The sequence below is a fragment of the Variovorax sp. S12S4 genome, assembly GCF_023195515.1.
GTDB lineage: Bacteria > Pseudomonadota > Gammaproteobacteria > Burkholderiales > Burkholderiaceae_C > Variovorax.
In genome coordinates, this window is sequence record NZ_JALPKR020000002.1 from 555700 (window position 1) to 611148 (window position 55449).

The window sequence follows — 55449 nt, forward strand, 5'->3', positions numbered from 1 at the left end:
TCGGCGTCGATAACGAATACAGGATCCGTCCGCGCGTGCTCAAACGCAGTGTTCCGAGCCTCCGCCAACCCTTGGTTACGCGTATGCCGAAGCAGCGAAATCCGGTCGAATCGGTGGCTGTTCTGCTCCATCCAGTGTCGAGCCACCGCGACTGAGTCGTCCTTCTTGGAGTGATCATCCACGACGATCAAATCGAGCGGCGAATGCGTTTGCCGGGCAATCGAATCCAGGCACTCAACTACAAATTGGGCGTAGTTGAACAGACTTACAGCAACTGTGATCCCGTCCTTGGCTGGCCACGTTCGATTGGTTTTTTCGAATATGACCTCAAAAGGCACAAGGCGCGGCGATGTTCGCGCACTCATGGCTCGGTTCCACCCAGTTGCTTGGAAAGAAACGAAAGGATGGCGTCGGTTCGAACGAAGTCCGCTTCATTGCTCGACAGAAGGTCGGCCGTGTTCTTCAATACCCTCTGTGCATCGCGCTGCCCATCGACATCGAAGATCAGCCATTCCAGCAGATTGGGAATGTGGCGAGCTTCTTCCTCAAAAAAATGCTCCCCAGGCCGAAGATGCGGATGAGGCAAACATGGATCGGTGACGACAAGCGCTCCAGATGCCATGCCTTGCCTCACCATTCGATGCCATTCGAAATAGGGAAATTCGTCACGATGAATGTTAAGACTGATTTTCGAATGGCCTGCGACATGACCGGCTAGACGGGTCAACGACCTGCCTTCTGTATAGTCAAGAATCGGCCCATGCCATTGTCGACGGTAGTAGATAAATGACGACAGCTTTGCAAAGGTAGCAGCATTACGGCCAAAAAAGACTCTCTCCGCGCGCTTTCGCTTCCAAAAAAGAAACATCGATTGGGCGCCCCACCCATGCACCCGGATCGAAAATTTGGCCCTTGGCATTCGTTGGGAGTGCGTCGAAGAGCGGATGATCCATATCCACATCCTCGAGCCAGCGAGTCTGTAGTGTCGCACCAGGTTCAAGGTGCATGGCAGGTATTCCCGCTTCCCCGAACAGATGGGCAGCCTGTGGTGAAATATCAAACACGCCCTGAGATGCCAAGATTGTGGGCATTGCCTTTGCAAACCAGGGGGTATGCAGCTGTTCGGTGTTGTAGATGAATGAGGCCGAGACCACGGCATCTCTCATCCACTCTTTCCCGGCACCCAGAGTAAAGAATTCGTGAGGAGCTACCACGATACTCAGGGGCGGCATGCTGGCTATATCCGAGTTCTCATCTCGTATGACAACATCCAGGCCGGCGCGCCGAAGATCAAGTGCGAGATCTCCGGCAATTTCCTTCATGAACGTATTGCCTAACGAACTTACGTAGATCGATGCGTGGGGATATTGCGCTCTGAATGTCCCGGCGCGATCTTCGAATGACGACAGAACCGAAGCGGCGGGTAACGGTTCATCGATTGACGAACCGGATGCACTTGCCAGCGAACGCGCGATCTGCTCGGATTTGAATAGAGGTCCTCCTTGCGGAGCACCATAGCAAAGCGCGTGGTAGAAGGTGTCGACGCCGAGGCCATCAGCTGCACCCGGATGCATTTCACGGTATTCCTTGTCAGAAAACAGCGGCATCGCTGCTAGCCTTCGAGAAGATTTTTCCGCCAGCGAACGTGAAAACTGAGGAAGGTGAGGACTTGCGCTCTCTTCCGATTTGGCGAGCCGAGAGAACTTAGTCATAGAACGAACAAAGGCTTATTTTCCAACTTCAAGTTCACTGCAACAGACTCAGGAGTGTGATCGAAAAATGTTGCCGATCTTCGAGCGCAATCCCACCGGAAAGATGCGAGCCAAGACACGAAGGGGAGCAGTGAGCCTCCAGCTTGTCGAACACAGTACGGCTGCCAATTGTTCATTACAGGCGCTCAATTGTTGATCCAACTCTCTTTCGCGCTCCCTTAACAGGTTCAAAGAGTTCGCCTGGGTGGCACTTGATCTTTCAAAATGAGTGCGAAGATCGTCAAGACTTTCTTCCCATTGCTGCTTTTTCAATTGCAGAGCCCGCTGAGCGCTCTCACGCATGCCAATTTCCCTCTCTAACGCAGTTTGCAATTCAATGACATACTGTTGCGTTTGTAGAGTGCGCGACAATTCATCAGCGGCGTTAATATTGCCGCTCGACACATGTTGCGCATCTTGAGAGTGCGAATTATTAGACTCGGCCATCTTGAAAGAATTTTAAAACTAGTTTTACGAAAAACCAGGTTCTAACTAACGCTGGCCTCGGATACATTTTTAGTTAACGCCGATGCTCAGATAGAATCTTTTACGGCGGCATCAACAAGTCACGAATCATTTTGCGCTTCGCCACTACTATTTACAGAACGCGAGACACCGACTGCCTATTAACTATTTTATTCAAGATAGATACATTGCAGACCCACTCGAAAATGCGAACTCGATAACTGAATGGCCGATCATTATGACTGCCCGAAGAAGCGAGATTCCGGGTGTATCGAGCAGCTTGGCGAAAGCTAAGGATGTTGTGCAAAACTTCCTGTAAGCCGAAAGGATGGCAGAAATAAAAAAGCGCCTCAAAAGGCGCTCTTTTACTGGAGGAGAGGGAGGGATTCGAACCCTCGGTACTATCGCTAGTACGCCTGATTTCGAGTCAGGTACATTCGACCACTCTGCCACCTCTCCGGTGCTGTCGAGCCTGCGATTCTAGCAGACAAAAACGGGGGTTTAAAGCCCCGGGCGCGTCAGGCGCGCAACACTTCCAGCCCGCCCAGGTAGGGCCGCAGCGCGGCAGGCACGTTGATCGAGCCGTCTTCGTTCTGGTGGTTTTCCAGCACCGCGACCAGCGTGCGGCCCACGGCCAAGCCGGAGCCGTTGAGCGTGTGGACGAGTTCGTTCTTGCCCTGCGCGTTCTTGAAACGGGCTTGCAGGCGGCGGGCCTGGAAGGCTTCGCAGTTCGAAACCGAGCTGATCTCGCGATAAGTGTTCTGCGCCGGCAGCCACACCTCGAGGTCATAGGTCTTGGCGGCGGTGAAGCCCATGTCGCCGGTGCACAGCAGCACCACGCGGTACGGCAGTTCCAGCGCCTGAAGCACGGTTTCGGCGTGGCCGGTCATCTGCTCGAGCGCGTCGTAGCTCTTTTCGGGGTGGACGATCTGCACCATTTCGACCTTGTCGAACTGGTGCTGGCGGATCATGCCGCGCGTGTCGCGGCCGGCGCTGCCGGCTTCGGAGCGGAAGCACGGCGTGTGGGCGGTGAGCTTGATTGGCAGCTGCGCCTCGGGCACGACTTCTTCTCGTACGAAGTTGGTCAGCGGCACTTCGCTGGTGGGAATGAGATAGAGCGCCGAATGGTCGGGCGCGGGCTCGCCGTCCTGCCCGCCCTTCTTGGCCGCGAACAGGTCGCCTTCGAACTTGGGCAGCTGGCCGGTGCCGCTGAGCGTGGCCGCGTTGACGATGTAGGGCACGTAGCACTCGGTGTAGCCGTGCTTCTCGGTCTGGGTATCGAGCATGAACTGCGCGAGCGCGCGGTGCAGCCGGGCAATCGGCCCCTTCATTACGGAGAAGCGCGAGCCCGAGAGCTTGGCGCCCATTTCAAAGTCGAGCCCCAGCGGCGCGCCCAGGTCCACATGGTCTTTTGGCGTGAAGGCCAGCGGCGTGGCATTGGCACCGGCTCCGCCGTGGGGGCTCCAGCGGCGCATTTCGACATTGCCGGTTTCGTCTTCGCCGACCGGCACGCTGGCGTGCGGCAGGTTGGGCACGGCCAGCAGCAAGGCGTGCAGTTCGGGCTGGATTTCTTCCAGGCGGCTGGACTGCGATTCCTGCTCGGCCTTGAGCGCGTTGACCTCGGCCATCAGCGCATCGACCGATTCGCCCTTGGCCTTGAGCGGGCCGATCTGCTTGTTCAACGTGTTGCGGCGGGCCTGGATTTCCTCGGTGCGGGTTTGCAGCGTCTTGCGCTCGGCCTCGAGCGCGGTGAACGCCGACACGTCGAGGTAGGGCTGGTTCTTCTTGCGTTTTTCGAGGCCGGCCACAGCGGAGGCCAAATCTTTGCGGAGCAGGGTGATGTCGAGCATGCAACGATTTTAGGCGGGCGTAGTATCTCGGCCTCAACAACCAAAGGGGAAACAACAATGCAAGCCTATCTGACATTCAACGGCAACGCCGCCGAAGCACTGGCCTTCTACGCGAAGGCGCTGGGCGGCAAGGTCATCTTCAGCATGACCTTCGGCGAAAGCCCCATGGGCGCTGAAACGCCCGGTGCCTACAAGGGCAAGATCATGCACGCCACGCTGGAAGCCCGCGGCCACCAGCTGATGGCTTCCGACATGCCGCCGGGCATGGCGTTCGAAGGCTACAAGGGGTTTTCGCTCTCGGTGCAGGGCGACAACGTGGACGAAGGAAAGAAGCTCTTCGAAGCGCTGGCCGAGGGCGGCGAGGTCACGATGCCCTACGGCCCGCAGTTCTGGGCCGTCGGCTTCGGCATGCTCACCGACAAGTTCGGGGTGTCGTGGATGGTGAACTGCGAGAAGTAAGCCGGAGCTGCGCCGTCAGCCGACCGTAGCCGCATCGACATTGGCGCCGCAGACGATCAGGCACACCTTCTCGCCCTCGCGCGGTACGTAGGCGCCGGTTTGCAGCGCCGCCAACGGCAGCGCGGCGGCGGGTTCCACGGCCAGCTTCAGCTCCTTCCACAGCCACTGCTGGGCGGCGCGGATGGACTCGTCGGACAGCAGCAGCGCGTCCTGCACGTATTTCTGGGTAATTTCCCAGGAAATGGCGCCAATGCGCCGCGCGCCGAGCGAATCGGCGGCAATGCCACCCACATCGACGTCGACTGGCTCGCCGGCCTGGCGGGCGCGGAACAGCGTCGGCGCTTTTTCGGGCTCCAACGCCACCACGCGGGCGCGCTGTTCGAACCAGCCGGCCAGGCCGCCGATCAGGCCGCCGCCGCCCACGCTCACCAACACTGAATCTGGCAGGCCGCCCTGCGCTTCGATTTCGACGCCCAGCGTGCCTGCGCCGGCCACGACTTCGGGCTGGTCGTAGGCATGGGTGAGCAAGGCGCCGCTTTCCTTCTGGCGCACGAGGCAGGCGGCCAGCGCGTCTGGGTACAGCTCGCCGACGACGACCACCTCGGCACCCAGCGCACGCAGCCGGGCGCGCTTGGCTTCGGGCGAGACGCCGGGCAGGAACACCTGGCAGCGCACGCCCAGCGCCTTGGCCGCCGCCGCGGTCGCGATGCCGGCATTGCCGCCGGACGCTACGACCACGCCGCTTTCGGGAATGCCGTTGGCCAGCAGGCGGTTCATCATGCCGCGCGCCTTGAAGCTGCCGCTCACCTGCATGTGCTCGAGCTTGAGCCACACCTCCACACCCGGCACCTCGATGCCGAAAGTGGAGGCCGGCAGCTTCCAGAGCGGGGTTTCGCGCAGAAAGTGGGCGGCACCCTCGCGCAGCCTGCGGGAGGCGCTCTCGGTTTCAAGGCGCCAGTTGGTCGTTTGATTGTTCAAGAGATGTGTCCCGGGGAGGAATGTCGTCGAGCTTGAGGCCCTTGGGGAGCGGAAACTTGATGGTTTCCTCGATGCCGTCCATCTTGCGGACCGACACCGCGCCGAGCGCCCTCACGCGTTCGATCACCTCGCGCACCAGCACTTCGGGGGCCGAGGCGCCGGCCGTGAGGCCTACCCGGGTCTTGCCCTCGAACCATTCCGGCTTGAGCTCTTCGGCCGAATCGACCATGTAGCTTTCGGTGCCGAGGCGCTGTGCCAGTTCGCGCAGCCGGTTGCTGTTGGAGCTGGTGGGGCTGCCGACCACGATCACCAAGTCGACCTGGGGGCTCAGTATCTTCACCGCGTCTTGCCGATTTTGCGTGGCGTAGCAGATGTCTTGCTGCTTGGGCTCGCGCACCATCGGAAAGCGCGCGCACACGGCAGCCGCGATTTCGGCGGCGTCGTCCACGCTGAGCGTGGTCTGCGTCACGACGGCAAGTTTTTCGGTCTGCGCGGGCGACACCGTTGCCACGTCTTCCACGTCTTCGACCAGGTGAATGCCGCTCGAGAGCTGGCCCATGGTGCCTTCGACCTCGGGGTGCCCCTTGTGGCCGATCATGATGAACTCGTAGCCTTCCTTGGCGAGCTTGGCCACCTCGACGTGCACCTTGGTCACCAGCGGGCAGGTGGCGTCGAAAACGTCGAAGCCGCGGTCGCGCGCCTCTTGCTGCACCGCCTTGCTCACGCCATGGGCGCTGAACACCAGCGTCGCGCCGGGCGGCACGTCGGCCAAGTCTTCGATGAAGATGGCACCCTTGGCCTTGAGCTCGTTCACCACATAGGTGTTGTGCACGATCTCGTGGCGCACGTAGATGGGCGCGCCAAACTTGGCCAGAGCGCGCTCGACGATTTCAATGGCGCGGTCCACGCCGGCGCAAAAGCCGCGCGGCTCGGCAAGAACGACTTCTTCGAGGCCCTTGTTCATAGAACTCCGATCAGCCGCACCTCGAAGGTCACGGGCTGCCCGGCCAGCGGGTGATTGAAGTCGAAGCGCACCGCGGTTTCGTTCGATTCGACCACCGCGCCGGCGTAGCTGCCCGAGCCGTCGGGCGTGGGGAACTGCACCACGTCGCCGACCGCATATTGCTCGTCGGGGTCGCCCATCTGGGCCAGCAGCTTCCTGGCCACCCATTGCTGCATTTCGGGGTTGCGCTCGCCAAAAGCCTCGCCGGCGGGCAGCTCGAAGGTGGCGTGCGTGCCCTCTTCCAGGCCCATGAGCCGCTGCTCCATGGCGGGCGAAAGCTCGCCGGTGCCCAGCGACAGGGTGGCGGGCTTGTCGGCGAAAGTGTTGATGATGTCGCCCGCCGGACCGGCCAGCCGGTAATGCAGGGTAAGGAACGAGCCGGAAGTCACGACGTGGGACATGGGTGCAGCGGAGATAGGCAAAGACAAGGTGGGTGTCCCGATAAACTGGACTGCATTTTAAGGAGCCGGGGCTTCCGCCTGCTCTTTCAAGGTTTCACCCAGGTTTTCAATGGCATTCAAGGATCTCCCCGTCCACGCCCGCCCGCGCGAAAAGCTCATCGCGCGAGGTGCCGCCGCGCTGGCCGACGCCGAACTGCTGGCGTTGCTGCTGCGCACGGGCGTTGCCGGAAAAAACGTGCTCCAGCTGGCCCAGGAACTGCTCGACCACTTCGGCGGCCTTTCGGGGCTGTTGCAGGCGGGCGCCGACGACCTGAAGGTGATCAAGGGCATGGGCGGCGATGCCAAGCGCGCCGAGCTCATTGCGGTGCTCGAACTGGCACGCCGCGCCATGGCTGAGCGGCTGAAGGAGCGTGCGGTTTTCGATTCGCCCGGGGCCGTGAAGGAATACCTGCAGATGCACATCGGCTCGCGCCCGTACGAGGTATTTGCGGTGCTGTTTCTCGATGCGCAGCACCGGCTGATCGTGCTCGAAGAACTGTTTCGCGGAACGCTCGCGCAAACGAGCGTCTACCCACGCGAGGTGGTCATGCGCGCGCTGCACCACAACGCCGCGGCCGTGGTGCTTTCGCACAACCACCCGAGCGGCAGCATCGAGCCCTCGCGCGCCGACGAATCCCTGACGCAAACGCTCAGGGCGGCGCTTTCATTGATCGACGTGCGCGTGCTCGACCACGTGATCGTCAGCGCCGGCCAGAGCTTTTCAATGGCCGAGAAAGGGCTGCTCTGATGGCTTCGCGCACACCGCCCATCAAGAACTTGGCCGACCTGAAGCAGGTGCAGCGCGCGCTGGCCGAAACCCGCGAGCGCGAAGCGGCTGCGGCAGCCGCCAAGGCCGCGGCCGAGCGCAAGCGCGCGGCCGAAAAAGACCTGTTCACGCGCGCCATCGGCGCTACGGAGCCGCTTCGCCGCAAGGCGGCCGTGGTGCCGCTCGCGCCGGAGCCGCCCGCGCCCATCCCCGTGCAGCACCAGCTCGACGAACAGCGCGTGCTGCGCGAATCGCTTTCCGACGAGTTCGACGTAACCACCCTGCTCGACGTCGACGACGCCATGAGCTTTCGCCGGCCGGGCATCGGCACCGACGTGACCGCGCGGCTGCGCAAGGGCGACTGGAGCATTCAGGCGCAAATCGACCTGCACGGGCTGCGCAGCGATGAAGCGCGCGAGGCGCTCGGCGGGTTCATTCGCAACGCCTACAAGCAGGGCCTGCGCTGCGTGCGCGTGGTGCACGGCAAGGGGCTGGGATCGCCCGGCAAGCAGCCGGTGCTCAAGACCAAGGCGCAGCGCTGGCTCATCCAGAAGAACGAGGTGCTGGCCTTCGTGCAGGCCAAGCCCGCGGAGGGCGGCGCAGGCGCGCTGGTGGTGCTTTTAGCGCCAGCGCGGCGCTGAGGCTGAATTGCCCGGCGGCTTACGCCAAGTGATTCTTCAGCGGAACAGACGCATCCGCCACCGCCGCTGCATCCGGATTGCGCCCTGCTTCGAGCAGCTTGCGGCACATCATGTGATCGACCGGCGCATTGACTGATTCGACGCACACCAGCTGTCCATCCACATAGTGGAACAGCGAGAACGCATCGGGCTTGGGCCCGGCGCGCCGCACGCTTGCCAGCCCCGGCGTGCCTTCGGCCGGCATCAGGCCGACCATCTGCAGCCGCAAGCCGCCCTGGTCAGACCAGAACCACGGCACCACGTCATGCGGCCGAGCGGCGCCGGTCAACGTGGCCACGGCCGTGCGTGCCTGGTCGTTCGCGTTCTGCACCGACTCGAGCCGCAGCGCGCGGCCTGCGCGCCGATCAGGGAAGCGCGTGCAATCGCCCACTGCGAGCACGTCGGCCGCGCTGGTCTGCATGTGGCTGTCGACCACAATGCCGTCCGCGCACTCGATGCCCGCGGCCTGCGCCAATGCGGTCTCGGGCACAGCCCCGATGCCGAGCAGCAGCAGGTCCACCGGCTGCTTCGCGCCGTTGACCTGAATGGACAGCAGCCGATCGCCTTCGACCTCGAACGCACCGGTACGCGCACCAAGCACGATGTCGATGCCCGCCGTGCGATGCGTCGCGAGCACATGCGCCGACAGCTCGGGCGACACGGCGCGGCCCAGGAGGCGCGGCGCGCTTTCGATCACCTGCACACGCTTGCCGAGCGCATTGGCGGTGGCCGCCACTTCGAGCCCGATGAAGCCGCCGCCCAGCACCGTGACCTGCTGGGCTTCAGTCAGCCGCTCGCGCAGGCGATGCGCCTCGTCGGCGGCGCGCAGGGTTGCGACGTTTTCAAGGCCCGGTTTCAGGTCGGGCATCTGGCGTGCACGGGTGCCGGTGGCCAGCACCAGCCGCTCCCATGGCAGGACAGCGCCCGAACGCAGCGTGACCGTGTGCGCCTCGCGGTCGATGGCAACGGCCGCATCGCCCAAGTGCAGCGTGATGCCGGCTTCGCGGTACCAGTCGGCGGCCTTGTGCGGCTGCCTGGTCTCCTCGGCGCTCTTGAGAAAAGCCTTGGAAAGCGGCGGCCGGTGGTACGGCTCGCAGGCTTCCTCGCAAACCAGGTGCACGCGCGCGCCCTGCCCGGCTTCAGCCAGGCCCGCGCAAAGCTGGGCCGCGGCATGGCCGCCGCCGATGATGACGATTGAATTCATTGAAGAGAGTCTCTTTCGGAGTCGTTGTCTGTCTTATTGCTCGCCGCGGTTTCGCATCCAGTCCGCTGTCTGGAAGAACGAATCGCGCAGCCTGGCGCGCAACCCCTCGGGCACGCCGGTTTCACCCATCGCCTGGTCCATGCAGGCCAGCCACTGGTCGCGCTCCTTGATGCCGATGCTGTGCCCGCCAATGCTCTGCGGCAAATGGCGCGCACGCAGCATCGGATGGCCGAAGCGGTCGGTGTAGTGCTGCGGGCCGCCGAGCCAGCCGCACAGGAACCAGAAGAGGCGCTGTCGCGCGTTGTCCAGGCTGATGCCGTGCACCGCGCGCAGCTGTGCATAGGCCGGTTCGAGCTCCATCAGGTCGTAGAAGCGGTCGACCAGCGCCTGCACCTTGGGTTCGCCGCCGATCCATTCGAACGGGGTGTCGACGGGGGGCTTTTCGTGAATCTGCATGGCGGGAGTATCCCTCCAGCAGCCTCCCAGGCCCGCACGCCGGCTGAATTCTCGCGATTCCAGTACCGGCATCAGGACCATTCGGGCACCCATATGTATATGTCGATTGAGGATTTAATAATCCACGGTTTTATTGATATGGTCCCGTCCTGTTTTCCAAGGAGAAGAACATGCGCTTGAACCTCATTGCCGCGGCCCTCGCCGCCTCCGCCCTGCTGACGGGCGTTACCGCCCATGCGGACCAGCTTGCCGACATCAAGAAAAAAGGCGAACTCGTGGTCGGCGTGCTCGGCACCGACGAACCCGCCACCTTCATCGACCCCAAGACGCGCCAGATCGTCGGCTACGAAGTCGACCTGGTGAACGCCATCGCCAAGAAGATCGGCGTCAAGCCGGTGCTCAAGCAGATCGCCGTGGCCGCGCGCATCCCTGAGCTGCAGCAGGGCCACGTCGACCTGGTGGCTGCGGGCCTCACGCACAACAAGGAGCGCGAGGCGCAGATCGACTTTTCTCTCACCACCTTCGTCACCGGCCAGAAGGCCATCGTGAAGAAGGACAGCGGCATTACCGACGTGCCGCAGCTCGCCGGCAAGAAGGTGCTGACGATTCGCGGCGGCACGCAGGAGCCGAACATCCGCAAGGCCGTGCCCACGGCCGAAGTGGTGACCTTCGACACCAGCCAGCAGGCCTTCCAGGCGCTGCAGCAGGGCAAGGGCGTGGGCTATGTGGACGACGAGGCCGCGCTGCTGCGCAGCTACGCCAAGCTCGGCCCGCAGAAGGCCAAGTACGTGGTGCTCAAGCAGAACCTGAGCACCGAGGCGCTGGCCATCGGCATCAAGAAGGGCGAGAGCGGCCTGAAGGCGGTGGTGGACGACACGCTGCGCGAACTGGAGAAGTCGGGCGAAGCGCAGAAGATCTTCGTCAAGTGGTATGGGCCGAACACGGCGTCGGGCTTCCAGACGCGGGACTTCAAGTTCGAGAGCGACAAGATCGACTGACTTCGGGTCTTTCTCCTTCCCCCTTTGGGGGAAGGCAGGGATGGGGGCTGACAGCTTTCGCACAGGCGCGACGCATTCAGCGCCGTCGTGCCCCCACCCCGACCCTCCCCAGCGGGGAGGGAGCAAATCCCATTGCGGCGGTGATACTGTCGCCCCTCATGCCCCTGTTCGACTATTCGCTGCTGCTCACCGGCCAGTACCACGACATGCTGGTCGCGGGCTTGCTGCTCTCGCTGCAGTTGCTGGCGGCCTCTTTGCTGCTCGCCCTGCCCATCGCATTGGTGGTGGCGCTGCTCCGCCTCTCGCCCGTCGCGCCCCTGCGCTGGCTCGGCTTTGCGTATGTAGAGTCGATCCGCAACATTCCGCTGCTCGCGCACATGCTGTTCTGGTACTTCGGCGCGCCCGAGCTGCTGCCCGAAGGCATCAAGCAGTGGCTGTACGCGGGCCATATCGAGGCCTACAGCGCGATCATCGCGCTGGCGCTCTACACCGCCGCCTTCATGGCGGAAGACATCCGCAGCGGCATCCGCGCGATTCCCGCGGTGCAGTTCGAGGCCGGCCGCGCGCTGGGCTTCGGCTTCATGGACACCATGCGCCGGGTGGTGCTGCCGCAAGCGCTTCGGGTGACGGTGCCGCCGCTCATCTCGCAAACGCTGAGCCTCTGGAAGAACACATCGATTGCCACGGTGATCGGCGTGGCCGAGCTGATGTACCAGGCCGGGCAGGTCGAGAGCGCAACCTTCCGCAGCTTCGAGTCGTTCGCGTTCGCGAGCGCGGCGTACCTGACGGTGTCGCTCGCCATCACCGGGCTGGCCACCTGGTACCACCACCGCTTTCCGGTAAGAACCATCTAGAGCGGCCGACCAGATGCTCGAGATCATCAACGACTACTGGGTGTACTTCCTCATCGGGCAGTACCCGAACGGGCCGCTCGGCGGGCTGGTGCTCACGCTGCTGCTCGCGTCGTGCGGCCTGGTGCTCGCGCTGCCGCTGGGCATTGTGCTTGGCCTGGCACGCGTGAGCCCTTGGCGCTGGCTGCGCTGGCCGGTGACGGGCTTCGTCTTCGTCGTGCGCGGGCTGCCATTGCTGATGGTGATCTTCTGGGCCTACTTCTTCCTGCCCAGCGTGACGGGCGTGAAGACCGACCAGTTCACCACCATGCTGATCGCACTCGTGATCTTCGATGCGGCCTACCTGGCCGAGATCGTGCGCGCCGGCATCCAGGGCCTGCCGCGCGGGCAGATGGAAACCGCGCGTGCGCTGGGCTTGGGCTACGGCCGCGCGATGCGGCTGGTGGTGCTGCCGCAGGCCCTGCGCAGCATGCTGCCCTCGCTGGTGAACCAGTTCGTCTCCACCATCAAGGAAACGTCGCTCGGCTACATCATCGGCCTTGCCGAGGTGTCGTTCATCGCCACGCAGATCAACACGCAGGTGTTCACCAAGCCGGCCCAGATCTACCTGATCCTGGGCGGGACCTATTTCATTCTCTGCTTCGGGCTGTCGCGCTTCGCCTACTGGCTGGAGCGTCGCCTCGCGCGTCGCGGCATGTCCGTGGCCGACCCCGCCACGGCTCCCAAGGTGTCCGCATGATCGAACTTCAGAACGTCAACAAGTGGTATGGCAGCTATCACGCCCTGGTCGACATCAGCGAGACCATCCACAAGGGCGAAGTGGTGGTGGTGTGCGGGCCCTCGGGTTCGGGCAAGTCGACGCTGATCCGCACCTTCAACCGGCTGGAGCCGATCCAGTCGGGCCGCATCTTCATCGAAGGCAAGGACATCCATGCGCCGGGCACCGACGTGAATGCGTTCCGCTCGCGCATCGGCTTCGTGTTCCAACAGTTCAACCTGTTTCCGCATCTCACGGTGCTGCAGAACTGCACGATGGCGCCGATGCAACTGCGCGGCCTTACGCGCAAGGAGGCCGACGAGCGCGCGATGGCACTGCTGCAGCGCGTGGGCCTGGCGCACAAGGCGAATGCGTGGCCCAGCGAACTTTCGGGCGGCCAGCAGCAGCGCGTGGCCATTGCGCGCGCGCTCGCGATGCAGCCGCCGCTGATGCTGTTCGACGAGCCCACCAGTGCGCTCGATCCCGAGATGGTGGGCGAGGTGCTGCTGGTGATGCGCGATCTCACGCGCGACGGCATGACCATGGTCTGCGTCACGCATGAGATGGGCTTTGCGCGCGAGGTGGCCGACCGCGTACTGTTCATGGACGAAGGCAAGGTGCTCGAGCGCGCCACGCCCGACGACTTTTTCAACCGGCCGCAGCACCCCCGCGCCCAGCAGTTTCTTTCGGACATCCGCTCGCCGTTCTCGCGCGGCGCATGACATGCTCTCCACGCCCATGACAGACATTCAGACTCTTCCGCTGATCGATGTCGCGCCGCTCGTGGCCGGCGCGCCTGAACGCGACCGTGTGGCCGCGCAGATCGGCGCCGCGTGCCGCGCGCACGGCTTCTTCTACGCCACGGGCCACGGCGTCGATGCGGCGCTGGTGCAGCGGCTCGAAGTGCTGAGCCACCGCTTCTTCGAGTTGCCCGAGGAAACCAAGATGCAATGGCGCATGGCCCTCGGCGGGCGCGCGTGGCGCGGCTACTTTCCCCTCGGCGGCGAGCTGACCTCGGGCCGGCCCGATTGGAAGGAAGGCCTGTACCTGGGCACCGAACTGCCTGCCACGCACCCGCTGGTGCAGGCAAGAACGCCGGTGCACGGCCCCAACCTTTTTCCCGACGTACCGGAATTTCGCGAGACCATCCTCGACTACATGGCGGCCGTGACGCGGCTGGGCCATCGGTTGATGGAGGGCATCGCGCTGAGCCTGGGCCTGCCCGCCACGTATTTCGCCGAGCGCTACACCGCCGATCCCTTGGTCTTGTTCCGCCTCTTCAACTACCCCTCGCAGCCCGTGCCCAAAGGCCTGGACGTGCAATGGGGCGTGGGCGAGCACACCGACTACGGCCTGCTCACCATCCTGCACCAGGACGAGGTCGGCGGCCTCGCCGTGCACACGCCAGGCGGCTGGATCGATGCGCCGCCAATCGCCGGATCGTTCGTCTGCAACATCGGCGACATGCTCGACCGCATGACGGGCGGGCTCTACAAATCGACCCCGCACCGGGTAAAGCGCAACACCTCGGGGCGCGACCGGCTTTCGTTTCCGCTGTTCTTCGATCCGAACTTCGACGCCCGCGTGCAGCGCATCGAAGGGCTGCAGGGTGCAGAGGCGCGCGACGACAGCGCCGAGCGCTGGGACCGCGCCAATGTGCACGCCTTCAGCGGCCGCTACGGCGACTACCTGCTCGCCAAGGTGTCGAAGGTGTTCCCGCAGCTGCGCGACGAAGTGCTCTGAGCCGGCAGGTCAAGCGCGCTCCGGCGCCCGCGTGGGAAACCACAGCGGCACATGCGCCATGGCGTCGTGCAGCGAATCGAGCACATGAAACGCCTGCCCGATGATCGACTCCGGCGGGTGCTTGAGGTCCGGCACGATGACGACCCTGAGGCCCGCCGCCAGCGCCGCCTTCGCGCCGTTCTCGCTGTCTTCGAAGGCCACGCACTCCGCCGGGTCCACACCCAGGCGCTCCGCCGCAAGCAGGTACAGCGCCGGATCGGGCTTGGCGCGTGCCACCTCGTCGCCGCCCGCGAAGGCCTCGAAATGATGGAGCACGTCGAGGCTGCCCAGGCAGGCCGCGATCTGGCCGCGCGTGGACGACGATGCAACCGCACAGCGTGTGCCGAGTCCGCGCAAGGCAGTGAGCAACTCGGCCGCGCCGGGCTTGATGGGGAAGAGCGGCCGAAGGTCGCCATCGGCGCGCTGCAGCCGCAGCGCGGCGGTCACTTGCGATGCCGCGTGCTGGTAGGCAGCCGCGCCGCCGAGCAGCGCCGCAAGGATCTGCTTCGACTCGCCCATGGCCAGCCCCACGCATTGCAGGTACTGCGCGTGCGAAAGCTCGATGTCGAGCGTGCGGGCAGCTTCGATCCAGGCGGCCATGATGGGCCGCTCCGAATCGATGAGCAGCCCGTCCATGTCGAAAATTGCGGCGGTGAACATGAGGCGAATCCTAAGCCAGCACGCGCTGCGGCGCCTGAAACAGAAAAGGGGCCGACCGGCCCCTTTTTCGAACACCGGCGTCTGATGGAGATCAGTCCCGCACCAGCGCCCGGTTCAAGCCCAGGGCCGCCAGCGTGCCGACCGCACCGGACAGCAGGTAGACGCTGACATAAGCCAGCCCGAAATTCGCCGACAGCCCCAGCGCCACCAGCGGCGCAAAAGCCGCGCCGATGAGCCAGGCCAGGTCGGCCGTGAGGGCCGCGCCGGTGTAGCGGTACTTGGGCTCGAAGTTCGAGGTCACCGCACCAGCCGCCTGGCCATACGAGAGCCCCAGCAGCACGAAGCCCAGCAGGATGAAGATGTCCTGCCCGATGCGGCCGCCGTCGAGGAGCGTGGGCGCAAAGCCGCTGAACACCGCGATCATCGCGGCCAGCCCGCCCAGCGTGAAACGCCGTCCCACACGGTCGGCAATCAGGCCCGAAGCCACGATGCCGCCGGCGCAGAACACCGCACCAATCATCTGCACCACCAGGAATTCGGTGATCGACTGGTCGGAGTACAGCGTGATCCACGACAGCGGGAACACGGTGATCAGGTGGAACAGCGCGTAGCTAGCCAGCGCGGCAAACGCGCCGATCAGCAGGTTGGCGCCCTGCGAGCGGGTCAGCTCGACCACGCTGGTGGGCTGCAGCTCGCGCTCTTCGAGCAGCCGCGAATACTCTTCGGTGGCCACCAGCCGCAGGCGCGCGAAGAGCGCCACCACGTTGATCGCGAACGCAACATAGAAGGTGTAGCGCCAGCCCCAATCGAGAAAATCCTTGAGCGCCAGGCTGCCGTAGAGATAGGCAAAAAGTGCGCTGGCCACAAAGAAGCCGAGCGGTGCGCCCAGCTGGCCGAGCATGGCGTACCAGCCGCGACGGTTCTGCGGCGCGTTGAGCGCCAGCAGCGAAGGCAGCCCGTCCCACGAGCCGCCGAGCGCCAGGCCCTGTGCGAAGCGGAACACCGACAGCAGCACGATGGACGTGAATCCGATGCTGGCGTATCCCGGCAAGAAGGCGATGCCCGCGGTGGAGGTGCCCAGCAGGAACAGCGCAATGGTCAGCTTGGCCTCTCGCCCGAACCGCCTCTGGATGGCCATTGAAATGACGGTACCGAACGGCCGCGCAATGAAGGCGAACGAAAAAACCACGAAGGCGTAGAGGGTTCCCTCGAGGCGCGCTTCGAACGGAAAGAAAACCGCCGGAAATACCAGCACCGAGGCGATGCCGTAGACGAAGAAATCGAAGTACTCCGATGCCCGCCCGATGATCACGCCGACGGCGATCTCGCCCGGCGCGATGTGGGAATGCCCGTCGCCCTGCCGGGCGTCGTTTTCGGACGTGTTCGGCACCGGCGGTGCGCCTTGCGGAAGGATGCTGGACGTCGTCGTCATTGCGTTTTGTAATTCGGGTGTCACGTGCAGTGACAAAGGTAGACCATGAACAGGGAGGCTCCAAGCGTCTCACCGAACGGGGATTCCCGCCATAGGACAAAACGTCCAATAGCGGGGCGCAACCTTTGATCGTAGATTGTGGGGTCTTTGCGCAGCCCCTGCACTTCTTTCTTTCGGCATGCCCACCCTCAAAACTCTTCGGCGATGGTCCCTGTTGCTTCCCCTTGCCTTCCTGGCAGGCTGCAACACGGTGCTCATGAATCCTTCCGGCGACATCGCCAATCAGCAGGGACGCCTCATCGTTGTCTCGACCGTGCTGATGCTGATCATCATCGTTCCGGTGATCGCGCTGACGCTCTTCTTTGCCTGGCGCTATCGCCAGTCGAACAAGGAGGCCGACTACAGCCCCGACTGGGACCACTCCACCCAGCTCGAACTGGCCATCTGGGGCGCGCCGCTCCTGATCATCATCGCGCTGGGCGCCATCACCTGGATCAGCACGCACACGCTCGACCCGTACCGGCCGCTCAGCCGGCTCGACGCCGAGCGCCCGATTCCCGCCGAAGCCAAGCCGCTGGTGGTCGAAGTGGTGGCGCTCGACTGGAAGTGGCTCTTCATCTACCCCGAGCAGGGTTTTGCCACGGTGAACGAAATGGCCGCGCCGGTCGACCGGCCGATCACTTTCAAGATCACGGCCTCTTCGGTGATGAACTCCTTCTTCATTCCCGCGCTGGCCGGGCAGATCTACGCCATGCCGGGCATGGAAACCAAGCTGCACGCGGTCATCAACAAGCCCGGCGAGTTCGAGGGCTTCTCGGCCAACTACAGCGGCGCCGGCTTCTCGGGCATGCGCTTCAAGTTCCACGGCCTGAGCAACACCGACTTCGACCAGTGGGTGCAGAAGGTCAAGGCGGGCAAGGACGGCGAACTCACGCGCGAGCAGTACAAGAAGCTCGAAGTGCCGAGCGAGCGCGAGCCGGTGCGGCACTACGCCACGGTGGCCCCCGACCTGTACGACGCCATCCTCAACCTGTGCGTGGACCGCAACAAGATGTGCATGAAGGAAATGATGGCCATCGACGCGAGTGGCGGGCTGGGCAAGCCCGGCGCGTTCAACATTGCCACCATGCAGGCCTGGCAGGCTGACACCCTCATCAATTCGCCAACGCGCAAGTACGTCACGGCGATGTGCACCACCGAAGAATGACGATGCTCGAAAACCTTGACCTGACGAAGCTTGTCTTCGGCCGCCTCACGTGGGAGGCGATTCCCTACCACGAGCCCATTCTGCTGGCGACCTTTGCGGCCGTGGTGCTGGGCGGCTTGGCCATCCTGGGCGCCATTACGTATTTCAAGCTCTGGGGCACCCTGTGGCGCGACTGGATCACCAGCATCGACCACAAGAAGATCGGCATCATGTACATCGTGCTCGGCCTTGTCATGCTGCTGCGCGGCTTTGCCGACGCGCTCATGATGCGGGCCCAGCAGGCCGTTGCCTTCGGCGACAACGCCGGCTTTTTGCCGCCGCACCACTACGACCAGATCTTCACCGCGCACGGCGTGATCATGATCTTCTTCGTGGCCATGCCGCTGGTCACGGGTCTCATGAACTTCGTGGTGCCGCTGCAGATCGGCGCGCGCGACGTGGCCTTTCCGTTCCTGAACAACTTCAGCTTCTGGATGACCACCTTCGGCGCCGGCCTCGTGATGGCGTCGCTGTTCGTGGGCGAATTCGCCAAGACCGGCTGGCTGGCCTACCCGCCGCTGTCGGGCATTCTCTTCAGCCCCGACGTGGGGGTCGACTACTACATATGGTCGTTGCAGATAGCGGGGGTAGGTACCCTGCTCTCGGGCGTCAATCTGCTGGCCACCATCGTGAAGATGCGCGCGCCGGGCATGACCATGATGAAGATGCCTGTGTTCACCTGGACCGCGCTTTGCACCAACGTGCTCATCGTGGCCGCCTTCCCGGTGCTCACCGCCGTGCTCGCGCTGCTGTCGCTCGACCGCTATGCCGGCACCAATTTCTTCACGAACGATCTCGGCGGCAACGCCATGATGTACGTGAACCTGATCTGGATCTGGGGCCACCCCGAGGTGTACATCCTCATCCTGCCGGCCTTCGGCATCTTCTCCGAAGTGGTGTCCACCTTCAGCGGCAAGCGCCTCTTCGGCTACGCCTCGATGGTGTATGCCACCATCGTGATCACCATCCTGTCGTACCTCGTCTGGCTGCACCACTTCTTCACCATGGGCTCCGGCGCCAGCGTGAACTCGTTCTTCGGCATCACGACGATGATCATCTCGATACCGACGGGCGCGAAGATCTTCAACTGGCTCTTCACCATGTACCGCGGCCGCATCCGCTTCGAGCTGCCCATGATGTGGACCGTCGGCTTCATGGTCACCTTCGTGATCGGCGGCATGACGGGCGTTCTGCTCGCAGTGCCCCCGGCCGACTTCGTGCTGCACAACAGCCTGTTCCTCATTGCGCACTTCCACAACGTGATCATCGGCGGCGTGCTGTTCGGCATGCTGGCGGGTATTACCTACTGGTTCCCCAAGGCCTTCGGCTACAAGCTCGATCCGTTCTGGGGCAAGTGCTCGTTCTGGTTCTGGCTCGTGGGCTTCTGGGTCGCGTTCATGCCGCTGTATGTGCTGGGCCTGATGGGCGTCACGCGCCGCATGAGCCACTTCCAGGACATGTCGCTGCAGTTCTGGTTCCAGGTGGCGGCCTTCGGCGCGGTGCTGATCGCGCTGGGCATTGCGTCCTTCCTCATCCAGCTGGTGGTGAGCTTCGTGCGCCGCGATTCGCTGCGCGACACCACGGGCGACCCGTGGAACGGCCGCACGCTCGAATGGTCGACCTCATCGCCGCCGCCGGCCTACAACTTTGCGTTCACGCCGCGCATCCATGACAACGACGCCTGGACCGACATGAAGCGCCGCGGCTACGCCCGCCCGCTCGAAGGCTTCACGCCCATCCACATGCCCAAGAACACCAGCGCCGGCTTCATCATCGCGGCCCTGGCGGCGGTCTGCGGCTTTGCGCTGATCTGGCAGATGTGGCTCGTGGCGGGCATCGGCTTTGTCGCCATGCTGGCCGCCGTGATCATCCACACCTTCAACTACAAGCGCGACTACTACATTCCCGCGGAAGACGTCGTCCGTACCGAAGCCGATCGCACGCGCCTCCTGGCAGCAGCCCATGTCTGATACCACCGCCCTCCACTCCCCCGCGGCCGGCCACGCCCACAGCGACCAGACGGGCAAGCCGCCCGTGTTCGAGCTGTTCCACGTCGGCAACGACCACCACCCAGAGAACGGCACGCTGCTCGGGTTCTGGCTCTACCTGATGAGCGACTGCCTCATCTTCGCCTGCCTGTTCGCGGTGTACGGCGTGCTGGGCCGCAGCTACGCAGCCGGCCCCTCGGGCGCCGACCTGTTCGACCTGCCGCTGGTGGCCGTCAACACCTCGCTGCTGCTGCTCTCTTCCATTACCTACGGCTTCTCAATGCTCGAGATGCAGAAGAAGCGCATGGGCGGCACGCTGGTGTGGCTGGCCATTACGGGCCTGCTGGGCGCGGGCTTCATCGGCCTGGAGATCTACGAGTTCGCGCACCTCATCCATGAAGGCGCGGGCCCGCAGCGCAGCGCGTTCCTGTCGTCGTTCTTCGCACTGGTCGGCACCCACGGCCTGCACGTGACCTTCGGCATCATCTGGCTCGTCGTGCTGATGTTCCAGCTGCCCAAGCACGGCTTCACCGCCGCCAACCGCCGCCGCCTGATGTGCCTTTCGATGTTCTGGCACTTCCTGGACGTGGTGTGGATCGGCGTCTTCACCTTCGTCTATCTGATGGGATCGATGGCATGAGCACCGCCCACACCAACACCGCCGCCGCGCACGGCCACGACGCGCACCACGAGCACCACGAGCACCACGCACACGACGACCATCACGACGATGGCCCCGTGAGCCACAGCACCTTCAAGGGCTACATGACCGGCTTCGTGCTGGCTGTGATCCTGACCGCGATTCCGTTCTGGCTCGTGATGGGCAAGGTGCTGGTCAACACGCACACCACCTCGCTCATCATCCTCGGCTTTGCCGCAGTGCAGATCGTGGTCCACATGATCTACTTCCTGCACATGGACGCCAAGTCCGAAAGCGGATGGAACATGCTGGCGCTGATCTTCACCATCGTGCTCGTCGTCATCACGCTGGCCGGCTCGCTCTGGGTCATGTACCACATGAACGCCAACATGATGCCGATGTCGGTGCACGACATGAAGAACATGCCTTGACGACGACCCTGCCGCCAGACCACAGCACCCGCAACACAATGACCGGACGGCAGCGCTCCACGGCCGCGCGGGTGATCTTCATGGTCTGCGCGGCGCTTGCCTTTGCCGGTTTTGTCGCACTCGGCAACTGGCAGGTCGAGCGCAGGGCCTGGAAGCTCGATCTCATCGCCCGTGTCGAACAACGCGTGCACGCCCCGGCCTCTGAAGCCCCAGCACGAGACCGTTGGCCGCAGATCAACGCGGCCGCCGACGAATACCGTCATCTGCGCATCAGCGGCACTTTTCTGCACGACAAGGAAACCCTGGTGCAGGCCAGCACCCGGCTCGGCGCCGGCTTCTGGGTGCTGACGCCGCTGCAGGCCGCCGATGGCACCACGGTGCTGGTCAACCGCGGCTTCGTGCCGCCCGAGGCACGCGAGCGCTCGTCGCGCACGGCCACCGAGCCCAAGGGCGAGACCGCCGTGACCGGCCTGCTGCGCATCACCGAGCCCAAGGGCGGGTTCCTGCGCAAGAACGACCCGGCCGCCGATCGCTGGTTCTCGCGCGACGTGCAGGCCATTGCCGCCGCGCGCGGCCTGGGCAATGCGGCGCCCTACTTCATCGATGCCGAGGCCATGCCCTCCGCCCCGGGTGCAGCACCGGCATGGCCCGCTGGGGGCTCACGGTCATCGCCTTTCCCAACAGCCATCTTGTCTACGCCATCACCTGGTACGGCCTGACGCTGATGGTCGCGGGCGCGGCCTGGTTCGTGTGGCGCGACGATCGCCGCCGCCGCAAGCTCGCCAACCCAGCCGACAGCAGCGGCGACAATGCCTCTCATGCCGACGGAAGACAGCGCCAAGACGACCGCCGCCCCGACTGAGGTCTCCGCCGTGGCGGGGAACTGCACGCGCCCCGCGCGGGCGTGGCAAGCCTGGACAACGCCACCGGCCACAAGAACATGCAGCAGCTGATCCAGCTGCGTTGGTTTGCGGTGATCGGGCAGGTGATCACCATCCTGTTCGTGCACTACGGCTTCGGCATCCGGCTGCCGCTCGACCAGATGCTGCTGGTGCTGGCGTGCCTGGCTCTCTTCAACGTGGTGAGCCTGCTGCGCTCGCGCACGCTTCGCAAGGTGACGAACGGCGAATTGTTTCTGGCGCTGCTGGTCGATGTGGCCACGCTCACTGCCCAGCTTTACCTCAGCGGCGGTGCGACCAATCCGTTCGTTTTTCTGTATTTGTTGCAGGTCATTCTGGGTGCGGTGCTGCTCAAGGCATGGTCGACATGGACCATCGTGGTTGTCACCGGCCTGTGCTTCGCGGGGCTGGCGCTTTTCTCGCGCCCCCTCGCACTGCCGCTCGACCACGACCGGGGGCTCTGGAGCCCTTATGTGCAGGGCATGCTGATCTGCTTTGCGCTCAATGCGGCGCTGCTGGTGGTGTTCATCACGCGCATCAGCCGCAACTTGCGCGCGCGCGATGCGCGGCTGGCCGACCTGCGGCAGCGCGCATCCGAAGAAGAGCACATCGTGCGCATGGGCCTGCTCGCATCGGGCGCCGCACACGAGCTGGGCACGCCGCTTGCCACGCTGGCGGTGATCCTCGGCGACTGGCGCCGGCTGCCGCATTTCAGTTCCGACCCCGAGCTGCTGACCGAAGTGGCCGAGATGGAACTGCAGATCCAGCGCTGCAAGAGCATCGTGAGCGGCATCCTGCTGTCCGCCGGCGAGGCGCGCGGCGAGTCGTCCGAAGAAACGACGGTGAGCACCTTCCTCGACGAACTGGTTGAAGAATGGCGCACCACGCGCCCCGTGGAAGAATTCGACTACGACAACCGTTTTGGCCGCGACCTGCCCATGGTTTCCGACTCGGCCGTGAAGCAGATGATCTGCAACGTGCTCGACAATGCACTGGAGGCCTCGCCGCACTGGTTGCGCCTGGAAGTGGCGCAGGACGCCGATGCGTTGACGCTCACGGTCACCGACGCGGGGCCGGGCTTTCCGCCCGCAATGCTGAAGCAGTTCGGCAAGCCCTATCAGTCAAGCAAAGGCCGGCCGGGCGGCGGGCTCGGGCTGTTCCTGGTGGTGAACGTGGCCCGCACGCTCGGAGGCCGGGTGGCGGTGCGCAACCGGCCCGAAGGCGGCGCCATCGTGTCCATTGCGCTTCCGCTCGCGGCCGTGGTGCTGGAGGAAGAGGACGACGACGAGGCCATCGACGACACCATTGCCATGACTGGAACCAAAAGCCCATGACCGAAGAACCCGCCGAAGCCGAGCGCCAGTTGCTGATCGTCGAGGACGACGCAGCTTTTGCGCGCACGCTCGGCCGCTCGTTCGAGCGCCGTGGTTATGCGGTTACGCATGCAAGCAATGCCGACGAGGTCGAAGCGCTGCTGCAAGACCATTCGCCCGGCTACGCGGTGGTCGACCTGAAGCTCAACGGCGAAGCCTCCGGCCTGGCGTGCGTGCAGATGCTGCACCGGCACAACCCCGAGATGCTGATCGTGGTGCTCACGGGTTTTGCGAGCATTGCCACCGCAGTCGAGGCCATCAAGCTGGGCGCCTGCCACTATCTGGCAAAGCCTTCCAACACCGACGACATCGAAGCCGCGTTCGGCCGCGCGACGGGCACCACCGAGGTAGAGTTGACCAACCGATCGACGTCGATCAAGACGCTGGAGTGGGAGCGCATTCACGAGACGCTCGCCGAAACCGGCTTCAATATTTCAGAGACTGCGCGGCGGCTTGGCATGCATCGGCGCACGCTGGCGCGCAAGCTCGGCAAGCAGCAGGTCAAATAGCAAGGCGAAATCGACATGAACTCCGGCAAGCCGACATCCGCAGTGCGTAGCCAGACCACGTTGGAAGAGATCTTCAACGCACTGAGCCACGGCCTCGGCCTGCTGCTGGCCATTGCGTCGCTGCCTGTCCTGGTCTACAGCGCCGCGCAAAGGGGGCAGGCCGCCAGCATCGTCGGTGCCTCGCTCTTCGCGGGAACAGCCATCGTGCTGTATCTCATTTCGACGCTGTACCACGCGTTGCCTACCGGCAAGGCCAAGGCCTGGTTCAACCGACTCGACCATGCGGCGATCTACTTGTTCATTGCGGGCAGCTACATGCCGTTTCTGTTCGGCGTGCTGCGCGGGCCCTGGGGCTGGACGCTGTTCGGAGCCATCTGCGCGGCGGCAGCGCTGGGCGTGGGTGCCAAGCTGTTCAACCGGCTGCAGCATCCGCTGTGGTCGACCGGGCTCTATGTGGCAATGGGCTGGATGGCGCTGATGGCGGCGGTGCCGCTGTACGAACGCATGTCGCCGGCAGGCCTGGGTTGGCTCGTGGCCGGTGGGCTTTTCTATACGGCGGGTGCGGTGGTCTTTTTGTTCGACAACAAGGTGCGGTTTGCGCACTTTGTATGGCACCTGTTCGTGCTGGCCGGAAGTTCTTGCCACTTCTTTGCTGTGCTCTGGCATTCGCACGGCTGATCTTGTCTTGGCGCTGTTGTTCAGGGCGCTGTTGTTCAGGGCGTGTGCAAAGGCCACCGGGTACTCCCCCTCCGCGAATGTCCCCGGGGCTGCGCCCCTCCTCCTTTATTTCGCTGCGCGGAGCACCCGATGCCCTGTGCACTGGGGCACGTCGCTGGTGTACGGCTGATCAACCAGCGCTCTGAACTCGCACCCGCTGGCGGGGTGCCTTGCGCAGCGAAATAAAGGAGGAGCCGAAGGCGGGGGACATTCGCGGAGAAAGGTACCCCGTCGGCGGGTGCGCCGCCCTGAACAACAGGCTCTCAGTAATGCGGCGGCAACTCGTCCCGCAAGCTGCGCGCTGCTCCCTCTTGTCCCGCGTTCTGGCTCTGCTGTTTCAACTGGGTCACCTGAAGAATCAGGCTGTCGATCTGCTGCTGTTGGCGGTAGATCATCATGTTGAGTTGCTCCAGCAGATCGTCCGCGTAACTCGACTTGATCTCGAGTTCGGTCAGCCGCTCTGCAATGTCGTCCGGTAGGTGTTCCATGGCTCTATTGGACAGGAACCGCCGCCAGAGCGCTTTCGTCGACTGGTGCAGCGGCCTCGTTCACCATGCGGCTCAGCATGAGCGCGGCCCGCAATGGATACAGCGTGCGCTCATCTCCCTCTGCCTTGTTGCTCACGATGGTGCCGGTCGAGGGCGCCATGCTGGCCGTGCGCACCGCATCGGGCCGATGAACCGGCACCATGAACGGCGAGTGCGTGGTGTAGATGATCTGGTTGCCGAAGTCCCGCTCGAAGTGCTCGAGTAAGTCGGCCTGCGAGCGCGCATGCAGGTGCAGGCCGGGCTCGTCCAGCAGCAGGATGGCATCGCCTGCACGGCCACCCTTGGTGTCCGCGAAGAAGGTGATGTAGAACGAGAAGAACCATTGAAAGCCGCGGCTGCGCTCGTCGAGGTTCACTTCTACCTCGTAGGCGTCGTCGGGGTCGGACACCAGCGTGTCCATGTACGGTCCGTCGAGGTTGAAGCGCACCTTGAGCTCGCGGTCCTTCCAGAGCCGGCGAATCTCGGAAGTGACGACGGCGCCCGCGCGATTGACGAGCTGGTTGCGCGTGGCCAGGTCGTTCTTGTCCAGCAGGTCTTGCAGTTGCTGCGGGTCGAGCCCGGCCGCCTTGCAGAGTTTTTTGAAGCCCTGCTGCTCGGGCGCCGCCTGGCCCCAGCCCTTGCGCACCAGGTAGTCGGCAATGTTCTGGCGGCCGGGCAGCGCCGGATACTCATCCACGTAGATGAAGCGGGGCAGCTTCTCGAGCACCCACTGCTTTGCCTTCGCGAGCGCCGGCGTGTCGTTGGCAATCGCGCGGGCCATGTCCTCGAGCTCGACCAGCATCTGCTCCTGCTTGTCGCTGAGCTCGGCATCCGCAGCGGCCAGCGCCTTGCGCAAGGTTTGCAGCGCCTTCACTGCGCCTTCCGACCACCGGATGTAGTCGGGGCTCAGGATCATTGCGGCGTCGAAGGCGTCGGCCTCCTGCTCCAGCGTCGCCCTTGCTTCCTCGGCGACTTTCTCGGCCGCGGCCTTTACAGCCGGCACGATCTTGCGGACCTTGCCCTTGATGTCCGACACGTCGAGCGACAGCTCAGCCAAGCCTTCGAGTCCCGTCCAGCGCGCCGTGCCGTAGCCGCGGCCCGCGGTGACGTGCCGCACGTTGGCCGCGCGCGGAAGCATCTCCGCCAGTTCGGCCCACTCGCCCTCGTCGAGGGCCCAGCGTGTAGCGATGACCGGTGTATCGGCCTGGCACTCTTCAAGGCGGCGGTGCCGCGGAAAGTCCTTGATCGGGCTGAGCTCGGTTATGCCTTCAGCGGGGTTCAGGCTGTGCAGCGCACGCAGCAGGTTCGACTTGCCGCTGTCGTTGCGGCCGAGAATTGCCGTGAGCTGTGTGGAATCGATGGAGCCGCTGTCGTTGATCGAGCGAAAGTTGGTGATCTGGAATGACGCCAAGCGCATGTAAGGGGGTTCTCATCGAATGAATGCAGGGCCGGGGAATGTATTGCATTCCCAGGCCCTTCCCGCCCGCGGCTAAAGAAAAAAATCTATCTCTATCAATTACTCACTCGGCCGCGCGCCGCAGCGTATCCACCACCGGCCTGCGCAGCACGTCGCGCAAGCCCCACCATCCCGCGGCCAGCGCCAGCACGGCACCCGCGAGCGCCCCGGCCACCGGAACCACGGGCGATGCGGTCCAGGTGAAGTCGAACACGTAGCGCGCAAGCCCCCAACCGATGACCGAGGCCACGATGCTCGCCAGGAAGCCGGCGAGCAGGCCGACACCGGCCAGCTCGGCGCGCTGCACCTGGCGCAGCAGGCTGGCGCGGGCGCCGACCGCGCGCATCACCGCGAACTCGCGCGCGCGCTCTTCGCGCGTGGCGGTGACCGCGGCAAACAGCACCACAAGGCCCGCCGCAAGCGTGAAGCCGAACAGGAACTCGACCGCGCGAATCACCTGGTCGAGCACGCGCTGCACCTGGTTGATGGTGGCGCTCATGTCCACGTTGGTCACGTTGGGGTAGCTGCGCACCAGCGCGTTGTCGAAGCCACGGGTTTCGGGTGCGCGGAAGGCGCCCATGTAGGTCACGGGCACATCGGGCAATGCGGCCACGGTGTACATCACGAAGAAGTTCGCATGCATCGAACCCCAGTCGACCTTGCGCAGCGAGGTGATGCGTGCGTCGTTCTGCATGCCGCCGATGTCGAAGCGCAGCACGTCGCCCAGCTTGAGGCCGAGCGTTTCGGCCAGGCCTTCTTCCACGCTCACTTCGCCGGGCGCGTCGGGCTTCCACGCACCCGCGACGATGCTGTTGTGCGACGGCGCCTCCACGCTGTTGCTGAGGTTGAACTCGCGGTCCACCAGGCGCTTGGCGCGGTCTTCCACATAGTCGTCAGGCGACACCGGCTTGTCGTTGATGGCCACCAGCCGGCCGCGGATCATCGGGTACCAGTCGAACTTTTTCACGCCCGCATCGCGCAGCGATTTCTGGAACGCCGTGCTCTGGTCGGGCATGACGTTGATGACGAAGCGGTTCGGTGCATCGGGCGGCGTGGCCTTGCGCCAGCTCGCAACCAAATCGGTGCGCAGCAGCACCAGCAGCACCAGCGCAAGCAGGCCGACTGCCAGCGCGCTCACTTGGACCACGGCGTACGCCGGCCGCGCCGAGATCTGGCGCGTGGCCAGCACCAGCCAGCGCGGCGCGGTGGTTTCGTTGACGCTGCGGCGCAGCACCTTCACAGCGAGCCAACTCAGCAGTGCGAACACGGCCACGGCGCCCGCAAAGCCGCCGACGGCGATCAGGCCCAGCTTCAGGTCGCTGCTGGCCGCGATCAGCAAGGCCGCAAAGCCGGCCACGCCGATGCCCAGCACCGCGAGCGACGCGGGCTTGAGCCCGCCGACATCGCGCCGGATCACCCGCAGCGGAGGCACCTTGGCCAATTGAAGCACCGGCGGCAGGCCGAAGGCGAACAGCAGCGTGAGCCCCATGCCCAGGCCGAACGCCACGGGCCACAAGGTGGCCGCCGGCAGCGCCGTTTCCACGAGCCCCGCAAGCAGCACGACGAACACGTAGTGCACGGCAAAGCCGATGGCCACGCCGAGGCCGCTGGCGACGATGCCGACGACCGCGAATTCGAACGAATACGCCATGGCGATGGTGCGCTGGCTCTGGCCGAGCACGCGCAGCATGGCGCAGTCATCGAGATGATTGGCCGCAAAGCCGCGCGCGGCCAGCGCCACGGCCACGGCCGAGAGCAGCGCCGCTAGCAGCGCGACCAGGCTCAGGAATTTCTCGGCCCGGTCCAGCGTCTGGCGCATTTCGGGGCGCCCGCCTTCGAAGGAGTCGAGCCGCACGCCGCGCATTTCGCCCTTCTTGATGGTGGCCTCGGCCCAGTCGGAAAAGCGCTTGACGTCTGCATCGTCTCCGGCCACGGCATAGCGGTAGCCCACCCGGCTGGCGGGCTGCACGAGGCCGGTGCGCGGCACGTCGGCCTGGTTGAGCATGACGCGCGGCGAAAAGCTCATGAAGCCAGCGCCCCGGTCGGGTTCGAGCGTGATGACGCGTCCGATGCGCAGGCTGCTGTCGCCAAGAAGAAGCATGTCTCCCACCTTGAGCGCGAGCGAATCGAGCAGCGAGGCATCGACCCAGACCTCGCCCGCCGGGGGAATGTCGCGCGTGATGCTGCCGGGTGCATCGGCGGCATTCGCGGTTTGCAGGTTGCCGCGCAATGGGTAGCCCGCGGTCACGGCTTTCAGCGCCACCAGCTTGCTGGCACCGCCCTGGGCGTCGTCGGCCCGCGCCATGGTGGGAAAGCCGTAGGTGCTGGTGCCCTGGAGCCCGTACGTGCGTGCCTGCGCGATGAAGGCCTCGGGCGTGGGGTTGTCGCTCACTATCACCGCGTCGCCGCCGAGCAGCTGCCGCGCATCGCGCTGCAAGCCTCCCTGCAATCGGTCGGCAAAGAAGCCGACGGCCGTGAGTGCGGCCACGGCCAGCAGCACGGCAACGATCAAGAGGCGCAGTTCGCCGGCGCGCAAATCGCGCCAGAGGGTGCGCCAGCCAAGGCGGAGGGAGGCATTCATGGGCGAGACGATAGCCGACGCGGGCGCGCCGGCGCCTTTCAGGGACTTACCGCGAATAGGGAGAACAGCCCTTAGGCCGGATTGCGGCGCGCGAGTTCCGGCTGCAGCACGAGCCGGTCGACACCCGCATAGCAGACGAAGTGCCGGTTGGTGGCACGGCCAATGGCGCACAGGCCGACGCGCGTGGCCACCTCGTGGCCCATTTGCGTGATGCCGCTGCGCGAAACCACGATGGGCACGCCCATCTGTGCCGACTTGATCACCATTTCGCTGGTGAGCCGGCCTGTCGTGTAGAAAACGCGGTCGCCCGCCAGAGCGCCCGCCGGCTGCATGGCGCACCAGCCCGCAATGGTGTCGATGGCGTTGTGCCGGCCCACGTCTTCGACGAAGCAGTGCATCGTCGCCTCGGTACCGCCGGGCTCCAGCGTGAACAGCGCACACCCGTGCACCGAACCGGCCGACTTGTAGGTGCTCTCCTGGAGCCGGATGGCGTTGACCAGCGCATAGAGCTGCGCCTGCGTCATGCGGGTGGGCGGCAGCCGGAGCTTGTCGATGTCGGCCATCAAATCGCCGAACACGCTGCCCTGGCCGCAGCCGGTGGTCACCACCTTTTTCGCGGTGCGCTCTTCGATGCGGTCGATGCCGGCGTGCGTCTTGACCGCCGCGGCGCCCACTTCCCAGTCGACCGTGACCGACTCGACGTCAGCGGCCGATTCGATCAGGCGCTGGTTCAGCAGGTAGCCCAACACCAGCAGTTCGGGCTGGGCGCCGAGCGTCATCAGCGTGACCAGCTCGCGCCGGTCCACATACACCGTGAGATCGCGCTCGGCCGGAATGGACACGGTGCCATGGGCGCCATGCTCATCGACGACCGCGACCTCGCGCGTGAGCGCGGCGCGGGCCTGGGTAAGACGGGGAAGCTGCAACGGCAAACGCGTCGTCACTGCGCCTTGGGCGTGGGATTGACGGTGGCGGCCGGCTGGTTGGTGCTGGGTGGCGATGCGGCCGTGGGGGCCGGCGAATGCGCGCCCGAAACCTCGAGCGGCTTGGCCTGTTCCACCGGCGGCGCAAAGGCGAAAGGCCCGGGGTCGGCACAAGGCGGCGTTGCGGCGGCCGTGGGCACCGGCTTGCCGGCCGCTGCCGCACTGGCGCGGTACTTCGCGGCCACGCGGTCCTGCGCCAGGCAAAGCTTGTACGAATCGACCTTGCCGCTCCAGGCCGTCCTGGCGGCGGTTTCAGCGGCCTTGGCCTTGGCCTCGGGCGTGGCGGGCGGCGGCGGCAGCTTGGCCCATGCCACGGGCGCGGCCAGCGCGAATACCAGCGCGGAAAGTTTCAGCGACACAGACAGCTTCTTCATGAGGACGTTCCTTCGGCGGGCCGCGGTGCCCGCACTGCGACGGGTGCCGACGCATCGGCCGGAACCGTGCGCTGCGCGGGGATCTTGCCCGCGGCAATGTCGTCGTACCAGAGTTCGTGGTGTTCCTTGGCCCAGGTCTCGTCGACGTAGCCGGTGCGCATGGCCTTGTAGGCGCCCGTCATGCCCAGCGTGCCGATGTAGATGTGGCCCATGATCATCGCCATCATCAGCAGCGTTGCAACGCCGTGGATCATGTGCGCCACCTGCATCTCGCCGCGGGTGTAGACGAAGCCGGGCAGCAGCTTGTCGAGGAAGAGCCCCGAGCCGATGACGAAGAGACCGAGGAACAGCACGCCGCCCCAGAAGACCAGCTTCTCGCCCGCGTTGAAGCGGTGCGAAGGCACTTCCTTGCCGCCGAAGAGGCCGCCGAAACGCGCAAGCCATTTCAGGTCCATCGCGCGCGGAATGTTGTCGCGGATGAAGGTGAACACCATGAACACCGTCGTCACCACGAACAGCGGGCCGACGAAGTTATGGACGTTCTTGAGCGCGTAGGTGATCCAGCCGAACAGCGTCAAGCCCATCCACGGCAAGAGGAAGAACTTGCCGAACGCCATCACGATGCCGGAGATGGCGAGCGTGACGAACGCGATGGCGTTCGACCAATGCGTGGCCCGTTCGAACGGTGTGAAGCGCTCGATCTTGCGGCCGGTTTCCTGGCCGTGCAGGCGAATGGGCCCGCGCGTGAAATAGAAGATGGCAAGCGCCAGCAGCGTGACGAACAACAGCGCCGCGCCGTAGGGAATGAGCCAGTCGTTGCGCACCTGGCGCCAGGCTTCGCCGGCATTGGTGAAGCGCGAGCCGGGGTACTGCACGAACGGCTGGATCAGGTTGCCGGCTTCAGGCGCCTCGCTTTTCGGCAGGCTGCTGTAGCCGGTGACGCCCTGCCCCACCTGCCGCCACATGGGCGCGTTGTTGCCGGGCTGCACCTTCATGCGCTCGCCGTTGGTCTGGTTCGCGTAGTTGGGGTCGGCACTCGCTTCGGGCTTGACCTCGAAGATGTTCTGGCTGCGAACGCCGCCGGCGGGCGCCGGCGCGGCGGCTGCAGCAGGAGCAGCGGGTGCGGACGTCGTTCCAGGGGCGGCCGGCGGCTGCGCCTGCGCGAAGGCCGTACCCAGCGCGGCAAGAAGAACGAGAGCGGTCAGCGCTTGCTTCATGGGCTCTCCGTTCAGTTCTCTTTGTTGTATTCGTTCTGCCCGTTTTGCGTGCGGGTCTTGAGCTGCTGCTGCCAGGCGGTCTTGTCGCCGACCTTCCAGTCGGGCGCGGTGAACACCGTGCCGGCGTTCTCCTTGGTGCCGGTGCCGGTCCAGGGAGCAGCGTCGTGCTTCACGCCCTGCGCATTGGTCTGCGGCTTCTCGCCGCAGGCCGCAAGACACGTTGCGACCAGCGCAGCGCCCACGACGATGAGGCCCTGCCGCTTCACTTCTGCACCCCGTTCACCGGCGGCTTGCCGGCCTGCTGCGAACCGTAGGCGGTGCCCCAGCCCCAGACTTCGGCGCCCTTGCCGCGCTGGACCACGCGGGTGCGGAAGATGTCGGCCACCACGTCGCCATCACCGGCCAACAATGCTTTGGTCGAGCACATTTCGGCACAGGCCGGAAGCTTGCCCTCAGCCAGCCGGTTGCGGCCGTACTTTTCGAACTCGGCTTCCGAGCCGTTGGCCTCGGGGCCGCCGGCGCAGAAGGTGCACTTGTCCATCTTGCCGCGCACGCCGAAGGTGCCTTGCGACGGGAACTGCGGCGCGCCGAACGGGCAGGCGTACGAGCAGTAGCCGCAGCCGATGCACACGTCCTTGTCGTGCAGCACCACGCCTTCGTCGGTGCGGTAGAAGCATTGCACCGGGCACACGGCCATGCAGGGCGCGTCGGAGCAGTGCATGCAGGCCACCGAGATCGATTTCTCGCCCGGCACCCCGTCGTTCAGCGTGACCACGCGGCGGCGGTTCACGCCCCAGGGCACTTCGTTCTCGTTCTTGCAGGCAGTGACGCAGCCGTTGCATTCGATGCAGCGTTCCGAGTCGCAGACAAATTTCATTCGTGCCATGGTGCTTCCTTATGCCTTTTCCACATTGCAGACCGTGGTCTTGGTCTCTTGCATCATGGTCACGCTGTCGTAACCGTAAGTCGTGCCGGTGTTGATGGCCTCGCCGCGTACCACCGGGGCGGCGCCCGCCGGGTAATAGCCCAGCATGTCGGCGCCCTGCCAATGGCCCGAGAAGTGGAACGGCATGAAGACCGTGTCGGGCCCCACGCGCTCGGTGACCAGGGCCTGCACGTTGAGCTTTGCGCCGGTGGGCGTGTGCACCCAGGCGCGCTCGCCGTTGCGAATGCCCTTCTCGGCCGCGACCTTCGGGTTGATCTCGATGAACATCTCCTGCTGCAGTTCCGCCAGCCAGGGGTTCGAACGGGTTTCCTCACCGCCGCCTTCGTACTCGACGAGCCGGCCCGAGGTCATCACGTACGGGAATTTCTCGTGCACCTTGTCGGCGATGTTCTTCTGCTGCACGGTCTTGTAGAGCGTGGGCAGGCGCCAGAACGCCATCTTGTCGTCGTGCGTCGGGTACTTGGCCATCAGGTCGGGCCGGTTGCCGTACAGCGGCTCGCGGTGCTGCGGAATGGCGTCCGGGAAGTTCCAGACCACTGCGCGCGCCTTGGCGTTGCCGAACGGATGGCAGCCGTGGTTCTTCATGAACACGCGGATCATGCCGCCCGAGCTGTCGGTCTTCCAGTTCTTGCCCTCGGCCTTCGGCTTCTCGGCCTCGGTGAGCTCGTCCCACCAGCCCAGCTTCTTGAGCAGCATGTGATCCAGCTCAGGGTAGCCGGTGGTGATGTCGGCGCCCACCGAATGCGAGCCGTCTTCGGCCAGCAGGTTCTTGCCGTCGCGCTCCACGCCGAAGTTCGCGCGGAAGTTGCCGCCGCCTTCCATCACGTGCTTGGACGTGTCGTACAGGTTGGGCGAACCCGGGTGCTTGAGCTCGGGCGTGCCGTAGCAGGGCCACGGCAGGCCGAAGTAGTCACCGGTGAGGTCGTAGCCGTTGACCTTGTCCTTCACGCCGGCCTTCACCTTGAGCGTGCGCACGTCGAAGGCGCCCATGTTGCGCATGTGCGCCTGCAGGCGCTCGGGGCTCTGGCCGGTGTAGCCGACGGCCCAGCAGGTCTTGTTGATTTCGCGCAGGATGTCGTCGGGCAAGGGCTCGTCCATGCCCTTGACCTTCTGCATCTTGTAGTTCTTGCTCAGTTCCTTGCCAAAGCCCAGGCGGTCGGCGAACTGCTGCATGATCATGTGGTCGCTGCGGCTCTCCCAAAGCGGCTCGATCACCTTCTCGCGCCACTGGATCGAGCGGTTCGAGGCCGTGACGGAACCGCTGGTCTCGAACTGCGTGCAAGCGGGCAGCAGGTAGACGGCGCGGTTGGGATTCTGGTCTTCCGGCCGGCCGGGCATGGCGGCCATGGCGGCCGTGGCCGACGGATACGGGTCGACCACCACGAGCAGGTCGAGCTTGTCCATGGCGCGCTTCATCTCGAGACCGCGGGTCTGCGAGTTGGGCGCATGGCCCCAATAGAACACGCCGCGAAGGTTCGAGTCCTGGTCGATCAGCTCGTTCTTCTCGAGCACGCCGTCGATCCAGCGCGACACGGTGATGCCGGGCTTGGTCATCATCGCGGGCGATGCGAAGCGGCCCTTGATCCATTCGTAGTCGACGCCCCAGGTGGCGGCAAAGTGCCTCCACGAGCCTTCGACGATGCCGTAGTAGCCGGGCAGCGAGTCGGGGTTGGGGCCCACGTCGGTCGCGCCCTGCACGTTGTCGTGGCCGCGGAAGATGTTGGTGCCGCCGCCCGACTTGCCCACGTTGCCGAGCGCCAGCTGCAGGATGCACGATGCGCGCACGATCGCGTTGCCGATGGTGTGCTGCGTCTGGCCCATGCACCAGACCACGGTGCCCGGGCGGTTTTCGTTGAGCCAGGTGGCAACCTTGAGCACCTGCGCCTCTTTCACGCCGCAGGCCTCCTCGACCTTGTCCGGCGTCCACTTGGCCAGGACCTCTTCGCGCACTTTTTCCATGCCGAAGACGCGGTCGTTGATGTACTGCTTGTCTTCCCAGCCGTTCTTGAAGATGTGGTGCAGGATGCCGAACAGGAAGGCGATGTCGGAGCCCGAGCGGATGCGCACGTACTCGTCGGCCTTGGCCGCCGTGCGCGTGAAGCGCGGGTCGACCACGATCATCTTGCAGCCGTGCTCCTTGGCATGGAGCATGTGCAGCATGCTGACGGGGTGGGCCTCGGCCGCGTTGGAGCCGATGTACATGGCCACCTTGGCGCCGCGCATGTCGTTGTACGAATTGGTCATGGCGCCGTAGCCCCATGTATTCGCCACGCCCGCAACGGTGGTCGAGTGGCAGATGCGCGCCTGGTGGTCGCAGTTGTTGCTGCCCCAGAAGCTCACGAACTTGCGCAGCAGGTACGACTGCTCGTTGCTGTGCTTGGACGAGCCGATCCAGTAGACCGAGTCGGGGCCGCTAGCCTGCCGCAGGTCTTTCAGCCTGGCCGTGATCTCGGTGAGCGCGGTGTCCCAGCTGATGCGCTCGTACTTGCCGTTGACCAGCTTCATCGGGTAGCGCAGCCGGTACTCGCCATGGCCGTGCTCGCGCAGCGCGGCGCCCTTGGCGCAGTGCGCGCCCAGGTTGATGGGCGAGTCGAACACCGGCTCCTGCCGCACCCACACGCCGTTCTCGACCACGGCGTCGGAGGCGCAGCCTACCGAGCAGTGCGAGCACACCGTGCGCTTGATTTCAACCTTGCCGGCGCCCACCGCGGTGGGACGGGCATCGCCTGCCGCCTCGGCCTTGCGCATCAGCGTGAGCTGGCCGGCAGCCAGCCCCACGCCCACGCCGAGCCCGGAGCGGCGCAAAAAGGCACGCCGGTCCATGGTGGGCAGCGCGCCCGAAAGGCCGCGCCGCAGGCTGTGAATGAACGGAGAAGACTCGCGTTCCCCTTGCCGCGACACGCTGTTCGCGGGGGTCGTTTTCTTGGTCAGCAACATCGTGGGTGTCCGCTTCAGGCCGAAGCGGTCTTGTAGTAGTGCTTGACGTGTTCGCTGAGCGAATAGCCGCCGCCTTTTTCAGGCGCGGGCTTCAGCTCGGGAGCGGCAGCCTCGACGGCTGCGGGGGCCTCGGCCACCTTGGGAAGCACCGAAACCGCGGCGACCGCGGCACCTGCGGTGGCGGCGCCAAAAAAGAAACCTCGACGCGAGGCCGGCTTGATACCGGCCGCTTGGCTGTCCTGCATGTGATCTCCAGGAGTGGCTGGGGGCAAATCAGATGTGAACTGATCTTCGTACATCTGGATACTAGTCTAGACCCTAATTTCTAACAATCGTATTTCTACGGAGCAAAAAGCTCAGTCGAGCATGTCGAAGCCCTGGACTTCGACCTCGGCAAAAGCGCGGGTGAAACCCGCCAGGGACGCATAGAAATGCGCCTTCGGATGTTGCGCGACCGCGTCGCACAAGGTCGGCAGCCAGGACTGCAGGTGCGCCGCAAAAAACGCCTGCTGCTGCGCGAGGTTGGACACCGCCGCGTCGTCACCGGCAATAAGGTAGCGCATCACCTCGAACAGGCAGGCGACGTGGTCTTCGCTTTCGGACACAGCCTCGTCCCGCGCGAGGCCCAGCCGTGCCAAGTCGGTGCGCAGCTGCGCCAACGGCTTGTCGTTGAGAAAGCCGCTCAGGTAGTGCGAGCCGAACAGGTAGACCTCGGGCTTGCCCATGCCGCCGAAGAGCACGTCGTATTCGGCATGCACCGCGGTGGCATCGGTGCCGCGCGCCGTGCCGACCAGCTGGCGCCAGGGCTCCTCGAGGAAGGCACCGGCTGCCGGCGCCTCGGTGGGCGCCACGCTGAAGGCGCCGAGCAGCTCGGCGTCGGGCGCGGCGTACCAGAGGCGCGCGAGCAGGCCGTAGACCTCGGCACGCGCAATCTCCTCGTCGAGCGCGGAGGTCATCGGAGGAAACTGGCTCATAGCTGCGTGATCTTCATTTCGTTTTGCGCGCTGTACAGGTCGATGACCCGGCAGTCGCTGCACATCTTGAGCCGCTCGAGCGCCTCGCCCTGGAACATGGCGTGGCCCGCCAGCTTGCCGAGCATCGCTTCGATGGCCTTCTGCGTGCCGAAAGGCTTGCTGCAGCGGATGCAGGCCCAGGGCTTGGCCTCATTGAGCACCACGGGCTGCTTGCGCTCGGGGGCGGCCAGGAGGCGCGGCACGAGCGCAATCGCGTTTTCGGGGCAGGTGGTTTCGCACAGGCCGCACTGCACGCAGTTCTTTTCGATGAACCGAAGCTGCGGCGCGTTCTGGTTGTCTTGCAGCGCGCTGGCGGGGCAGGCGCTCACGCAGGCCAGGCACAGCGTGCAGGTGTCCTTGTTGACTGTGATCGCGCCGAAGGGAGAACCGGCGGGCAGGGGGATTGAGAGGGGTGCGGCGGCATCGTTCGATGGCGCCGCGAGCACGGGCGCTTGCGCCATCAGGTGGTCGAGCGTCATCTCCAGAGTGCCGCGCTTTTCCCCGCCGACGGCAAAGCGTGCCGCGGTGACCGGCACGCGCTGCCGCGTGGCGCGCAGGCCAGCCAGGGCCGCATCGAGCGCGGCCGGTGTGGCGGCGTCGATCAGGTGGAAATGCGTTCCGGTGTAGCCCAGGCCCGTGAGCAGCGCCTGTGCAACGGCCATCTGCTTCTTCAGCGCATCGAGGTATTGCGGCGCTTCCTCCCCGGTGGAGAGCACCGCCACTTGCGAGGCCCCGAAGGCGATGGCGCTGAGCCAAAGGTCGATGCCGGTGCTGGCAACATGCATCAGCGCCACCGGCAGCACATGCGCGGGCACGCCGGCCAGGCCGTCGCGCTTGCCGCGCCCGAGCTGCGCCGCGCGGCCGAGTTGTTCGACGAGCGCCTGCCCGCCCTCTTCGTTGTGCAGCAGCACCGCGGCATCGCGGCCGCCGGCTCCCGTGTAGGTAGACAGCAGCGTGCGCAGCTTGCGGCCCTGGTCGGGCGTGCGCGGGTAGGTGTAGCCCAGCGCGCCGGTCGGGCACACGGTGGTGCAGGCGCCGCACCCCACGCACAGCTGCGGATTGACGACGATGCGCTGGCGCTCCTTGTCGCTGGAGATGGCATGCGCCGAGCACACTTCGACGCAGGCGTTGCAGCCCACCACCTCATTGCGGCTGTGGGCGCAGAGCTTCTGCTTGTAGTCGAAGAACTTGGGCTTCTCGAACTCGCCCACCATTTCGCGCAGGCGAAGCAGGGTCGACAAGCCTTCGGCATGCGCGAGCCCACCCGCCAGGTGGAAATAGCCTTGCGGCGGCGCATGCCAGTCGATCAGCGCGTTGACGCCCAGGTCGAGCACCAGGTCGAAATCCGCATCGAGCGCCTCGGGCGCGCGGCTGAAGTTGATGGCGCCGGCCACGGTGCAGGCCTTTTCGCAGTCGCGGTGCGAGCCGCATTTCGCCAGATCGATCTGGTAGTCGAGGCCGATCGCCTGGTCGGGGCAGGCGCCCAGGCAGGCGTTGCAGCGCGTGCACAGGTCGAGGTCGATGGGGTTGTCGCGTGTCCAGCGCAGCGAGAACTTGCCCAGCCAGCCTGTGAGCGAGCCGATGCGCCCCGCCATCACGGGCCAGCGGCGCTCCTGCGCGCCGCCGGCGGCACCCGGGCCGGTGGAAAAGATGGAGACCTGCAGCGAATCCGCCACCAGCGCCGCGGCCTTCTCGGCCTGGTCGAGCGGGCCGACGATCAGCAGCCGGCCCTGGCTCACGTAGCTCACCGTCGAGACCGGCTCGGGCTCGGGCAGGTGAGCCAGCGCCAGCAAGGCGGCAATCTTCGGGCTGGCGTTCTTCGCGTCGCGGCTCCAGCCGCCGGTCTCGCGGATGTTCACGAAGCGGATCGGCGAGGTCGCGCCTTCGGTCTGTTCGGCCAGCTCGGTGAACAGCTTGCGCTCCTGCGTGCAAGCGACCACCACGTCGTCGCCCGAACGGATGGCGCGCTGGAAAGCGGGCGCCTCGCGGCGGCACAGGGTGGAGTGAAGGGGCAGCGACTCAGCCAGCGCCGCGCCGAGCGTCTTCGGCTCGAGCGGCATCGTCTGGTTGCAGTCGCAGATCAGCGTTGTGGTCATCGGTCTTCTGGCTTGCGGGCTGCGCGTCGGCAACCTGCTGGCTGGGGAGGGAGTCTCCCGGGTGCTCTGACTGTGCCACGTCCGTGGGCGCAGCGTCTTGCGGGGTTTCCGCTGATTTTCCGGCAGTTTCCTGCGCTTCTTTCTCTTCCTCCTCGTCGTCGAACAGCTTGAGGAACTTGGCGCTCGCCATCTGGCGCAGCACGCTGTCCGGAATCGGCGTCGACTCGGAGTAGTCGTCTATATAAGTGTCCATGCCGTCCATCACGTTGAACTGCGGGTCGGCAAAGAGCTTCTTGAAGGCGGTGTTCTTCACCTCGGGTGCGACGTTCCTGCCAACGAAGGGGCGGAAGTCGGACTCGGGCGTGAGCGCCTGGGCATCGGCCAGAGTGGGCTGAGGGGTTTCGGGCGGGTTTTCAGCTGGAAGGCCGGCCGCTGCTTCAGGCGCAGCGGGCACGGGCATGGCGGTTCCGGCGACCGCATCGGCGGGCTTTTCGGCCTCTTGCGCAACGGCGGGAGCCGGCGCCTCTTCGCGGGCTTCCTTCTTGCGCCGCGACCAGCGGTCGAAAAAATTCTCAGGCATCGCCTGCTCCGCGTCCGCGCTTTTTCTCGGTCGACACGCTGGCCGCGTTGCCGAAGCGGTCGACCAGCGGGCGGAAACTCTCAGGCCGCTTGCGGCGCTTGGGCTCGATCACGTAGTGCGCCTGCACGAAATCGCGCATCCACTCGATCACCTCTTCGGGCGCGGGCACCTGCTCGACCGTTTCCTGCGCGTCGAGCCAGCGGCCGGCCTCGTTGTAGCTGAGGCTCACCACCACCGGCCGTGCCAGCGGCTCGTCGGCGATGGTGGGCTCTTCTTCCATGCGCCACAACACGAACCAGCAGGGCGCGGGCGTGGTGGCATTCAGGTGGTAACCCTCGACGTCGTCGCGGAACAGCTCGGTCTTGAAGCCCGGGTGCAGCCAGCGCTGCGCGCTCTCGCTGGCTTCGAGCAGGCGCGGCTCGGTGCCGAAACCGGGCTGGTCGGGGCCGACGCTTTCGAGAATCCAGCGCCAGGATTGCCAACGGCTGTCGACGCGCTCACGGCGCATCACGACGGCAACGTCAATGGAAGGATTCATCCGCCGATCGTAGCGCCGCCGCATGCCGCTTTCGCGCCGAGGGTCATCCGCGCCGACTGGCTCAGGCGCCGGATGTGCCGTGCAGCAACAGGCTGCGCAGTTTTCGGTGCAGTGGCGTGGCTTCCGCGGCCGGCACGCCGCCCACTTCACGCAGCGCGAAATCGCGGCTTTCGGCGTTGTGCAGGTCGATCTCCCGCACCACCTGGCCGTTGTTGTAGACGAAGGCCACATCGGCCAGGGCCAGCACGTCTTCGATGTCGTGCGTGATCATCAGCACCGGAATGCCCCACTGGCGGCGCACCTGGGCCAGTTCGTTGCGCAGTTCGCTGCGCAGCATGGGGTTGAGCGCGGCAAAGGGCTCGTCGAGCAGCAGCACCTGCGGTTGGCAGGCCAGCGCGCGGGCCAGCGCCACCCGCTGCTGCTGGCCGCCCGAGAGCTTTTGCGGCCGGCTGTCGGCCAGCGCCGCGAGGCCGAAACCTTCGAGCAGCGACTGCACCATGTCGGCCTCGCGCGGCGGCAGCTTGCGCCGGTGCCATGCGGTCAGGCCGAAAGCCACGTTTTCGCGCACCGAGAGGTGCGGAAACAGCGCGTAGTTCTGGAACAGGTAGCCGATGCGCCGCTCCGGCGTGGGCACGTCGATGCGGTGGGCCGAGTCGTAGAGCGTGCGGCCGTCGAGCCGCACATGGCCCTCGGAGGGATGCAGCAGCCCCGCGATGGCCTGCAGCGTGAGCGTCTTTCCCGCGCCCGAGGGACCGTACAGCGCGGCAAAAGGCACGTCGGTCGCGAAGCGCGCCGCCAGGTCGAAGCGGCGCGTGCCGTCGGTGACCGTGAGCTTCAGGTCGACGTCGATCATGGCCTGGTGAACCCGTAGCGCGCGAAGACTTCGCGCGCGGCATCGCTGGAAAGAAAGGCGATGAAGTCTGCGCCCAATGCCTTCTGCCTGCTGTCGGCCACCACGGCGACAGGGTAGGTCACGGGCGTGTGGCCTGCGGGCGCGAACGCAACCTTGACCTTGTCGCCCGCCATGGCCGCGTCGGTGCGGTAGACGAACCCGGCCTCGACCTCGCCGCGGGCCACATAGTCGAGCACCTGGCGCACGCTGTCGGCCTGCACGAACTTGGGCTCGAGCACGCTCCAGAGCCCGGCCCCCTCCAGCACCTGCCGCGTGTAGCGGCCGACCGGCACGGTCGCCGTCTTGCCGATTGCGATTTTTCGGACACCCGCGCCGGCAAGGTCCTGCAGCGATTTCACGCCGGCCGCGTCCCTGAGCGGCTCGACCAACACCAGGCTGTTGCCGGCGAAGTTGCGGCGCGTATCCGCGTCGACGAGCTTCTGTACCGCGGCACGGTCCATGGTTTCCTGGTCGGCGCTCGCGAACACGTCGACCGGCGCGCCCTGTGCGATCTGCTGCAGCAGCACGCCCGAGGCCGCAAAGTTGAAGCGCACCCTGGCGCCCGGCTTCGCGGCTTCGAACCTGGGGCCCAGCTCCTTGAATGCGTCCGTCAGGCTGGCCGCAGCGGACACGGTGATCTGCTGCGCTGCCGCGGCCAGCGGCAGTGCCATGGCCAGGAGAAGAGAAAGAAGGCGGAGCGGGCGCATGTGGTTTTCGGGTTGGGGAGGGTCCGCTCAGCGCAGCGAGAAGAACCGATTCGACAGCACCAGCACGGTGATCGACAGCAGCGAGGTCACCGCCACCAGCAGCAATGCCAGGTCGTCGTTGCCGGATTGCGCGGCGTCGTAGATCGCCATCGACAGGGTCTGGGTCTGCTTGGGAATGGAACCCGCCACCATGAGCGAGGCACCGAATTCACCCATCGCCCGTGCAAACGCGAGCAGCGTGCCGGCCAGGATGCCGGGCCAGGCCAGCGGCAGCGTGACGCGCACGAACACGGAAAACGGCGACTGGCGCAGCGTGCTGGCAGCAGCTTCGAGCGAGCGGTCCACGCCCGCGAACGCGGCGCTGGCCGACTTGAGCACCAGCGGCAGCGCCACCACGGCCGACGCGACGACGGCGCCATGCCAACTGAAGATGATGCTGTAGTCGAAATGCTCGCGCAGCCAACTGCCGAGCGGGCTGTGGCGCCCCGCCGCCACCAGGATGGCATAGCCGATGACGGTGGGCGGCAGCACCAGCGGCAGCATGAACACGGCTTCGAGCACCGAGCGGCCCGGAAAACGCTTGCGCGCGAACACCCAGCCGAGCGCCACGCCGGCAACGAGCGCCAGCAGGGTCGCGACCGAGGCCACCTTGAGCGACAGCACCAGCGGAAACCAGTCGGTCGAGGCGATGAGGGCGTGCGTCGTATTCATGAAGATACAACGCAATTGTTGCACGAACGCCCTTTCCCCTCGGCGAGGCCTCTGTGGAAGGTACGGGAAGACAGCGCCGATATCCTTCCGGATACAGCGCGGGAACGAATCAGGGCGCGAGCAGGCGCGTCAGCGCGCGGACGTCTGCCGCCGTGGCCAGGCGCGCGGCATTCTCGATGGCGCGGTAGTGCTTGACGATTTCCTCACCCACGGGCGTGAGCGCGGTGCCGCCGCCGCGCGAGCCGCCCGCCGCGGTGTTCACGGCCGGGGAACTGAGGGCGTTGTTCATCTCGTCGATGAGCATCCAGGCCCGCCGGTACGACATGCCCAGCTTGCGCGCCGCGGCCGAGATCGAGCCGGTCTCCGCCACGGCTTCCAGCACGTCGATCTTGCCGGGGCCGAAGGCGATGCTGTCGTCCCTGTAGATGCGAAGGCGGAACTGGACTCTGGTTTTCATGCCGGTGATGGTGAGCGGTGCGGGAGAGATGAGCGCAAAGGTTAAACCATGCCCGCGCCCACGCCCTCACCGCCCCGCGTCAATCCACTTTTGCCAGCACGCCCGAGCCGGTTCCGTACCCAGCCGCCGCCACCGGCTGGCCGCCACGCGCAATGCGCACCGCGCAGTACTTGAACTCCGGGATCTTGCCCATCGGGTCGAGCGCGGCATTGGTCATCAGGTTGGCGGCCGCCTCGTAGTAGGCAAAGGGCACGAACACCGCGCCGTTCGGCGTGCCGTCGTCGCGCCGCACGTGGATGGCCACCTCGCCGCGCCGCGACTGCACGGTAATCACGTCACCGGCCTGGAGCCCCAGCTTCAGCAGGTCGGCCTGGTTCATCGAGGCGGTCGCCATGGGCTCCAGTGCGTCGAGCACGGTGGCGCGGCGCGTCATGCTGCCGGTGTGCCAGTGCTCGAGCTGGCGCCCGGTGATGAGCACGAACGGATATTCGGCATCGGGCCGCTCGTTGGCCGGGATGATGTCGGCCGGCACCAGCTTCACACGGCCGTCGGCGGTCGGGAAGTCGTCGATGAACACGGTCGGCTGGCCCGGGTCTTCCTCGCTCAGGCAAGGGTAGGTCACGCTCGAATCGCGCTGCAGCCGCTCCCAGCTGATGCCGCTGATCACCGCATGCATGGCCTGGCGCATTTCCTCGTAGACCGCCGCCACGCCGGACTCTTCGCCCTCGTAGTTCCACTGCAGGCCCATGCCCTTGGCGATCTGCTGGATGATCCAGAGATCGGGCCGTGCGTCGCCCGGCGGGTTGAGCGCGCGCTTGCCCAGCTGCACCATGCGGTCGGTGTTGCTCACCGTGCCGGTCTTCTCGGGCCAGGCGCTTGCGGGCAGCACCACGTCGGCGAGCCACGCGGTCTCGGTCATGAAGATGTCCTGCACCACCAGGTGCTCCAGGCTCGCGAGCGCATGGCGTGCATGGTTCAGGTCGGGGTCGCTCATGGCGGGGTTCTCGCCCATGATGTACATGCCGCGCACCTTGTGCGGATCGGTGTCGGGCGCGAGCGCCTTGTGCATGATCTCGACCACGGTGTAGCCCGGCGTTGCGTCCAGCGGCGTGCCCCAGAAGTTCTCGAACCACGCATGCACCGCCGGGTTGTCGACGCGCTGGTAGTTGGGGAACATCATCGGGATCAGGCCCGCGTCGCTCGCGCCCTGCACATTGTTCTGGCCGCGCAGCGGATGCAGGCCCGAGCCCGGCTTGCCGATTTGCCCGGTAACGGTCGCCAGCGCGATGAGGCAGCGCGCGTTGTCGGTGCCGTGCACGTGCTGGCTCACGCCCATGCCCCAGAGAATCATCGAGCCCTTGGCGGTGGCAAAGGCGCGCGCCACTTCGCGCAGCGTTTCGGCCGGCACGCCGCAGATCGGTGCCATCGCCTCGGGGCTGTAGCCCTTCACGTTCTCGCGCAGTGCCTCGTAGTTGCTCGCGCGCGTGCGCACGAACTCCTGGTCGACCAGGCCCTCGTCGATCACGGCATGGATCAGCGCGTTGAGCATGGCCACGTCGGTGTCGGCCTTGAACTGCAGCGTGCGCCAGGCGTGGCGGCTGATGTCGGTGCGGCGCGGGTCGGCCAGCACGATCTTCGCGCCGCGCTGCGCGGCGTTCTTCATCCAGGTGGCAGCGACCGGGTGGTTGGCCGTGGGGTTGGAGCCGATGACGAAGATCAGCCCCGCATGCTCCACGTCGTTGACCTGGTTGCTCACCGCACCCGAGCCCACGCCTTCGAGCAGCGCGGCCACGCTCGATGCGTGGCACAGGCGCGTGCAGTGGTCGATGTTGTTGCTACCGAAACCCGTGCGTACCAGCTTCTGGAACAGGTAGGCCTCTTCGTTGCTGCCCTTGGCCGAGCCAAAGCCCGCGAGCGACTTGGCGCCGTAGGTGTCGCGCAGGCCCGAGAGCTTGCCGGTGGTGAGCGCGAGCGCTTCTTCCCAGGTGGCCTCGCGGAAATACTCGCTCCAGTCGTCCGGACGCGGCGTATCGCCGAAGTCCTTCGGCGCGCCGGCCTTGCGGATCAGCGGCTTGGTCAGGCGCTGCGGGTGGTGCGCGTAGTCGAAGCCGAAGCGGCCCTTCACGCACAGGCGGTTGTGGTTGGCCGGGCCGTCGCGGCCATCGACGCTGACGATCTTCTCGTCCTTCACGTTGTAGGTCACCAGGCAGCCCACGCCGCAGAACGGGCACACCGAGTCGACCTTGCGATCGACCTCCTGCGAGCCGATGTGGCTCTTGGGCATGAGCGCGCCCGTGGGGCAGGCCTGCACGCATTCACCGCAGGCGACGCAGGTGCTGTCGCCCATCGGGTCGTCCAGGTCGAACACGATCTTGCTGTCCGCGCCGCGCAGGGCATAGCCGATGACGTCGTTGACCTGCTCTTCGCGGCAGGCCCGCACGCAGCGGTTGCACTGGATGCAGGCGTCGAGGTTGACGGCCATGGCCGGGTGCGAGATGTCGGTCTTGGGCTGTTCGCGGCGCAGGGCCTTGAGTTCGGGCCGCACCGCGATGTCGAGCTTTTTTGCCCAGGCGCTGAGCTCGCCGTGCTGCTGGGTGGCGTCGTCGCCGATCCACTTGTAGCCCTGGTCGGGCATGTCGGACAGCAGCATCTCCACCACCATCTTCTGGCTCTTGAGGGCGCGCTCGCTGGTGGCCTTCACTTCCATGCCGGCCGTCACGTTGCGGCAGCAGCTGGGCGCCAGCGTGCGCTCGCCCTTCACCTCGACCACGCAGGCGCGGCAATTGCCGTCGGGGCGGTAGCCGTCCTTGAAGCACAGGTGGGGAATCTCCACGCCGTGGCGCTCGGCCGCCTTGTAGATGGTCTCGCCGTCGAAGGCCTGGATGGGCTGGCCGTCGAGCGTGAATTCGATGGTTTGCGGCATGAGCTCCGCGAGCTTGGACGGGGCGTTCATGCCACCTCCTCCGGAAAATATTGCTGGATGCAGCGAATCGGGTTGGGGGCCGCCTGTCCGAGTCCGCAGATGGAAGCGTCGCCCATCACCTGAGCAAGGTCTTCGAGCGTGGTGTTGTCCCACGTGGGGGCCTGCATCAGCGCCGCGGCCTTGGCGGTGCCGACACGGCATGGCGTGCACTGGCCGCAGCTTTCATGCTCGAAAAAGCGCATCACATTCAGTGCTGCATCGCGTGCGCGGTCGTGCTGGCTCAACACCATCACGGCGGCCGATCCGATGAAGCAGCCATAGGGCTGCAGCGTGTCGAAGTCGAGCGGAATGTCGTTCATTCGCGCCGGCAGAATGCCGCCCGACGCGCCGCCGGGCAGGTAGGCATACAGCGAGTGGCCGTCGAGCATGCCGCCGCAGTATTCGTCAATGAGCTCCTGCACGGTGATGCCCGCGGGGGCGAGCTTGACGCCCGGGTGCTTCACCCGGCCGCTCACGCTGAAGCTGCGCAGCCCCTTGCGGCCGTTGCGACCGAAGCCGCTGAACCAGGCCGCGCCTTTTTCGACGATGTCGCGCACCCAGTAGAGGGTTTCGAAGTTGTGCTCCAGCGTCGGGCGGCCGAAGAGGCCCACCTGCGCGATGTACGGCGGGCGCATGCGCGGTTCGCCGCGCTTGCCCTCGATGCTTTCGATCATGGCCGACTCTTCACCGCAGATGTAGGCACCCGCGCCGCGCCGAAGCTCGATGCGCGGCAGCGCGCACGGCGGATCGGCCTGGAGCCGGGCCAGCTCTCGCTCCAGCAGCGCGCGGCAGTCGTGGTATTCGTCGCGCAGGTAGATGTAGCACTGCTCGATGCCGACGATCTGCGCTGCCACCACCAGGCCTTCGAGAAAGCGGTGCGGATCGCGCTCGAGGTACGTGCGGTCCTTGAAGGTGCCGGGCTCGCCTTCGTCGATGTTCACGGCCATGAGCCGGGGCGCGGGCTGGTCGCGCACGATGCGCCACTTGCGCCCGGCCGGAAAGCCCGCGCCGCCCAGGCCGCGCAGGCCCGAGTCTTCCATCGTCTTGATGATGGCCTCGGCGTCTTCCTCGCCGTTGACCAGCGCTGAAGCGAGGGCATAGCCGCCGTTCGCGCGGTAGGTGGCGTAGTCGGTGAACGCCGGCATGCGCTCGATGGCGCCGGGCAGCGGCGAGACGCTTTTCAGCGCGAACTCGGCCGCGTCGAAATACGCGACCGTGGCTTCATCGGGGTCGGACTTCAGGGCCTGCAGCACCTTGGCAGTCGTCGCGAGCGGCACGGCCTGCCGGTCGACGACCACCGCGGGTGCCTGCTCACAGCGGCCGACGCAGGGCGCCGCAATCACGCGCACATCGTCGCCGTCGACACCCAGCAGTTCGGGCAGCCGCGCCAGCAGATCCTTGGCACCGGCCAGTTCGCAGGCCAGGCCGTCGCACACGCGCACGGTAAGGCCGGGCGCTTCGTCGCCGCCGCGCACCACCTCGAAGTGGTGATAGAAGGTCGCGACCTCGTACACCTCGGCCATCGGAATGTTCATTTCCTTCGCCAACGCCACCAGGTGGCGGTCGTGCAGGCAGCGGAAAGCGTCGTTCAGCTTGTGCAGGTGCTCGATGAGCAGGTCGCGCCGGTGGCCCTCTGCGGGGGCGCGCCGATGAGCGTGCGCACTTCGAGCAGCGCCGCCTCCTCGGGTTGCCGGCCCTTGAGCTTGCTCTTGCGGCGGATGCGCTCGCGCATTTCGTCGGCAGTGGCGAGCGGCACGATGGTGTGCGTCGGGGCCGCCTTGGTTGTCTCGCGGGTCGTGGCTGGGTGGTTGTTCACTGCCTGGGCCTTTTCTCGATGTCTCGGAACTGCCCCCAATGCTTGAGGGCTGACCGAGTGTGTGGGGCTGCCCTGGGCCCGTCAAATTCGATCGGCGCATCGATCGATTCAATAACTAAATGGCCAAGACAGGCCGGAACCGGCCGAAAACACAGGCCGGCGGAGCGGCTATTCGCCGAGGGCGCCGCTGTGCAGCCGCACCTGCTCCCGCCAGGCCGGCGTCTGCAGGAACACCAGGGCGGCGTCGAGCGCGCGCGAAGGGCGCACGCCGGTCTGGGTCATGAAGCCCAGCGGGGTCTTGACCTCGGGCCCCACCAGCGGCAGCGCCTCCAGCTCGCGGTAGCTGCGCACGGCCGCGACCATCGCCCCCGGCAGCACGCTGCTCACCGTGCCCGCCAGCACAGCCAAGGCCAGGGTAAGTACCGAGTTGGTCTCGATGGCCGGCGCCACCGCGGTGTCGGCTTCGCGCAACGCCTGGTCGATGATGGAGCGGTTGTGCATGTCGGGCGTGAGCAGGCAGAGCGGCAGCTTGCCGGCCTCGGCCCACGACATCGGCTGGCCGATGCGCAGCCGGTCGGCCGAGGGCCGCTCGGCGCGCCGCAAGAGGTAGTAGTGCTCCACGCTCTGCGGCCATGCCGTGAGCTTGATGCCCGGCAGGTGCATGCGTTCGGTGTAGCCGAGCGCCAGATCGACCGAAAGGCTTTCGAGCCCCGTTTCCAGGTCTTGCGAGCTCATCGACAGCACGGCCGGCACGATGCCCGGGTGCAGCTCGTGCAGCATGGCCGCAAAGCGCGACAGCATCGGAATGGCGGTGGGCACCGCCGCCATGCGCAGCCGCCCGCGCGGATGGCCCTCTTCGCTGCGCAGCTCCTGCTGCAACACCTCGTTGTCGCGCAGCATGCGCTGTGCCGTGGCCAGCACGCGCTCGCCTTCGTGCGTGAGGCCCACGTACACGCGCGCCCGTTTGACGATGACCACGCCGAACTCGCTTTCGAGCGAGCGCAGCGCGTTCGACAAGGCCGGCTGCGTGATGTGGCAGGCCTGCGCCGCGCGCCCGAAATGCTTGTGCTCGCTCAGCGCGACCAGGTAGCGCATCGAAGCCAGCAGGTTCACTTCGCCTGCTCCGGCACGTGCTCACTGGGCCTGGGCGGGCGCACCATTCTTCAGGTGTTCTTGCTGATGGAAATGGTCGGAAACTTCGACGAGAAGTCCTTGGCCTTTTCGGCGATGCCCACGGCCACTTGCCGCGCGACGGCCTTGTAGATACCGGCCACTTCGCCGTCAGGGTCGGCCACCACGGTGGGCTTGCCGCTGTCGGCCTGCAGGCGGATGTTGATGTCCAGCGGCAGTGCGCCGAGGTACTCCATCTCGTACTGCGCGGCCATCTTCTTGCCGCCTTCGGAGCCGAAGATGTGTTCGACGTGGCCGCAGTTGGAGCAGATGTGCACCGCCATGTTCTCGACGATGCCCAGGATCGGCACGCCGACCTTCTCGAACATCTTGATGCCCTTCTTGGCGTCGAGCAGCGCGATGTCCTGCGGCGTGGTGACGATCACGGCGCCGGTCATCGGCACGCGCTGGCTCAGCGTGAGCTGGATGTCGCCGGTGCCGGGCGGCATGTCGACGATCAGGTAGTCGAGGTCTTTCCAGTTGGTCTGGCGCAGCAGCTGCTCCAGCGCCTGGGTGGCCATGGGGCCGCGCCAGATCATGGCCTCGTCCTGGTCGACCAGGAAACCGATCGACATGACCTGCACGCCGTGGTTTTCCAGCGGCTCCATGGTCTTGCCGTCTTCGCTCTCGGGCCGGCCCTCGATGCCCAGCATCATCGGCTGGCTCGGGCCGTAGATGTCAGCATCTAGCAACCCGACAGCCGCGCCTTCGGCCGCCAGCGCCAGCGCCAGGTTGGCGGCGGTGGTGCTCTTGCCCACGCCGCCCTTGCCGGACGCCACCGCGATGATGTTCTTCACGTTGGGCATCAGCTGCACGCCGCGCTGCACCGCATGGCTGATGACCTTGGTGACGATGTTGACGGAGACGTTGCTCACGCCCGGCACCGTCTTGGCGGCCGCGACAAGCGCCTTGCGCATGGCCGCGTGCTGGCTCTTGGCCGGATAGCCGAGCTCCAGGTCGAACGACACGTCGCCGTCTGATATCTGCAGGTTCTTGAGCGACCGCGTCGCCACGAAATCCTTGCCGGTGTTAGGGTCCGAGACGGCCTTGAGCGCGTCCATGAGCCCTTCTGGGGTGAGTGCCATTGATCTAACTCCTGAATGGCGGGTAGTCTAGTGGGTCGCCCGCGCCCTTCGCGCACTTTGTGTTGCTTCGCCTTCCTCTACTTGGGGGCAACAACCGGCGGCCCGGCAAGGCAGGATTCCCCCACCCCGGAGCGCGAGCCCCTTTTTTCAACAGAAAACAGCAACAAGAAGATGCCCGAGACACCTCTCGCCACCGGTCTTCTGCTCACCGGCGGCGGCGCCCGGGCTGCCTACCAGGTCGGCGTACTCGAAGCCATTTCCGAAATCCGGCGTACAGCCGGTTTCTCGGGCCAGCCCAATCCCTTTCCCGTGATCACCGGCACCTCGGCCGGCGCCATCAACGCCGCCGCGCTGGCCTGCGGCGCCGACGATTTCGACGGCGCGGTCGCGAACATTGCGCAGGTCTGGAGCGACTTCCGCGCCGGGCAGGTCTACCGCGCGGATTCGCTCTCGGTCCTCGGCAGCGGCACGCGCTGGCGCATGCTGCTCGGGCTCGGGCGCTTTGCCGCCAACTGGATGCGCATCAAGCCGCGTTCGCTGCTCGACAACGCGCCGCTGGCCGACCTGCTGGCGCGCATGGTGCCGCTCGAACGCCTGCCGCAGCTCATGCGGGAAGGCCACCTGCAGGCGCTGGCCGTGACCGCGTCGAGCTACAGCTCGGGCGAGCACGTCACCTTCTTCGAGGCCGCGGTGCCGATGGAACCGTGGGTGCGCTCGCAGCGGCTTTCCGTGCGCAACCGCATCAGCCATGCGCATCTGCTGGCCTCGTCGGCCATTCCGTTCGTGTTCCCGGCTACCGCGCTGCCGATGCAGGGACACACCGAGTATTTCGGCGACGGCTCGATGCGGCAATCGGCGCCCATTGCGGCGGCGATTCACCTGGGCGCCAAGCGCATCCTGGTGATTGGCGCCGGCCGCATGCACGAGCCGCGCGACACCGACGCGCCCAACACCTACAGCGGCTACCCCACCATGGCGCAGATCGCGGGCCATGCGCTGTCGAGCATCTTTCTGGATGCGCTGGCCGTGGACATCGAGCGGCTGCGGCGCATCAACCACACGCTCGGTCTCATTCCCGAAGAAGCCCGCAAGTCCAGCTCGCTGCGCCCGCTCGACCTGCTGGTGATTTCTCCGTCGGAGCGGCTCGACGTGATTGCGGCTCGCCATGTCGATGCGCTGCCCGGCGCGGTGCGCCACCTGCTCGGTGGCTCCAAGGTTGCGGCCGACGTGAAGGGCGGCGCGCTTGCGAGCTACCTGCTGTTCGAATCGGGCTACACGCGCGAGCTGATGGCGCTCGGGCGGGCCGACGCGATGCGGCAGAAGGATGAAGTGCTGCGATTCTTCGGGTGGGACGCCGCCGCCTGAGGCAGATCAGCGCGCGCCGCCGCCGTTTGCGGACAGGCCCGCCAGGAGCAGATCCAGGCTCGCATGGAACTCGCTGTCGGCCGTGCTGCTGGCGGCCGCGTTCGCAATGTCGATCAGGTGCGCGAAACGCTCTTTCGGCAAGGCCCTGAAACGCGCGATGGTGAGCTCCGCCGATTCCGTGGCCTGCAGCGCCAGCGGCCCGGCCAGCTCGGCTTGCGCAAGCCCCGTGATCAGCGCCGACACCGCGCGGAATGCGACAAGCAGCCCCTCCCCCGAGCGCCCGCTGCGGGCCAGCGCGCGCAGCATCGCCTCGGTCACCTCGAACACCGCCGGCGACCGGCTTCGGCGCGTGAGGATCAGCGGAATGGCATGCGGATGCGCCCGCACAGCCTGCCACAACGCCGTGGCAATCGCCCGGACCTCGTCCTGCCATTGCGCATAGTCGACAAGCGGCCAGCGCGCCTCGCCGATCACCGCCTCCACCACCAGCAGATCGATGTCCTCGCGCTGCTTCACATAGTTGTAGAGCGTCATGGCGCCCGTGCCGAGTTCGGCGGCAAGCGCGCGCATGGAAAGCCCTGCGAGCCCTTCCCTGTCGACAAGGGCCAGTGCGGCGGCCTGGAGCTGCGAATGTGTGAATTTGGCGGGTCGTCCCATGGAGGCGGATGTTGACGCAGTTTGAAAGAGGCGAGTATATTTGAATACGTACATCGTACGTTTAAGGAAATTCAAATGAAACTCGCGCCCGGGGATGTGCCCCCGCCATTGCCGCAAGCACCATCCATGGCAAGCCGGTCGAAATTCCGGACCCGACGTCGCGCTACGTGCACCTGCAGTTCCGCCGGTTCGCGGGCTGCCCCGTGTGCAACTTCCATCTGCTCACCATGGGCAGGCGCCAGGCGGAAATTGCCGACGCTGGAATTCGCCAGGTCGTCTTCTTTCATTCGTCGCGCGAAGAAATGCTCAAGTACCAGGCGCAGCTGCCGTTCGACTGCGTTGCCGATGCAAGCAAGAAGCACTTCAAGGCGTTCGGGGTCGAAACGTCCGTGCGGGCGCTGCTGAACCCTCGCGTCTTCTGGAGCGGGCTGCGGTGGGTCCTCGCGGCCAGGCGCTTCTACACAAAGGCCGAGAACGGCATCTTCGGCCTGCCTGCGGACTTTCTGGTGGATGCGGAAGGCCGCGTCGTGGCCTGCAAGTACGGCGCGCATGCGGACGACCATTGGGAGGTCGACGAATTGCTGCAGCTGGCCAGCAAGGAGCAGCAGCCTGCTCGGGCGGCGCCGGTCATGGCGCCTGCATTGCCCGTCTAGCCGCCCACCGCCCGCACGATCGCTTCTTCTACAGGGCAGCGCGCCTGCGGCGGCGCATCGAGATTGAACGGTTGCGCGGGCAGCAGCGGCGGCTGGGCCATGAAACGCGGCCGCGTGCCGCGATGCGGCTGGGCCGAATGCACCAGGAACGGATGGCACAGGTACACGGTGCCCGCCGCCCCCGTCGCCAGCACCTCGGGCCGCGAGGCGGACTCGGCAAAGCCGTTGCGCGCCAGTTCACCGAGCGACAGGCCATCTTCGCCCGCCGGCGCCAGCACGCGGGCGATGTCGGCATGCGAACCGGCTCGAATGCGCGTGGGCGCGTCGTCCTCGCCCACATCCGAAAACAGGAAGAGCATCAGCAGCGCCCGCCCCTTGGAGCGAAGGTTCGCGCGCCATGACATGAAGTCCGGGTTCTCCAACCCGAAGCTCACGTCGATGTGCCAGCCGGCGTCGCCTGGATCTTCGGCAGAGGGAAAGCGCACGGGAAAGGTGCCCATGCTGCGGCACGGCTGCCACCGGCCGGGGCCGACGAGCAGGTTGAAGGCCTCGTGCAGGAGCGGTGTATTGGCGGCCTCGACGAAAGGCCGCTGCGGGTACATGCCGAGCCTGACAACAGGCTTGGTCCAGGTCGAAGGATCGTCCGGATTGCATCCGGTATCCCGCCAGAGAATCGTACGGGCCTCTTCTGCGAGTTCACGGGAGAAGGCGTTATCGATGCGCAGGAATCCGTCGCGGATGAAGGCTACGGAGCGCGGGTCGTCCGTCGAATGAGTTGGATGCCCTGGCACTTGAGTCAATTGAGTCCGAAGAGAACGATGATGCCCGTGACGAACCAGTTCGCGGTCGTCGCACGGGCCGCACTTTCCTTCGAGATCGGCACCAGCTTTGCACGCTTCCATGCCCACAGGTTGCAAGCAATGGCGAGCACCAGTCCACTGAAGAAGAACAGGGAAGAATGCAGGCCGAGCGCCCCGATCAGCGACACCACGAGAATCACGACGCCCGCGGCCCAAATGCCGCTCGAAGTGCTTGCCAGCACATGGCTGAAAGCGCCGCAGGCTTCGCAAGTGGCGGGCCGCCGCGGCTCGACCAGCGCTTGGCCAACTCGCCGACTCCCCGCTCGCGGCAACTCGGGCATGTATGTTTCATGTGCTGCGCAAGATACCGCAGTTCAGGTGCAACGCACAACCGGCTGCTGCTGGCGGCGCACCCGCTACCCCGCCTTGGAGATCCCGAGTTCGGAACACACCCGCCCCACCAGTGCCTTCAGCGACGCAAGCTCGGCTTCGAGCCGCGCCACGTTGGCCTTGAGCGCTGCGAGCTCGCCGAGCGACGCATCGTGCGGCGCGTAGGCACCATCGGCCGAAGCGCCGCCAGGTCCGGCGACCTCTTCCGCCGGCGCACCGCTCAGCAGATGCGCCCAGCGGCTTTCGCGCGCCCCGGGCAGGCGCGCGAGCTTGACGACCAGCGCGCCGGTTGGCCGTTCAGCGAGTTCGTCGAGAAAGCCCTCGACCGACGAGATGTCGGCGAAGTTGTGCATGCGGTCGCAGGCAATGCGCAGCTCGCCGGCCGTTTGCGGGCCGCGCAGCATCAGCACGGTGAGCAAGATGACCGACTGCGAGGGAATGCGCAGCACGCGGTCGATGTTGTGCTCGTAGCGAAAGGCGCGGCCGCCGCTGGTTTCCGCCACCAGGCTGTAGCCCTTCAGGCTGTCGATGGCGGCCTGCACCTGTGCCTCGCTCAGGTCGAGCACGGGGTTGCGGCTGGTCTTCTGGTTGCAGCCCGATACCAGCGAATTGAGCGTGAGCGGATAGCTGTCGGGCACGGTGCGCTGCTTTTCGGCCAGCACGCCGAGCACGCGGGTTTCGACAAGCGAAAGAATGGGTAAGGCCTGGGTCATGACTCGGAAATTCTGAATGAAAACATTGGCGGCAAAGGCCGGCTCACGGTGCGGTCACGCCGAGTATCGGACCCAGCTCCCTTGTGAGATCGCTGCGCCGCAAGGCAAGCGAGTACAGCGCCGAAACGGTGCCGTCGAGGTAGAGCGCATCGCGGCAATGCAGCACGTCGCGAAAGTAGAGGGCGAACTCGTAGAAGTTCACCGGCTGCTCGCTGATCACGAAAATTGCCGTGTGGCCCGATACGCCCACGCCGTTGCGGATCTTGCGCGAGTCCGAATGTGGAATGAAGGCCGGATGCACCACGCCATGGCGCAGCAGCAGGGGGCCCGATTGGGTCGCCAGCCGAACACCGCTCTTCGAAAGCGCCGGATATTCCGACGATTCGACCACGCGCGGCCCGGCATCGGACACCAGGAAAACGCCGTTCGGCTTGAGAAAGAAGTTGCCCGCGCCCCCCGACAGGTTGAGCGGCGAAATCTCGCGTCCCTCCTGCACCAGCAGGCCGACCGGCGAAAAGTCGGCGTGGTACATGCCGGCATTCATCGCGAACAGCAGTTGCCGGTTGCGCCCCGCTAGCCAGGCTTCGAGGCGCTCGAGACTCTTGAACTCGACGCCCGTGTCGTCTCGCAGGAACAGCTCGAGCCGTTCCGTGCGCAGGTCGACCCTGACGACGGTGTAGCGCGGCGGATCTTCCACGGCGGCTGCCGCGCTGGCCATGCCGGCGGCGCTGGCCACGCCGGCCGCGCAGAGCGCCAGCAGGAGCAGCAGCTTTCTCATGAAGTAATGGAAAGCCGCCTCCGCCTCAGCCGTTCTGGATGCGGCTGACCAGCGCCTTGGTGAACCCCGCCGTGTTGGCGGTGCCGCCGAGGTCGCCGGTGCGCACCTTGTCGATGTTGAGCGTGTCGTCGATTGCCTTGCGCAGGCGCGTGGCCAGGTCGGGCAGCTTGACGTGCTCGAGCATCAGCGCGGCGGCCAGCAGCAGCGCGGTCGGATTGGCAATGCCCTTGCCGGCGATGTCGGGGGCGGAGCCGTGCACGGCCTCGAAGATCGCGGCATCGGCGCCGATGTTGGCCCCCGGTGCCATGCCCAGGCCGCCGACCAGACCGGCCACCAGGTCGGAGAGGATGTCCCCGAACAGGTTGGTGGTCACCAGCATGTCGAACTGCCACGGGTTCAGCACCAGCTTCATGGCGCAGGCGTCGACGATGATCGAGTCGAGCTCGAACTTGCCCTTGTACTTTCTCTCGTACAGGTCGAGGCCCGTCTCCAGGAAGAGGCCGGTCAGCACCTTCATGATGTTGGCCTTGTGGACCAGCGTGACCTTCTTGCGGCCCGTGGCAATGGCAGTCTCGAACGCGTATTCGAGCAGGCGAAGGCAGCCCTGGCGCGTGTTGATGCCGGTGGCCATGCCCACGGCGTGCGGGTCTCCGTCGATGCGCACATAGTGCTCGTGGCCGATGTAGAGGCCTTCGAGGTTTTCGCGCACG

Annotated in this window: 57 protein-coding genes, 1 tRNA gene and 2 pseudogenes (2 of these 60 cut by a window edge); 19 read left to right on the forward strand and 41 right to left on the reverse strand. The window is 65.7% G+C overall.

Annotated elements, in window-relative coordinates; genetic code table 11:
* The 6 genes from M0765_RS02990 to serS form a co-directional block, all read right to left on the reverse strand.
* Positions 1–365 carry the beginning of a glycosyltransferase family 2 protein gene (locus M0765_RS02990; protein ID WP_258501947.1) on the reverse strand. Its footprint begins 412 nt before the window's first position, so only the first 365 of its 777 coding nucleotides appear in the window; it begins with the start codon at positions 363–365; the stop codon falls past the left edge of the window.
* Positions 362–727, reverse strand: a complete 366-nt coding sequence (locus M0765_RS02995; RefSeq protein WP_258501948.1) for a hypothetical protein — start codon at positions 725–727, stop codon at positions 362–364. Before M0765_RS02995 ends, M0765_RS02990 begins: the two co-directional genes overlap by 4 nt.
* Positions 728–815: 88 nt before the next feature.
* Positions 816–1712 (reverse strand): hypothetical protein, encoded by an 897-nt coding sequence (locus M0765_RS03000; protein ID WP_258501950.1) that lies wholly within the window; start codon positions 1710–1712, stop codon positions 816–818.
* Between the two features lie 48 nt (positions 1713–1760).
* Entirely contained in the window at positions 1761–2198 is a 438-nt protein-coding gene (locus tag M0765_RS03005) for a hypothetical protein (protein ID WP_258501952.1), read from the reverse strand.
* Between the two features lie 387 nt (positions 2199–2585).
* A tRNA-Ser gene (locus M0765_RS03010) sits at positions 2586–2675 on the reverse strand.
* A gap of 59 nt (positions 2676–2734) precedes the next feature.
* Positions 2735–4066 carry a serine--tRNA ligase gene (gene serS, locus M0765_RS03015; RefSeq protein ID WP_258501953.1) on the reverse strand — a complete coding sequence of 444 codons (1332 nt, stop codon included), beginning with the start codon at positions 4064–4066 and terminating at the stop codon, positions 2735–2737.
* 57 nt (positions 4067–4123) lie between these two features.
* Between serS and M0765_RS03020 the strand changes: the two genes are divergently transcribed.
* The gene (locus M0765_RS03020; protein WP_258501954.1) at positions 4124–4525 is read left to right on the forward strand and encodes a VOC family protein; all 402 of its coding nucleotides are present in this window, start codon (positions 4124–4126) and stop codon (positions 4523–4525) included.
* Between the two features lie 15 nt (positions 4526–4540).
* Here the strand turns inward: M0765_RS03020 and M0765_RS03025 are convergent, their stop codons facing one another.
* The 3 genes from M0765_RS03025 to M0765_RS03035 are packed head-to-tail and all read right to left on the reverse strand — an operon-like array spanning position 4541 to position 6907.
* The gene (locus tag M0765_RS03025; RefSeq protein ID WP_258501956.1) at positions 4541–5503 is read right to left on the reverse strand and encodes a threonine/serine dehydratase; all 963 of its coding nucleotides are present in this window, start codon (positions 5501–5503) and stop codon (positions 4541–4543) included.
* Entirely contained in the window at positions 5472–6467 is a 996-nt protein-coding gene (gene ispH / locus M0765_RS03030) for a 4-hydroxy-3-methylbut-2-enyl diphosphate reductase (RefSeq protein WP_258501958.1), read from the reverse strand. Before ispH ends, M0765_RS03025 begins: the two co-directional genes overlap by 32 nt.
* Complete coding sequence (locus tag M0765_RS03035; protein WP_258501960.1) at positions 6464–6907, reverse strand: FKBP-type peptidyl-prolyl cis-trans isomerase; 444 nt, start codon at positions 6905–6907, stop codon at positions 6464–6466. The genes ispH and M0765_RS03035 overlap by 4 nt, the downstream gene beginning before the upstream one ends.
* A gap of 109 nt (positions 6908–7016) precedes the next feature.
* Between M0765_RS03035 and radC the strand changes: the two genes are divergently transcribed.
* Together radC and M0765_RS03045 are read left to right on the forward strand one after the other, a co-directional pair.
* Positions 7017–7694 (forward strand): RadC family protein, encoded by a 678-nt coding sequence (gene radC / locus M0765_RS03040; protein ID WP_258501961.1) that lies wholly within the window; start codon positions 7017–7019, stop codon positions 7692–7694.
* Positions 7694–8353 (forward strand): Smr/MutS family protein, encoded by a 660-nt coding sequence (locus M0765_RS03045; RefSeq protein WP_258501962.1) that lies wholly within the window; start codon positions 7694–7696, stop codon positions 8351–8353. The genes radC and M0765_RS03045 overlap by 1 nt, the downstream gene beginning before the upstream one ends.
* Positions 8354–8372: 19 nt before the next feature.
* Here the strand turns inward: M0765_RS03045 and M0765_RS03050 are convergent, their stop codons facing one another.
* Positions 8373–9596, reverse strand: a complete 1224-nt coding sequence (locus tag M0765_RS03050; protein WP_258501963.1) for an NAD(P)/FAD-dependent oxidoreductase — start codon at positions 9594–9596, stop codon at positions 8373–8375.
* Positions 9597–9629: 33 nt separating this feature from the next.
* A complete protein-coding gene (locus tag M0765_RS03055; protein ID WP_258501964.1) occupies positions 9630–10052 on the reverse strand; it encodes a group II truncated hemoglobin in 423 nt (140 codons plus the stop codon).
* A gap of 170 nt (positions 10053–10222) precedes the next feature.
* On the opposite strand from M0765_RS03055, the gene M0765_RS03060 reads away from it, so the two are divergent.
* The 5 genes from M0765_RS03060 to M0765_RS03080 all read left to right on the forward strand — a co-directional run bounded on the left by M0765_RS03060 (position 10223) and on the right by M0765_RS03080 (position 14401).
* Positions 10223–11050, forward strand: coding sequence for an ABC transporter substrate-binding protein (locus M0765_RS03060; RefSeq protein WP_258501965.1), 828 nt, complete (start codon positions 10223–10225; stop codon positions 11048–11050).
* A gap of 158 nt (positions 11051–11208) precedes the next feature.
* Positions 11209–11904 carry an amino acid ABC transporter permease gene (locus M0765_RS03065; RefSeq protein WP_258501967.1) on the forward strand — a complete coding sequence of 232 codons (696 nt, stop codon included), beginning with the start codon at positions 11209–11211 and terminating at the stop codon, positions 11902–11904.
* 13 nt (positions 11905–11917) lie between these two features.
* The gene (locus M0765_RS03070) at positions 11918–12640 is read left to right on the forward strand and encodes an amino acid ABC transporter permease (RefSeq protein ID WP_126748454.1); all 723 of its coding nucleotides are present in this window, start codon (positions 11918–11920) and stop codon (positions 12638–12640) included.
* Positions 12637–13380, forward strand: a complete 744-nt coding sequence (locus M0765_RS03075; protein ID WP_258501970.1) for an amino acid ABC transporter ATP-binding protein — start codon at positions 12637–12639, stop codon at positions 13378–13380. The genes M0765_RS03070 and M0765_RS03075 overlap by 4 nt, the downstream gene beginning before the upstream one ends.
* Before the next feature lie 16 nt (positions 13381–13396).
* Complete coding sequence (locus M0765_RS03080; RefSeq protein WP_258501971.1) at positions 13397–14401, forward strand: isopenicillin N synthase family dioxygenase; 1005 nt, start codon at positions 13397–13399, stop codon at positions 14399–14401.
* 9 nt (positions 14402–14410) lie between these two features.
* On the opposite strand, the gene M0765_RS03085 is transcribed toward M0765_RS03080, so the two are convergent.
* Together M0765_RS03085 and M0765_RS03090 are read right to left on the reverse strand one after the other, a co-directional pair.
* Positions 14411–15100, reverse strand: a complete 690-nt coding sequence (locus M0765_RS03085; RefSeq protein WP_258501972.1) for an HAD family hydrolase — start codon at positions 15098–15100, stop codon at positions 14411–14413.
* A gap of 91 nt (positions 15101–15191) precedes the next feature.
* Entirely contained in the window at positions 15192–16532 is a 1341-nt protein-coding gene (locus M0765_RS03090) for an MFS transporter (RefSeq protein WP_258501973.1), read from the reverse strand.
* 178 nt (positions 16533–16710) lie between these two features.
* Here M0765_RS03090 and cyoA point away from each other — a divergent pair, with 178 nt between their 5' ends.
* The 9 genes and pseudogenes from cyoA (at position 16711) to trhA (ending at position 24296) form a co-directional block, all read left to right on the forward strand.
* A complete protein-coding gene (gene cyoA / locus M0765_RS03095) occupies positions 16711–17739 on the forward strand; it encodes a ubiquinol oxidase subunit II (RefSeq protein ID WP_258501975.1) in 1029 nt (342 codons plus the stop codon).
* Entirely contained in the window at positions 17736–19748 is a 2013-nt protein-coding gene (cyoB, locus tag M0765_RS03100) for a cytochrome o ubiquinol oxidase subunit I (RefSeq protein WP_446751533.1), read from the forward strand. The genes cyoA and cyoB overlap by 4 nt, the downstream gene beginning before the upstream one ends.
* Positions 19741–20406 carry a cytochrome o ubiquinol oxidase subunit III gene (gene cyoC, locus M0765_RS03105; protein WP_258501979.1) on the forward strand — a complete coding sequence of 222 codons (666 nt, stop codon included), beginning with the start codon at positions 19741–19743 and terminating at the stop codon, positions 20404–20406. The genes cyoB and cyoC overlap by 8 nt, the downstream gene beginning before the upstream one ends.
* Positions 20403–20837, forward strand: a complete 435-nt coding sequence (gene cyoD / locus M0765_RS03110; RefSeq protein ID WP_258501981.1) for a cytochrome o ubiquinol oxidase subunit IV — start codon at positions 20403–20405, stop codon at positions 20835–20837. The genes cyoC and cyoD overlap by 4 nt, the downstream gene beginning before the upstream one ends.
* An 80-nt stretch (positions 20838–20917) precedes the next feature.
* A pseudogene (locus M0765_RS29140) lies at positions 20918–21160 on the forward strand (SURF1 family protein); the annotation flags it as partial.
* The gene (locus M0765_RS03115; protein WP_342456060.1) at positions 21061–21699 is read left to right on the forward strand and encodes an SURF1 family cytochrome oxidase biogenesis protein; all 639 of its coding nucleotides are present in this window, start codon (positions 21061–21063) and stop codon (positions 21697–21699) included. The pseudogene M0765_RS29140 and the gene M0765_RS03115, both read left to right, overlap by 100 nt.
* 42 nt (positions 21700–21741) lie before the next feature.
* On the forward strand, positions 21742–23070 hold the full coding sequence (locus M0765_RS03120) for an ATP-binding protein (RefSeq protein ID WP_446751534.1): 1329 nt from the start codon (positions 21742–21744) through the stop codon (positions 23068–23070).
* Entirely contained in the window at positions 23067–23618 is a 552-nt protein-coding gene (locus M0765_RS03125; RefSeq protein ID WP_258501982.1) for a response regulator transcription factor, read from the forward strand. Before M0765_RS03120 ends, M0765_RS03125 begins: the two co-directional genes overlap by 4 nt.
* Positions 23619–23633: 15 nt before the next feature.
* Entirely contained in the window at positions 23634–24296 is a 663-nt protein-coding gene (trhA, locus tag M0765_RS03130; protein ID WP_258501983.1) for a PAQR family membrane homeostasis protein TrhA, read from the forward strand.
* A gap of 302 nt (positions 24297–24598) precedes the next feature.
* Here the strand turns inward: trhA and M0765_RS03135 are convergent, their stop codons facing one another.
* From M0765_RS03135 to apbC, 22 genes and pseudogenes are all read right to left on the reverse strand, one after another.
* Positions 24599–24823 carry a SlyX family protein gene (locus M0765_RS03135; protein ID WP_258501984.1) on the reverse strand — a complete coding sequence of 75 codons (225 nt, stop codon included), beginning with the start codon at positions 24821–24823 and terminating at the stop codon, positions 24599–24601.
* A gap of 4 nt (positions 24824–24827) precedes the next feature.
* On the reverse strand, positions 24828–26279 hold the full coding sequence (locus M0765_RS03140) for an AAA family ATPase (RefSeq protein ID WP_258501986.1): 1452 nt from the start codon (positions 26277–26279) through the stop codon (positions 24828–24830).
* Positions 26280–26382: 103 nt separating this feature from the next.
* A complete protein-coding gene (locus tag M0765_RS03145; RefSeq protein ID WP_258501988.1) occupies positions 26383–28899 on the reverse strand; it encodes an ABC transporter permease in 2517 nt (838 codons plus the stop codon).
* Between the two features lie 71 nt (positions 28900–28970).
* On the reverse strand, positions 28971–29843 hold the full coding sequence (locus tag M0765_RS03150; protein WP_258501989.1) for a formate dehydrogenase accessory sulfurtransferase FdhD: 873 nt from the start codon (positions 29841–29843) through the stop codon (positions 28971–28973).
* Positions 29840–30256 carry a hypothetical protein gene (locus tag M0765_RS03155; protein ID WP_258501991.1) on the reverse strand — a complete coding sequence of 139 codons (417 nt, stop codon included), beginning with the start codon at positions 30254–30256 and terminating at the stop codon, positions 29840–29842. The genes M0765_RS03150 and M0765_RS03155 overlap by 4 nt, the downstream gene beginning before the upstream one ends.
* Positions 30253–31473: a formate dehydrogenase subunit gamma gene (locus M0765_RS03160; RefSeq protein WP_258501993.1), complete on the reverse strand. Its 1221-nt coding sequence runs from the start codon at positions 31471–31473 to the stop codon at positions 30253–30255. The genes M0765_RS03155 and M0765_RS03160 overlap by 4 nt, the downstream gene beginning before the upstream one ends.
* Positions 31474–31484: 11 nt before the next feature.
* Positions 31485–31739: a hypothetical protein gene (locus tag M0765_RS03165; RefSeq protein ID WP_258501994.1), complete on the reverse strand. Its 255-nt coding sequence runs from the start codon at positions 31737–31739 to the stop codon at positions 31485–31487.
* Entirely contained in the window at positions 31736–32359 is a 624-nt protein-coding gene (fdh3B, locus tag M0765_RS03170; protein WP_258501995.1) for a formate dehydrogenase FDH3 subunit beta, read from the reverse strand. Before fdh3B ends, M0765_RS03165 begins: the two co-directional genes overlap by 4 nt.
* A 9-nt stretch (positions 32360–32368) precedes the next feature.
* Complete coding sequence (locus M0765_RS03175) at positions 32369–35356, reverse strand: formate dehydrogenase subunit alpha (protein ID WP_258501996.1); 2988 nt, start codon at positions 35354–35356, stop codon at positions 32369–32371.
* 14 nt (positions 35357–35370) lie between these two features.
* Positions 35371–35601: a formate dehydrogenase gene (locus M0765_RS03180; protein WP_157615302.1), complete on the reverse strand. Its 231-nt coding sequence runs from the start codon at positions 35599–35601 to the stop codon at positions 35371–35373.
* A 111-nt stretch (positions 35602–35712) separates the two neighbouring features.
* Entirely contained in the window at positions 35713–36330 is a 618-nt protein-coding gene (locus M0765_RS03185) for a TorD/DmsD family molecular chaperone (RefSeq protein WP_258501998.1), read from the reverse strand.
* A complete protein-coding gene (locus M0765_RS03190; protein WP_258502000.1) occupies positions 36327–38465 on the reverse strand; it encodes a 4Fe-4S dicluster domain-containing protein in 2139 nt (712 codons plus the stop codon). Before M0765_RS03190 ends, M0765_RS03185 begins: the two co-directional genes overlap by 4 nt.
* Complete coding sequence (locus M0765_RS03195; protein WP_258502001.1) at positions 38389–39045, reverse strand: DUF3306 domain-containing protein; 657 nt, start codon at positions 39043–39045, stop codon at positions 38389–38391. The genes M0765_RS03190 and M0765_RS03195 overlap by 77 nt, the downstream gene beginning before the upstream one ends.
* Positions 39038–39607: a DUF3305 domain-containing protein gene (locus M0765_RS03200; RefSeq protein ID WP_126748431.1), complete on the reverse strand. Its 570-nt coding sequence runs from the start codon at positions 39605–39607 to the stop codon at positions 39038–39040. The genes M0765_RS03195 and M0765_RS03200 overlap by 8 nt, the downstream gene beginning before the upstream one ends.
* Positions 39608–39644: 37 nt before the next feature.
* Complete coding sequence (locus M0765_RS03205; RefSeq protein WP_258502002.1) at positions 39645–40436, reverse strand: ABC transporter ATP-binding protein; 792 nt, start codon at positions 40434–40436, stop codon at positions 39645–39647.
* A complete protein-coding gene (gene modA, locus M0765_RS03210) occupies positions 40433–41182 on the reverse strand; it encodes a molybdate ABC transporter substrate-binding protein (protein ID WP_258502003.1) in 750 nt (249 codons plus the stop codon). Before modA ends, M0765_RS03205 begins: the two co-directional genes overlap by 4 nt.
* A gap of 27 nt (positions 41183–41209) precedes the next feature.
* Positions 41210–41893 (reverse strand): molybdate ABC transporter permease subunit, encoded by a 684-nt coding sequence (modB, locus tag M0765_RS03215; RefSeq protein WP_258502004.1) that lies wholly within the window; start codon positions 41891–41893, stop codon positions 41210–41212.
* A 109-nt stretch (positions 41894–42002) separates the two neighbouring features.
* Complete coding sequence (locus M0765_RS03220) at positions 42003–42350, reverse strand: winged helix-turn-helix domain-containing protein (RefSeq protein ID WP_157615313.1); 348 nt, start codon at positions 42348–42350, stop codon at positions 42003–42005.
* 79 nt (positions 42351–42429) lie between these two features.
* Positions 42430–45303 carry a formate dehydrogenase subunit alpha gene (fdhF, locus tag M0765_RS03225; RefSeq protein ID WP_258502005.1) on the reverse strand — a complete coding sequence of 958 codons (2874 nt, stop codon included), beginning with the start codon at positions 45301–45303 and terminating at the stop codon, positions 42430–42432.
* Positions 45300–47044: pseudogene (locus tag M0765_RS03230) on the reverse strand (NAD(P)H-dependent oxidoreductase subunit E). Before M0765_RS03230 ends, fdhF begins: the two are co-directional and overlap by 4 nt.
* 252 nt (positions 47045–47296) lie before the next feature.
* On the reverse strand, positions 47297–48241 hold the full coding sequence (locus M0765_RS03235) for a LysR substrate-binding domain-containing protein (protein ID WP_258502006.1): 945 nt from the start codon (positions 48239–48241) through the stop codon (positions 47297–47299).
* A gap of 50 nt (positions 48242–48291) precedes the next feature.
* The gene (gene apbC, locus M0765_RS03240; RefSeq protein ID WP_258502008.1) at positions 48292–49383 is read right to left on the reverse strand and encodes an iron-sulfur cluster carrier protein ApbC; all 1092 of its coding nucleotides are present in this window, start codon (positions 49381–49383) and stop codon (positions 48292–48294) included.
* A gap of 171 nt (positions 49384–49554) precedes the next feature.
* On the opposite strand from apbC, the gene M0765_RS03245 reads away from it, so the two are divergent.
* Positions 49555–50748, forward strand: coding sequence for a patatin-like phospholipase family protein (locus M0765_RS03245; RefSeq protein ID WP_258502009.1), 1194 nt, complete (start codon positions 49555–49557; stop codon positions 50746–50748).
* Positions 50749–50754: 6 nt separating this feature from the next.
* Here M0765_RS03245 and M0765_RS03250 read toward each other — a convergent pair whose 3' ends face one another.
* Entirely contained in the window at positions 50755–51405 is a 651-nt protein-coding gene (locus M0765_RS03250) for a TetR/AcrR family transcriptional regulator (RefSeq protein WP_258502010.1), read from the reverse strand.
* A gap of 107 nt (positions 51406–51512) precedes the next feature.
* Here M0765_RS03250 and M0765_RS03255 point away from each other — a divergent pair, with 107 nt between their 5' ends.
* Complete coding sequence (locus M0765_RS03255) at positions 51513–52058, forward strand: AhpC/TSA family protein (RefSeq protein WP_258508099.1); 546 nt, start codon at positions 51513–51515, stop codon at positions 52056–52058.
* Here M0765_RS03255 and M0765_RS03260 read toward each other — a convergent pair.
* The 5 genes from M0765_RS03260 to M0765_RS03280 all read right to left on the reverse strand — a co-directional run.
* Complete coding sequence (locus M0765_RS03260; RefSeq protein ID WP_258508100.1) at positions 52055–52849, reverse strand: phytanoyl-CoA dioxygenase family protein; 795 nt, start codon at positions 52847–52849, stop codon at positions 52055–52057. The genes M0765_RS03255 and M0765_RS03260 overlap by 4 nt on opposite strands.
* Positions 52850–52854: 5 nt before the next feature.
* Positions 52855–53058, reverse strand: a complete 204-nt coding sequence (locus tag M0765_RS03265) for a hypothetical protein (RefSeq protein ID WP_258502012.1) — start codon at positions 53056–53058, stop codon at positions 52855–52857.
* A 216-nt stretch (positions 53059–53274) separates the two neighbouring features.
* Positions 53275–53961 carry a YceH family protein gene (locus tag M0765_RS03270; RefSeq protein ID WP_258502013.1) on the reverse strand — a complete coding sequence of 229 codons (687 nt, stop codon included), beginning with the start codon at positions 53959–53961 and terminating at the stop codon, positions 53275–53277.
* Between the two features lie 43 nt (positions 53962–54004).
* The gene (locus M0765_RS03275) at positions 54005–54739 is read right to left on the reverse strand and encodes a phosphodiester glycosidase family protein (protein WP_258502015.1); all 735 of its coding nucleotides are present in this window, start codon (positions 54737–54739) and stop codon (positions 54005–54007) included.
* A 25-nt stretch (positions 54740–54764) separates the two neighbouring features.
* A protein-coding gene (locus M0765_RS03280) for an isocitrate/isopropylmalate dehydrogenase family protein (RefSeq protein ID WP_258502016.1) crosses the window boundary here: on the reverse strand, positions 54765–55449 show its 3' portion. 347 nt of this gene lie beyond the right edge of the window; only the last 685 of its 1032 coding nucleotides appear in the window; its start codon lies beyond the right edge, outside the window — the gene reads right to left on this strand; the stop codon is at positions 54765–54767.

Bases quoted from the DNA above. Each gene is read 5' to 3' on its own strand.
- M0765_RS03060 (WP_258501965.1), top strand. From the start codon at position 10,223: ATGCGCTTGAACCTCATTGCCGCGGCCCTCGCCGCCTCCGCCCTGCTG.
- M0765_RS03195 (WP_258502001.1), bottom strand. From the start codon at position 39,045: ATGCCTGAGAATTTTTTCGACCGCTGGTCGCGGCGCAAGAAGGAAGCC.
- M0765_RS03175 (WP_258501996.1), bottom strand. From the start codon at position 35,356: ATGTTGCTGACCAAGAAAACGACCCCCGCGAACAGCGTGTCGCGGCAA.
- M0765_RS03145 (WP_258501988.1), bottom strand. From the start codon at position 28,899: ATGAATGCCTCCCTCCGCCTTGGCTGGCGCACCCTCTGGCGCGATTTG.
- M0765_RS03180 (WP_157615302.1), bottom strand. From the start codon at position 35,601: ATGCAGGACAGCCAAGCGGCCGGTATCAAGCCGGCCTCGCGTCGAGGT.
- modA (WP_258502003.1), bottom strand. From the start codon at position 41,182: ATGCGCCCGCTCCGCCTTCTTTCTCTTCTCCTGGCCATGGCACTGCCG.
- fdhF (WP_258502005.1), bottom strand. From the start codon at position 45,303: ATGAACGCCCCGTCCAAGCTCGCGGAGCTCATGCCGCAAACCATCGAA.
- M0765_RS03185 (WP_258501998.1), bottom strand. From the start codon at position 36,330: ATGAGCCAGTTTCCTCCGATGACCTCCGCGCTCGACGAGGAGATTGCG.
- M0765_RS03140 (WP_258501986.1), bottom strand. From the start codon at position 26,279: ATGCGCTTGGCGTCATTCCAGATCACCAACTTTCGCTCGATCAACGAC.
- M0765_RS03190 (WP_258502000.1), bottom strand. From the start codon at position 38,465: ATGACCACAACGCTGATCTGCGACTGCAACCAGACGATGCCGCTCGAG.
- M0765_RS03035 (WP_258501960.1), bottom strand. From the start codon at position 6,907: ATGTCCCACGTCGTGACTTCCGGCTCGTTCCTTACCCTGCATTACCGG.
- trhA (WP_258501983.1), top strand. From the start codon at position 23,634: ATGAACTCCGGCAAGCCGACATCCGCAGTGCGTAGCCAGACCACGTTG.
- M0765_RS03045 (WP_258501962.1), top strand. From the start codon at position 7,694: ATGGCTTCGCGCACACCGCCCATCAAGAACTTGGCCGACCTGAAGCAG.
- cyoD (WP_258501981.1), top strand. From the start codon at position 20,403: ATGAGCACCGCCCACACCAACACCGCCGCCGCGCACGGCCACGACGCG.
- M0765_RS03200 (WP_126748431.1), bottom strand. From the start codon at position 39,607: ATGCGGCGGCGCTACGATCGGCGGATGAATCCTTCCATTGACGTTGCC.
- M0765_RS03160 (WP_258501993.1), bottom strand. From the start codon at position 31,473: ATGAAGCAAGCGCTGACCGCTCTCGTTCTTCTTGCCGCGCTGGGTACG.
- M0765_RS03055 (WP_258501964.1), bottom strand. From the start codon at position 10,052: ATGCAGATTCACGAAAAGCCCCCCGTCGACACCCCGTTCGAATGGATC.
- ispH (WP_258501958.1), bottom strand. From the start codon at position 6,467: ATGAACAAGGGCCTCGAAGAAGTCGTTCTTGCCGAGCCGCGCGGCTTT.
- M0765_RS03205 (WP_258502002.1), bottom strand. From the start codon at position 40,436: ATGATCGACGTCGACCTGAAGCTCACGGTCACCGACGGCACGCGCCGC.
- M0765_RS03220 (WP_157615313.1), bottom strand. From the start codon at position 42,350: ATGAAAACCAGAGTCCAGTTCCGCCTTCGCATCTACAGGGACGACAGC.
- M0765_RS03005 (WP_258501952.1), bottom strand. From the start codon at position 2,198: ATGGCCGAGTCTAATAATTCGCACTCTCAAGATGCGCAACATGTGTCG.
- cyoA (WP_258501975.1), top strand. From the start codon at position 16,711: ATGCCCACCCTCAAAACTCTTCGGCGATGGTCCCTGTTGCTTCCCCTT.
- M0765_RS03155 (WP_258501991.1), bottom strand. From the start codon at position 30,256: ATGAAGAAGCTGTCTGTGTCGCTGAAACTTTCCGCGCTGGTATTCGCG.
- modB (WP_258502004.1), bottom strand. From the start codon at position 41,893: ATGAATACGACGCACGCCCTCATCGCCTCGACCGACTGGTTTCCGCTG.
- cyoB (WP_446751533.1), top strand. From the start codon at position 17,736: ATGACGATGCTCGAAAACCTTGACCTGACGAAGCTTGTCTTCGGCCGC.
- M0765_RS03090 (WP_258501973.1), bottom strand. From the start codon at position 16,532: ATGACGACGACGTCCAGCATCCTTCCGCAAGGCGCACCGCCGGTGCCG.
- fdh3B (WP_258501995.1), bottom strand. From the start codon at position 32,359: ATGGCACGAATGAAATTTGTCTGCGACTCGGAACGCTGCATCGAATGC.
- M0765_RS03000 (WP_258501950.1), bottom strand. From the start codon at position 1,712: ATGACTAAGTTCTCTCGGCTCGCCAAATCGGAAGAGAGCGCAAGTCCT.
- M0765_RS03020 (WP_258501954.1), top strand. From the start codon at position 4,124: ATGCAAGCCTATCTGACATTCAACGGCAACGCCGCCGAAGCACTGGCC.
- M0765_RS03075 (WP_258501970.1), top strand. From the start codon at position 12,637: ATGATCGAACTTCAGAACGTCAACAAGTGGTATGGCAGCTATCACGCC.
- serS (WP_258501953.1), bottom strand. From the start codon at position 4,066: ATGCTCGACATCACCCTGCTCCGCAAAGATTTGGCCTCCGCTGTGGCC.
- M0765_RS03125 (WP_258501982.1), top strand. From the start codon at position 23,067: ATGACCGAAGAACCCGCCGAAGCCGAGCGCCAGTTGCTGATCGTCGAG.
- M0765_RS03250 (WP_258502010.1), bottom strand. From the start codon at position 51,405: ATGGGACGACCCGCCAAATTCACACATTCGCAGCTCCAGGCCGCCGCA.
- M0765_RS03080 (WP_258501971.1), top strand. From the start codon at position 13,397: ATGACAGACATTCAGACTCTTCCGCTGATCGATGTCGCGCCGCTCGTG.
- M0765_RS03275 (WP_258502015.1), bottom strand. From the start codon at position 54,739: ATGAGAAAGCTGCTGCTCCTGCTGGCGCTCTGCGCGGCCGGCGTGGCC.
- M0765_RS03245 (WP_258502009.1), top strand. From the start codon at position 49,555: ATGCCCGAGACACCTCTCGCCACCGGTCTTCTGCTCACCGGCGGCGGC.
- M0765_RS03135 (WP_258501984.1), bottom strand. From the start codon at position 24,823: ATGGAACACCTACCGGACGACATTGCAGAGCGGCTGACCGAACTCGAG.
- M0765_RS03085 (WP_258501972.1), bottom strand. From the start codon at position 15,100: ATGTTCACCGCCGCAATTTTCGACATGGACGGGCTGCTCATCGATTCG.
- M0765_RS03270 (WP_258502013.1), bottom strand. From the start codon at position 53,961: ATGACCCAGGCCTTACCCATTCTTTCGCTTGTCGAAACCCGCGTGCTC.
- M0765_RS03065 (WP_258501967.1), top strand. From the start codon at position 11,209: ATGCCCCTGTTCGACTATTCGCTGCTGCTCACCGGCCAGTACCACGAC.
- M0765_RS03050 (WP_258501963.1), bottom strand. From the start codon at position 9,596: ATGAATTCAATCGTCATCATCGGCGGCGGCCATGCCGCGGCCCAGCTT.
- radC (WP_258501961.1), top strand. From the start codon at position 7,017: ATGGCATTCAAGGATCTCCCCGTCCACGCCCGCCCGCGCGAAAAGCTC.
- apbC (WP_258502008.1), bottom strand. From the start codon at position 49,383: ATGGCACTCACCCCAGAAGGGCTCATGGACGCGCTCAAGGCCGTCTCG.
- cyoC (WP_258501979.1), top strand. From the start codon at position 19,741: ATGTCTGATACCACCGCCCTCCACTCCCCCGCGGCCGGCCACGCCCAC.
- M0765_RS03070 (WP_126748454.1), top strand. From the start codon at position 11,918: ATGCTCGAGATCATCAACGACTACTGGGTGTACTTCCTCATCGGGCAG.